The sequence below is a fragment of the Hymenobacter puniceus genome, from assembly GCF_014333525.1.
GTDB lineage: Bacteria > Bacteroidota > Bacteroidia > Cytophagales > Hymenobacteraceae > Hymenobacter.
In genome coordinates this window covers 519,044-576,134 of sequence record NZ_JACSCX010000003.1, presented here as the reverse complement: position 1 = coordinate 576,134, position 57,091 = coordinate 519,044, and the positions used below count along the sequence as shown (strand labels likewise).

50 protein-coding genes (1 of these 50 only partly in view) are annotated in these 57,091 nt (G+C 59.8%); 35 read left to right on the top strand and 15 right to left on the bottom strand.

The window, feature by feature from the left end; genetic code table 11:
- Positions 1 to 228 precede the first annotated feature (228 nt).
- Entirely contained in the window at positions 229 to 2,016 is a 1,788-nt protein-coding gene (locus H8B14_RS11100; protein WP_187315702.1) for a L,D-transpeptidase family protein, read from the bottom strand.
- A 341-nt stretch (positions 2,017 to 2,357) separates the two neighbouring features.
- Between H8B14_RS11100 and H8B14_RS11095 the strand changes: the two genes are divergently transcribed.
- Positions 2,358 to 4,160 (top strand): M1 family metallopeptidase, encoded by a 1,803-nt coding sequence (locus H8B14_RS11095; RefSeq protein WP_187315701.1) that lies wholly within the window; start codon positions 2,358 to 2,360, stop codon positions 4,158 to 4,160.
- Positions 4,161 to 4,282: 122 nt separating this feature from the next.
- The gene (locus H8B14_RS11090) at positions 4,283 to 5,227 is read left to right on the top strand and encodes a cyanophycinase (RefSeq protein ID WP_187315700.1); all 945 of its coding nucleotides are present in this window, start codon (positions 4,283 to 4,285) and stop codon (positions 5,225 to 5,227) included.
- A 118-nt stretch (positions 5,228 to 5,345) separates the two neighbouring features.
- Here H8B14_RS11090 and H8B14_RS11085 read toward each other — a convergent pair whose 3' ends face one another.
- Positions 5,346 to 6,335, bottom strand: coding sequence for an isoaspartyl peptidase/L-asparaginase family protein (locus H8B14_RS11085; RefSeq protein ID WP_187315699.1), 990 nt, complete (start codon positions 6,333 to 6,335; stop codon positions 5,346 to 5,348).
- Positions 6,336 to 6,480: 145 nt separating this feature from the next.
- Here H8B14_RS11085 and H8B14_RS11080 point away from each other — a divergent pair, with 145 nt between their 5' ends.
- From H8B14_RS11080 to H8B14_RS11070, 3 genes are all read left to right on the top strand, one after another.
- On the top strand, positions 6,481 to 6,903 hold the full coding sequence (locus H8B14_RS11080; RefSeq protein WP_187315698.1) for a DUF3127 domain-containing protein: 423 nt from the start codon (positions 6,481 to 6,483) through the stop codon (positions 6,901 to 6,903).
- 221 nt (positions 6,904 to 7,124) lie between these two features.
- Positions 7,125 to 8,000: an SDR family oxidoreductase gene (locus H8B14_RS11075; RefSeq protein WP_187315697.1), complete on the top strand. Its 876-nt coding sequence runs from the start codon at positions 7,125 to 7,127 to the stop codon at positions 7,998 to 8,000.
- A 60-nt stretch (positions 8,001 to 8,060) separates the two neighbouring features.
- Complete coding sequence (locus H8B14_RS11070) at positions 8,061 to 8,693, top strand: AlbA family DNA-binding domain-containing protein (RefSeq protein WP_187315696.1); 633 nt, start codon at positions 8,061 to 8,063, stop codon at positions 8,691 to 8,693.
- Here the strand turns inward: H8B14_RS11070 and H8B14_RS11065 are convergent.
- Together H8B14_RS11065 and H8B14_RS11060 are read right to left on the bottom strand one after the other, a co-directional pair.
- Positions 8,690 to 9,079, bottom strand: coding sequence for a VOC family protein (locus H8B14_RS11065; RefSeq protein WP_187315695.1), 390 nt, complete (start codon positions 9,077 to 9,079; stop codon positions 8,690 to 8,692). The genes H8B14_RS11070 and H8B14_RS11065 overlap by 4 nt on opposite strands.
- Positions 9,080 to 9,337: 258 nt before the next feature.
- Positions 9,338 to 9,871, bottom strand: a complete 534-nt coding sequence (locus H8B14_RS11060) for a DinB family protein (RefSeq protein WP_187315694.1) — start codon at positions 9,869 to 9,871, stop codon at positions 9,338 to 9,340.
- A gap of 96 nt (positions 9,872 to 9,967) precedes the next feature.
- On the opposite strand from H8B14_RS11060, the gene H8B14_RS11055 reads away from it, so the two are divergent.
- From H8B14_RS11055 to H8B14_RS11040, 4 genes are all read left to right on the top strand, one after another.
- A complete protein-coding gene (locus H8B14_RS11055; RefSeq protein ID WP_187315693.1) occupies positions 9,968 to 10,495 on the top strand; it encodes a YkvA family protein in 528 nt (175 codons plus the stop codon).
- A 206-nt stretch (positions 10,496 to 10,701) separates the two neighbouring features.
- Entirely contained in the window at positions 10,702 to 12,954 is a 2,253-nt protein-coding gene (locus tag H8B14_RS11050) for a S46 family peptidase (protein WP_187315692.1), read from the top strand.
- 62 nt (positions 12,955 to 13,016) lie between these two features.
- Positions 13,017 to 13,631: a hypothetical protein gene (locus tag H8B14_RS11045; protein WP_187315691.1), complete on the top strand. Its 615-nt coding sequence runs from the start codon at positions 13,017 to 13,019 to the stop codon at positions 13,629 to 13,631.
- A gap of 368 nt (positions 13,632 to 13,999) precedes the next feature.
- Positions 14,000 to 15,286: a metal-dependent hydrolase family protein gene (locus tag H8B14_RS11040; RefSeq protein WP_315984821.1), complete on the top strand. Its 1,287-nt coding sequence runs from the start codon at positions 14,000 to 14,002 to the stop codon at positions 15,284 to 15,286.
- Positions 15,287 to 15,397: 111 nt separating this feature from the next.
- Here the strand turns inward: H8B14_RS11040 and H8B14_RS11035 are convergent, their stop codons facing one another.
- A complete protein-coding gene (locus H8B14_RS11035) occupies positions 15,398 to 16,153 on the bottom strand; it encodes a glycosyltransferase family 2 protein (protein WP_187315689.1) in 756 nt (251 codons plus the stop codon).
- A gap of 189 nt (positions 16,154 to 16,342) precedes the next feature.
- On the opposite strand from H8B14_RS11035, the gene H8B14_RS11030 reads away from it, so the two are divergent.
- Positions 16,343 to 17,209, top strand: a complete 867-nt coding sequence (locus H8B14_RS11030; RefSeq protein WP_187315688.1) for a LysM peptidoglycan-binding domain-containing protein — start codon at positions 16,343 to 16,345, stop codon at positions 17,207 to 17,209.
- Positions 17,210 to 17,380: 171 nt separating this feature from the next.
- Here the strand turns inward: H8B14_RS11030 and H8B14_RS11025 are convergent, their stop codons facing one another.
- Positions 17,381 to 18,259, bottom strand: a complete 879-nt coding sequence (locus H8B14_RS11025) for an SDR family oxidoreductase (RefSeq protein WP_187315687.1) — start codon at positions 18,257 to 18,259, stop codon at positions 17,381 to 17,383.
- Positions 18,260 to 18,501: 242 nt separating this feature from the next.
- On the opposite strand from H8B14_RS11025, the gene H8B14_RS11020 reads away from it, so the two are divergent.
- The 3 genes from H8B14_RS11020 to H8B14_RS11010 all read left to right on the top strand — a co-directional run bounded on the left by H8B14_RS11020 (position 18,502) and on the right by H8B14_RS11010 (position 21,350).
- The gene (locus H8B14_RS11020) at positions 18,502 to 19,365 is read left to right on the top strand and encodes a Rossmann-fold NAD(P)-binding domain-containing protein (protein ID WP_187315686.1); all 864 of its coding nucleotides are present in this window, start codon (positions 18,502 to 18,504) and stop codon (positions 19,363 to 19,365) included.
- A 20-nt stretch (positions 19,366 to 19,385) separates the two neighbouring features.
- The gene (locus tag H8B14_RS11015; protein WP_315984820.1) at positions 19,386 to 20,648 is read left to right on the top strand and encodes a BaiN/RdsA family NAD(P)/FAD-dependent oxidoreductase; all 1,263 of its coding nucleotides are present in this window, start codon (positions 19,386 to 19,388) and stop codon (positions 20,646 to 20,648) included.
- Positions 20,649 to 20,900: 252 nt separating this feature from the next.
- Positions 20,901 to 21,350 carry a PA2169 family four-helix-bundle protein gene (locus tag H8B14_RS11010; RefSeq protein WP_187315685.1) on the top strand — a complete coding sequence of 150 codons (450 nt, stop codon included), beginning with the start codon at positions 20,901 to 20,903 and terminating at the stop codon, positions 21,348 to 21,350.
- 398 nt (positions 21,351 to 21,748) lie between these two features.
- Here the strand turns inward: H8B14_RS11010 and H8B14_RS11005 are convergent, their stop codons facing one another.
- Both H8B14_RS11005 and H8B14_RS11000 read right to left on the bottom strand, forming a co-directional pair.
- Complete coding sequence (locus tag H8B14_RS11005) at positions 21,749 to 23,671, bottom strand: DEAD/DEAH box helicase (RefSeq protein ID WP_187315684.1); 1,923 nt, start codon at positions 23,669 to 23,671, stop codon at positions 21,749 to 21,751.
- Positions 23,672 to 24,103: 432 nt separating this feature from the next.
- Positions 24,104 to 24,295, bottom strand: coding sequence for a cold-shock protein (locus H8B14_RS11000; protein WP_044017446.1), 192 nt, complete (start codon positions 24,293 to 24,295; stop codon positions 24,104 to 24,106).
- Between the two features lie 237 nt (positions 24,296 to 24,532).
- On the opposite strand from H8B14_RS11000, the gene H8B14_RS10995 reads away from it, so the two are divergent.
- A complete protein-coding gene (locus tag H8B14_RS10995; protein ID WP_187315683.1) occupies positions 24,533 to 24,943 on the top strand; it encodes an acyl-CoA thioesterase in 411 nt (136 codons plus the stop codon).
- A gap of 9 nt (positions 24,944 to 24,952) precedes the next feature.
- Here H8B14_RS10995 and H8B14_RS10990 read toward each other — a convergent pair whose 3' ends face one another.
- The gene (locus H8B14_RS10990; RefSeq protein WP_187315682.1) at positions 24,953 to 25,585 is read right to left on the bottom strand and encodes a hypothetical protein; all 633 of its coding nucleotides are present in this window, start codon (positions 25,583 to 25,585) and stop codon (positions 24,953 to 24,955) included.
- A 70-nt stretch (positions 25,586 to 25,655) separates the two neighbouring features.
- Here H8B14_RS10990 and H8B14_RS10985 point away from each other — a divergent pair, with 70 nt between their 5' ends.
- Positions 25,656 to 29,180: a UvrD-helicase domain-containing protein gene (locus H8B14_RS10985; protein WP_187315681.1), complete on the top strand. Its 3,525-nt coding sequence runs from the start codon at positions 25,656 to 25,658 to the stop codon at positions 29,178 to 29,180.
- 162 nt (positions 29,181 to 29,342) lie between these two features.
- Entirely contained in the window at positions 29,343 to 30,602 is a 1,260-nt protein-coding gene (locus H8B14_RS10980; RefSeq protein ID WP_187315680.1) for a TCR/Tet family MFS transporter, read from the top strand.
- Between the two features lie 157 nt (positions 30,603 to 30,759).
- Here the strand turns inward: H8B14_RS10980 and H8B14_RS10975 are convergent, their stop codons facing one another.
- Positions 30,760 to 31,071 carry a GldL-related protein gene (locus tag H8B14_RS10975; protein WP_187315679.1) on the bottom strand — a complete coding sequence of 104 codons (312 nt, stop codon included), beginning with the start codon at positions 31,069 to 31,071 and terminating at the stop codon, positions 30,760 to 30,762.
- Between the two features lie 68 nt (positions 31,072 to 31,139).
- Here H8B14_RS10975 and H8B14_RS10970 point away from each other — a divergent pair, with 68 nt between their 5' ends.
- The 6 genes from H8B14_RS10970 to H8B14_RS10945 all read left to right on the top strand — a co-directional run bounded on the left by H8B14_RS10970 (position 31,140) and on the right by H8B14_RS10945 (position 38,451).
- Complete coding sequence (locus H8B14_RS10970) at positions 31,140 to 34,226, top strand: PD-(D/E)XK nuclease family protein (protein WP_187315678.1); 3,087 nt, start codon at positions 31,140 to 31,142, stop codon at positions 34,224 to 34,226.
- A gap of 115 nt (positions 34,227 to 34,341) precedes the next feature.
- Positions 34,342 to 34,776 (top strand): nucleoside deaminase, encoded by a 435-nt coding sequence (locus H8B14_RS10965; protein WP_187315677.1) that lies wholly within the window; start codon positions 34,342 to 34,344, stop codon positions 34,774 to 34,776.
- Positions 34,777 to 34,888: 112 nt separating this feature from the next.
- On the top strand, positions 34,889 to 35,194 hold the full coding sequence (locus tag H8B14_RS10960; RefSeq protein WP_187315676.1) for a hypothetical protein: 306 nt from the start codon (positions 34,889 to 34,891) through the stop codon (positions 35,192 to 35,194).
- The gene (locus tag H8B14_RS10955) at positions 35,167 to 35,571 is read left to right on the top strand and encodes a hypothetical protein (RefSeq protein ID WP_187315675.1); all 405 of its coding nucleotides are present in this window, start codon (positions 35,167 to 35,169) and stop codon (positions 35,569 to 35,571) included. Before H8B14_RS10960 ends, H8B14_RS10955 begins: the two co-directional genes overlap by 28 nt.
- 95 nt (positions 35,572 to 35,666) lie before the next feature.
- Positions 35,667 to 36,494, top strand: a complete 828-nt coding sequence (locus tag H8B14_RS10950) for a mechanosensitive ion channel family protein (protein WP_187315674.1) — start codon at positions 35,667 to 35,669, stop codon at positions 36,492 to 36,494.
- Positions 36,495 to 36,672: 178 nt separating this feature from the next.
- On the top strand, positions 36,673 to 38,451 hold the full coding sequence (locus H8B14_RS10945) for a chloride channel protein (protein ID WP_187315673.1): 1,779 nt from the start codon (positions 36,673 to 36,675) through the stop codon (positions 38,449 to 38,451).
- A gap of 7 nt (positions 38,452 to 38,458) precedes the next feature.
- Here the strand turns inward: H8B14_RS10945 and H8B14_RS10940 are convergent, their stop codons facing one another.
- A complete protein-coding gene (locus H8B14_RS10940; RefSeq protein ID WP_187315672.1) occupies positions 38,459 to 39,649 on the bottom strand; it encodes a cation:proton antiporter domain-containing protein in 1,191 nt (396 codons plus the stop codon).
- A 332-nt stretch (positions 39,650 to 39,981) separates the two neighbouring features.
- Here H8B14_RS10940 and H8B14_RS10935 point away from each other — a divergent pair, with 332 nt between their 5' ends.
- A complete protein-coding gene (locus tag H8B14_RS10935; RefSeq protein WP_187315671.1) occupies positions 39,982 to 41,193 on the top strand; it encodes a BaiN/RdsA family NAD(P)/FAD-dependent oxidoreductase in 1,212 nt (403 codons plus the stop codon).
- Positions 41,194 to 41,256: 63 nt separating this feature from the next.
- Here H8B14_RS10935 and H8B14_RS10930 read toward each other — a convergent pair whose 3' ends face one another.
- On the bottom strand, positions 41,257 to 41,517 hold the full coding sequence (locus H8B14_RS10930) for a hypothetical protein (RefSeq protein ID WP_187315670.1): 261 nt from the start codon (positions 41,515 to 41,517) through the stop codon (positions 41,257 to 41,259).
- Positions 41,518 to 41,741: 224 nt separating this feature from the next.
- On the opposite strand from H8B14_RS10930, the gene H8B14_RS10925 reads away from it, so the two are divergent.
- The gene (locus H8B14_RS10925; RefSeq protein WP_187315669.1) at positions 41,742 to 43,193 is read left to right on the top strand and encodes a diadenylate cyclase; all 1,452 of its coding nucleotides are present in this window, start codon (positions 41,742 to 41,744) and stop codon (positions 43,191 to 43,193) included.
- Between the two features lie 131 nt (positions 43,194 to 43,324).
- Here the strand turns inward: H8B14_RS10925 and H8B14_RS10920 are convergent, their stop codons facing one another.
- Positions 43,325 to 44,314 (bottom strand): aldo/keto reductase, encoded by a 990-nt coding sequence (locus H8B14_RS10920; RefSeq protein ID WP_187315668.1) that lies wholly within the window; start codon positions 44,312 to 44,314, stop codon positions 43,325 to 43,327.
- A gap of 128 nt (positions 44,315 to 44,442) precedes the next feature.
- On the opposite strand from H8B14_RS10920, the gene H8B14_RS10915 reads away from it, so the two are divergent.
- The 5 genes from H8B14_RS10915 (at position 44,443) to H8B14_RS10895 (ending at position 47,864) form a co-directional block, all read left to right on the top strand.
- The gene (locus H8B14_RS10915) at positions 44,443 to 44,964 is read left to right on the top strand and encodes a DUF4112 domain-containing protein (RefSeq protein WP_187315667.1); all 522 of its coding nucleotides are present in this window, start codon (positions 44,443 to 44,445) and stop codon (positions 44,962 to 44,964) included.
- A 193-nt stretch (positions 44,965 to 45,157) separates the two neighbouring features.
- Positions 45,158 to 45,559, top strand: coding sequence for a hypothetical protein (locus H8B14_RS10910; protein ID WP_187315666.1), 402 nt, complete (start codon positions 45,158 to 45,160; stop codon positions 45,557 to 45,559).
- A gap of 55 nt (positions 45,560 to 45,614) precedes the next feature.
- The gene (locus H8B14_RS10905) at positions 45,615 to 46,304 is read left to right on the top strand and encodes an SCO family protein (protein WP_261989968.1); all 690 of its coding nucleotides are present in this window, start codon (positions 45,615 to 45,617) and stop codon (positions 46,302 to 46,304) included.
- Positions 46,301 to 46,735 (top strand): c-type cytochrome, encoded by a 435-nt coding sequence (locus H8B14_RS10900; protein WP_187315664.1) that lies wholly within the window; start codon positions 46,301 to 46,303, stop codon positions 46,733 to 46,735. The genes H8B14_RS10905 and H8B14_RS10900 overlap by 4 nt, the downstream gene beginning before the upstream one ends.
- A gap of 142 nt (positions 46,736 to 46,877) precedes the next feature.
- A complete protein-coding gene (locus tag H8B14_RS10895) occupies positions 46,878 to 47,864 on the top strand; it encodes an enhanced serine sensitivity protein SseB C-terminal domain-containing protein (protein ID WP_187315663.1) in 987 nt (328 codons plus the stop codon).
- Between the two features lie 115 nt (positions 47,865 to 47,979).
- Here the strand turns inward: H8B14_RS10895 and H8B14_RS10890 are convergent, their stop codons facing one another.
- Positions 47,980 to 48,522 (bottom strand): DUF2062 domain-containing protein, encoded by a 543-nt coding sequence (locus H8B14_RS10890; RefSeq protein WP_187315662.1) that lies wholly within the window; start codon positions 48,520 to 48,522, stop codon positions 47,980 to 47,982.
- 54 nt (positions 48,523 to 48,576) lie between these two features.
- Here H8B14_RS10890 and H8B14_RS10885 point away from each other — a divergent pair, with 54 nt between their 5' ends.
- The 3 genes from H8B14_RS10885 to H8B14_RS10875 all read left to right on the top strand — a co-directional run bounded on the left by H8B14_RS10885 (position 48,577) and on the right by H8B14_RS10875 (position 52,310).
- Positions 48,577 to 49,554 (top strand): YihY/virulence factor BrkB family protein, encoded by a 978-nt coding sequence (locus H8B14_RS10885; RefSeq protein WP_187315661.1) that lies wholly within the window; start codon positions 48,577 to 48,579, stop codon positions 49,552 to 49,554.
- Positions 49,555 to 49,689: 135 nt separating this feature from the next.
- Positions 49,690 to 50,970 carry a cation:proton antiporter gene (locus tag H8B14_RS10880; protein WP_187315660.1) on the top strand — a complete coding sequence of 427 codons (1,281 nt, stop codon included), beginning with the start codon at positions 49,690 to 49,692 and terminating at the stop codon, positions 50,968 to 50,970.
- A gap of 14 nt (positions 50,971 to 50,984) precedes the next feature.
- Positions 50,985 to 52,310: a DUF2254 domain-containing protein gene (locus tag H8B14_RS10875; RefSeq protein ID WP_187315659.1), complete on the top strand. Its 1,326-nt coding sequence runs from the start codon at positions 50,985 to 50,987 to the stop codon at positions 52,308 to 52,310.
- A gap of 127 nt (positions 52,311 to 52,437) precedes the next feature.
- Here H8B14_RS10875 and H8B14_RS10870 read toward each other — a convergent pair whose 3' ends face one another.
- Positions 52,438 to 52,791, bottom strand: coding sequence for a four-helix bundle copper-binding protein (locus H8B14_RS10870; protein WP_187315658.1), 354 nt, complete (start codon positions 52,789 to 52,791; stop codon positions 52,438 to 52,440).
- 162 nt (positions 52,792 to 52,953) lie between these two features.
- Here H8B14_RS10870 and recQ point away from each other — a divergent pair, with 162 nt between their 5' ends.
- From recQ to H8B14_RS10855, 3 genes are all read left to right on the top strand, one after another.
- A complete protein-coding gene (gene recQ / locus H8B14_RS10865; RefSeq protein ID WP_187315657.1) occupies positions 52,954 to 55,209 on the top strand; it encodes a DNA helicase RecQ in 2,256 nt (751 codons plus the stop codon).
- Positions 55,210 to 55,445: 236 nt separating this feature from the next.
- On the top strand, positions 55,446 to 56,252 hold the full coding sequence (locus H8B14_RS10860) for a LexA family transcriptional regulator (protein ID WP_187315656.1): 807 nt from the start codon (positions 55,446 to 55,448) through the stop codon (positions 56,250 to 56,252).
- Between the two features lie 164 nt (positions 56,253 to 56,416).
- Positions 56,417 to 57,091, top strand: the 5' portion of a protein-coding gene (locus H8B14_RS10855) for a pirin family protein (RefSeq protein ID WP_187315655.1). Its footprint extends 45 nt past the window's final position; the window shows 675 of its 720 coding nt (coding positions 1-675); the start codon lies at positions 56,417 to 56,419; its stop codon lies off the right edge, out of view.

The following is a 57,091-nucleotide window of genomic DNA, read 5'->3' as shown; positions in this document are numbered from 1 at the left end:
ACTGGTTATCCACTGTTTACATATGTATAACATATGTAAACAGAATAATCCTTTATACAAGAGGCTGCAATCCGTCTGCTTCAACATATTACTATCTGGCGGCTGCCTTGGTTATACAGGCATTTGGTCTTACTTGAAACTAATAGGCAACAAAAAAGCCCCACCTGCCGGAAAGGCAAGCGGGGCTTTTTTGTTGCCTGTAGGAGGCATCAACCAATACCTCTGGGGCTAGTTGAAATACTCCTTGGCTAGTGATTTATCATGCCCATAAATATCGTCGCGGAAGTTGACATTGCCGGCTTCATCCACCCACGAAGTGAAGTATACCAAGTATACCGGTACGTGCTTCGGCAGGCTCACGTAAAGTTCTTTGCGGCCGGCAATCGTTTCTTCGATCTTGGTCATGTCCCAGCCGGGCTTGTTGCGGAGCAGGTATTCGGCTAGTTTCAGCGGCTCGGCTACGCGCACGCAACCATGGCTGAAGCCGCGCTTGGCCTGGCTGAACAGCTCGTCGTGGGGCGTGTCGTGGAGGTATACATCATTGGAGTTTGGGAAGATGAACTTTACGTCGCCGAGGTCGTTTTTAGGCCCCGGGCGGCGACGCAACGTGTACTTCCAGGTGGCAGGCGTGAGGCTGGCCCAGTCGATGCTGTTCGGATCAACGGGGGTTGCTTTGGCCCCCGACCCTTTCACCACTTCCATGTCGAGGCGGTCGAGGTAGGACTGTGCATCGGCGGCCAGCTTCGGGCGCATCTCTTTGTCGATGATGCTGTACGGCACGTTCCAATAGGGCGCCAGCACTACATACTCCATTTTGTCGGAGAAGACTGGTGTAGCGTTGAGGGCCTTGCCCACAATCACCCGCATATCAAAAACCTCTTTATTTCCTTCGACTACGTGCAACTTGTAATCGGGAATATTGACGAGCAGATAGTCCGGTTCAAACTTCTTTGGAATCCAGCGCCAGCGCTCCATGTTCAGGATAAGCTGGTCGATGCGCTGGGCAACCGGCACGTTCAGCAGACGCAGGGTTTCCCCGGCTACTATCGCGTCGGGGCTGAGGCCGTTCTGGCTCTGGAAGGCCTTTACGGCCTGCACTAGCTCAGCATCATATTTCTCGACTGGCGCAGCAGTAGCTGGTGCTGGAGTCGTGGAATTGTTGGCCACTGTACGAGTTGGCGTCTCAGAAGCACTGGCGGTAGCCGCTGGGGTTGCATCTGGCGCGGGCTTAGTGCCCAGCAGGCGCTGGCGCAGCGTGGCTACGGCCGGAGCAGCCTGCCCGGGCTTGAGCTTGGTAGTGGCGGGAAGTGTGGGCCAGCCACCGTTGCGTTGCAGTGTGCGGTAGTCAGCTAAGGCTTTTTTCAGCTGCTCATACTCAGGGTGCAGAGGCTCGAATTCGTAGTAGGGGTACGTACTTTCCCGCTCCTGCAGAATGGTCATCAGGGCTTTGTGCAGCTTTATTTTATTGCGCTTCACCTGCCAGTCGATTGACTTTACCGCACGCGGATCAACTGTTCCCCGGTAGAAGTCGGAAGCCCAGTTGAAATACGTGCCGGACAGCGCCACATCAATTTCCTTCTCCAGCGCGTTACGCTTAACAGAATCGCCCTGAACAGCCTCCAAGTCAGCGAATAGCTTGTCGAAGTCTTTGGTTTTGTATTCTTTAGGGTCTAGGCCTTCCGCAGCCGCGTTGTTGATAACGCCAAGCATCGTCTTGGCTTGTGGCACCAGGGTATGATTGCGGAACCACCCCAAACGGAACTGACGCTCACGGTAAAACTTCTTGGCCCACACTACCTGATCCTTAAATTTAGGCTCGGCATTCATGGCACGCACCACATACACGCTGTCAAGAGTGGGCTGCGGACCACCGGCTTTGGCCGGTGTGCCGGGCAGGGCTTCCCTTAGCTGGTCTTTCTGCTCTTGGCTGCACGAAGTGGCAGAAGCCAGCATCGTGAGGCTCATGAGCCAGAACAACAAGGTGGAAAAGAAAGCCGGACGGAACGGTGAATTCATGCAGATAAAACGAGAATAGGAGTACAGACAAGTATTGGCAAAACAGGTAGCGAAACCCCTGTTTTACTCAACTGCGCTTTTAACTGCATTACGGAACGATAAGTTGCCCCGCTGCTGCGGCTCCTACAGGCGGCAAGTTACTTGTTTTGCCAATACATTCGTTTGAGGTCATTACTTCTCCAGGGGCTTTTTCGCGCTGGCCGCAGCAACCCCACATATCACGCAGCCTGATAGCCACTCCCACCTCAGCTATTCCCCCATACTGTTTAGGCTATCTTTGCTTTCTATTTGCTGCTGTTGTTTGCTGCTGACCGGTAGTAGCTCATTCCGTTTTTCGTTTTATGCCTGCACCCGTTTCAACTTCTCACCTCACTACTGATCCGCACAGCTACGCCCGGCCGCTGGAGGTTAGCGTCCGGCACCTGACCCTGAGTCTGGCCGTCGACTTTGATGACCGGTTGCTGCGGGGCACGGCTACCTGGCAGCTGCAAAACGCCGGCGCCACCGAGCTGCTGCTCGACTCCCGCGACCTGCGGATTGAGGCCGTATGGCTGGGCACCCCGGACGGCGGCGAGCCTACTACGTTTGAGCTTGGCGCACCGGATGCTGTGCTGGGCCAGCCTCTGCGTATTCGCATCCAGCCCGACACCACAGCGGTCAGCATCCGATACCAGACGGCCCCCGGCGCAGCTGCTCTGCAGTGGTTGAGCCCTGAGCAGACAGCAGGCCGCCAGTATCCGTTTCTATTCACTCAGTCGCAGGCTATTCTGGCCCGCACCTGGATACCGTGCCAAGACTCGCCGGGTATCCGCTTCACCTACGAGGCGCAGGTGCATGTGCCGGCGCACATGCTGGCTTTAATGAGTGCCACTAATCCGCAGGAGCGCAACGCCACCGGCCAGTACCGCTTCCGCATGGACCAGCCCATTCCGGCCTATCTCATGGCGTTGGCCGTTGGCGACCTGCAGTTCACACCGCTGAGTGCCCGCACGGGCATCTATGCCGAGCCCGTGACGCTGCCCGTAGCAACCAATGAGTTCAAGGACCTGGAAAAAATGGTATCTACTGCCGAGGACCTTTACGGGCTCTACCGCTGGGAACGGTACGATTTGCTGGTGCTCCCCCCCTCCTTTCCGTTTGGAGGCATGGAGAATCCGCGTTTAACATTTGTAACGCCTACCATCCTGGTCGGCGACCGTAGCCTGACCAGCCTGGTGGCTCATGAGTTGGCGCACTCTTGGAGCGGCAACCTCGTAACAAATGCCACCTGGAATGACTTTTGGCTAAACGAAGGCTTTACCGTCTACTTCGAACGGCGGATAATGGAGCAACTCTACGGCCGGCCTTACGCCGACATGCTGCAGGTTCTGGGTCACTCCGCTTTGCTCCACACCGTGGCAGAACTCGGCGCCACCAGCCCCGACACCCACCTACACCTCAACCTGGCCGGGCGCAACCCCGACGAAGGCCTCAACGAAATTGCCTATGAGAAGGGCGACTACCTCCTGCTTACCCTTGAACACCTAGTAGGCCGGCCTGCCCTCGACACCTTTATTAAGGACTACTTCGCGCGGCACAGCTTTCAAAGCATGGACACGCCTTCGTTCTTGACCTACTTGCGGCATGAGCTACTCAACCAGCACCCCGGCCTGGAGGAAAAGCTCCAACTGGATGCCTGGGTACACCAGCCCGGCATTCCGGCCGTGGCCCCACCCGTATTCTCCCACCGGTTCGAAGCCGTGGCCGGTGCACTAGCGGATTGGCAAAAAGGCTGCCCCGCCACCCGCCTTCCTACCACAAACTGGAGCAGCCACGAATGGGTGTATTTTCTGCACAGCCTGCCGGCCTCTCTGTCCACTGACCAAGTAGCCGAGCTTGATGCCGCTTTTCACTTCACTCAGTCTGGCAACGCCGAAATCCTGGCCGCCTGGTTTCCGCGCACCATTGCAGCAGGCTACTCCCCTGCTGATGAAGCCCTGCATCAATTTCTCACCCAGGTAGGACGGCGCAAATTTCTGGTACCGCTCTACAAGGCCCTGCTGGCAACGCCCGCTGGCGCATTACGGGCCCGCCAGATCTACGACAAGGCGCGGCCCAATTATCATTCCGTCGCAACCAGCACTTTCGACGTATTGTTACTGTAGGCTACAACGGGTGGCCGTCAGCCTTGGCCGGTGGGCATCACCCTTTGTACTGGCCCGAAGCTTGCTACCAGCGGGCCGGGGTGCCATATTCCATTTTTTTCCTTTTGTTGATTTCTGTTTTGATGACCTCCAAACCACTCGGTAAGCTCATTGCCATTGGCGGCAACGAGGATAAGGGTACTTACCCAAACCCGCGTACCAAGAAAAAATATTACCTCAACTTCTTTGAGCTAGGCATTCTTAAACGGGTAGTGCTGGAATCAGGCAAGGAAGACCCGCGCATTGAGGTGATTACCACCGCTTCCATGATTCCGGAAGAAGTGGCCCGCATCTATATATCCTCGTTCACGATGCTCAATTGCAACAACGTGAACATTATGGATATTCGGACACCTGAGGATGCCCGCCAACCCGAATACCTGGAGCGTTTGCGCCAGGCCGATGTAGTGATGATGAGCGGTGGCAATCAGTCGCGCCTCACCCAAATGTTTGGCGGCTCGGAGTTTCTGCAGATTCTGCGGCAGCGCTACTATGAGCAGCCTAACTTTATCATTGCCGGAACATCGGCTGGCGCTATGGCCATGTCCAAAACCATGATCAAGGGTGGCAGCGTGCCGGATGCGCTGATGAAAGGTGCCGTGAAGATGGGTATCGGCCTGGGCTTGATCGACAGCGTGGTGATTGACTCGCACTTTGTAAAGCGTGGCCGGTTTGGGCGAATTATTGAGGCGGTGGCTTTACACCCCAAGCTAATTGGCATCGGCCTAGGTGAAGACACAGGCGTGCTTATCACGGAAGGCAACCAGCTGGAAGCCATTGGCTCAAATCTGGTAGTAATTATGGACGGTCATAAGCTGGAGCATAACAACGCCCCGGCTGCAAAGAAGGGCGAAGCCATTTCTATTGAGAGCATGCTGCTGCACGTGCTGGTGAAGGGCAACCTCTACGATGTAAAGCAACGCGAATTCTACCCCGACCTGAAACTACGCCTGCAGGCAGCCGAATCGGTGGAGCTTACCGCCAACCAGGATGCTAATGCCTCGGCAGTAGTTCCGAGTAATACCTAACTTGTTGCTGAATAAGTGAAAAGGCCTCCTAAACTGTACGTTTAGGAGGCCTTTTCGCGGTATATAAGTTCGGCCAGGCTACTCCTTATATATATAGGCACGCAAAATGGCCACGCGGTTAGTCTTTGTATATCCCCAGATAGAGGCCGGCGGAAGCACTGATGCTGCCGCGGTACATGCCCTCGGAGTTGAAAGGCAGTGCCACATTGCCGGCGGCATCCACCGCCACTAGGCCACCTTCGCCTCCCACGGGCGCCAGCTTGTCGTGCACCACCACCCGGCAGGCTTCCGCCAGACTCAGGCCCCGGTATTCCATCAGGCAGCTGATATCGTGGGCCACTACGGCGCGCAGGAAAAACTCACCGTGCCCGGTGCAGCTGATGGCGCAGGTACTGTTGTCGGCGAAGGTACCGCTGCCGATGATGGGTGAGTCGCCGATGCGGGAATAGCGCTTGTTGGTCATGCCGCCGGTGCTGGTGGCCGCGGCTAGGTTGCCCTGCTGGTCGAGGGCCACGGCGCCTACAGTTCCCATTTTCTTTTTCGGATCTTCTGTAAAAGCACCAGGCTCTACAATAGGCGCGTCGGTCTCAGGGAGCACAGGTACTGAATGATCGAGGCGCATGCGGCCTTCCTGCAGGGCCTCCTGTAGCTGGTCGTAGCGGTGTTGCGTGAAAAAGTATTCCGCTGGCTGCAGCGGCAGGCCATGCTCCTTTGCCAGCTCGTCGGCACCGGGATACGCCAGCAGCACGTGGTCGGTCTGCTCCATCACAAGGCGGGCCGCACGGATGGGGTTTTGCACGGCACGCGCCCCGGCCACAGCACCCGCGGCGCGGTTGCGCCCGTCCATGATGGCCGCATCCATTTCATGATGCCCATCGTGGGTGAAGACGGCTCCACGGCCAGCATTAAAGAGTGGGCAGTCCTCAAGGCTGCGCACGGCGGCCTCCACAGCATCGAGGGCTGGGCCGCCCTGGCGCAAAACGGTGTGACCAGCCTCTAGGCTTTGGCGCAAAGCAGCCAGATACGCCTGTTCTTTTGCAGGCGTCATGAGCTGGCGGGAAATAGTACCGGCTCCACCGTGGATGGCCAGGGCAAAAGGAATGTTCATGGGCAGGCAGACGAAAATAAATATGAGGTCGTAAGGCAAAGGTACGTAGGCTGCTGCGCCCCGGGCTTGCTAAGACAGCTAGCCGGAACCCATTTTTTTTCGTACGTTTGATCTACTGTTTTCACCCCTCCAAAATATACCCCTTATGGCTTACGATGCTACCGGCCGCCTGCACGAAATCTTCGATGAACAGCAGGTGAGCGAGAAATTCCGCAAGCGCGAATTCGTGCTGGAAGTTGTAGATGGCCAGTACCCTGAGCATATCAAGTTCCAATTGGTGCAGGATAAAACTGCCCTTATCGACCCGTACAAAGTAGGTGACGAAGTGAAGATTGCCTTCAACCTGCGTGGCCGTGGCTTCAACAAAAATGGCCAGATGCTGTACTTCACCAACCTGGAAGCCTGGCGTATTGAGTCGGCTGCCGGTGGTGCTTCGGCACCGCAGGGTGGTGGTAATTTCCAGCAGTCTGCTCCCCGGGCTGCCGCACCGGCCCAAAACCAGAACCCGAATCTGCGCGCTTCCTCGGCTCCAATTGCTTCGGACGACGACAACGACCTGCCGTTCTAACTCAGAACGCCCAGTGCTTTTGCAAATGCCGCTCCCCGCATAGGAGCGGCATTTTTGTTTTGCCGTCTGGCACAGGCATGACACTGGCGGGCCGGCTGCGGCCGGGTGATTACTGGCAGAGCAATGAATTACCTGATAAAACTTCCGGAGGGTGTTTTTCCGTTACTACCGTCAGCGCCCATTCTATTCTCTTCTGCTATCCACTGCTTGCTCTGCTACGCATGGTTGTTTCTTCTCCTTCTTCTCTTCAGCACAAAACGGTGTTGGTTACGGGAGCTACCTCCGGCATTGGCCTGGTGACGGCCCGTGAACTGGCCCGGCAGGGCGCCCGCGTGCTACTGGTTGGGCGCAACGCCGATAAGGCCGAGCAGGCCCGCGCGAGCATCCTGGCTGCCGTGCCCGATGCGGCCCTCGACGTGCGCCTTTCCGACCTTTCGCTGCTGGCTAACGTACGCAGTCTGGCCGCCGATATTCAGCGTGACTATCAGCAGCTGGACATTCTGGTGAATAATGCAGGCATCATGCCCGGCCCACTTACCATCACCACCGAAGGCCACGAACTGAGTTGGGCTACCAACCACCTGTCGGTATTTGCTCTTACCAATCTGCTGCTGCCGCTGCTGACCCAGGCAGAAGCCGGGCGTATCGTTACGGTATCGTCGGAGGCGCACTGGCTGGGCGAGATTGAGTTTTCACAGGAAGCACGCAATGCCCCCGACAACTACAGCTGGCTCACTGCCTACGCCGACTCGAAGCTGGCCAACATTCTGTTTACCAATGAGCTGGCCCACCGGCTGGAACTAACCGGCGTGACAGCCAACTGCCTGCACCCGGGCATGGTGGATACCGGCCTTGTGCACGCTGGTAGCTCCTGGGGAATGAAGGCATTGTGGTATCCGGCCAAGCCATTCATGATTTCACCAGAGCAGGGTGCGCGCACCAGCCTCTATCTGGCTACTGCGCCAGAAGTGGCCCGTGTAAGCGGCGCCTACTTCAAAAACACCCGGCCGGGCCGTTGCTCGGCCCGCTCGCAAAGCCGTATGGATGCTTCACGCCTCTGGCGCATTTCAGAAGAGGAAACCGGCGTAAGTGCCTAAGCCATTAGCATCTGCCGTCCTGACCGGCACCCGTTAGCGTACGCACCATTTCTACTTTTCATGACTGATTTAGAGCAACTTATTCGGCAGGGCGAGGGCGAGCGACTGGAATTCAAGAAGAAAACCACGCATCCGTCGCGCATTTCGCGCACGCTGGCGTCGCTGGCCAACACCCACGGCGGGCGGGTGCTGGTGGGCATAGAAGACGATGGCCGCATTGTGGGCGTGCGCGATGCAGAAGAGGAAATATACCTGCTCCGCCAGGCCGCTATGCACTACGTAGAGCCAGCGCTGGCGCTAAGAATTCAGGAAGTTGAACAGGATGGTCTGACGGTGCTTATCGTAATGGTAGCCGAAAGCCAGCACAAACCTCATCGGGCGCAGGTAGCTGAAGGCGACTGGCGCAGCTACGTGCGGGTGCGCGACGAAAGCGTGCAAACCAGCCAGCTTACCGAGAAGGTGCTGCAGCGCCACGATTCGCTGGAACTACCGCGGCTGGAAAAGCTCCCCCTCAACCACGAGGAGCAGGCCGTGCTCGACTACCTCCAGAAGAATCCGCGCCTGACCCTCAACCAGTACATGAAGCTGCTGAACCTGGGACGCCGCCGCGCTTACCGCACCCTCATCAAGCTCACGCTCCACGGCTACATCAAGCACCACGACAAAGAAAAGGAAGTGTATTACACGCTCTAAGCCGGCTCCAACAAGTCCCAGAGGTTTCCATATAAATCACTGAATACCAGCACCCAGCCATAGGGTTGCTGTACTGGCGGGCGCACAATGCGCACCTGCGCGGCCAAGAGCTGCTGATAGTCGCGCTGCAGGTTGTCGGTGTAAAGAAACAGCGCCACCCGGCCGCCGGTCTGGCTGCCGATGCAGTACATCTGCTCCGGCGTAGCGGCCTGCGCCAGCAGCAGTTCGGCGCCGCCGGGGCCGGGCGGCGCCACGCGCACCCAGCGTTTCTGGTCGTTCAGGCGCGTGTTTTCCAGTAATTGGAATCCCAGCTTTTGAGTATAGAATTCGATGGCCTCGTCGTATTCAGCCACGACCAGCGTAACGAGGGCAATACGTTGCGGCATCAGGTGAAATAGAAAGGGGATTACGCAGCAGGAGGTTCGTCTGTGGCAGACGAACCTCCTGAAATACTAGTCCTGCTGACGGGCCTTCAGCGCTTTCTTTTCTTCTTTGGCGGCCTTCTTCTCTTTGGTCGTCTTGGTGGGTTCTTTCTTCTTTTCCTTGCGGGGTTCCTGGGCTTTGGCCATGATGGGATGAGAAATTAAGGGTGAGGACTTGAGGAAATAACGCAGCCGCCGGCCGGCGTGTTGCCCGCGGGCTGGCTACGCCGCCAGCTGCGGCAGGTAGCGCTCCTGCAATATATGCAGATGATGGGCTTCGTGCCCCGCTAAAATATAGGCCAAGGCCCGCACGCTCACCGGCTGGCCGCTGGCCGTGCCCTGCCGGCTTACCGTTTCGGCCGTCACGGATTCCAGCAAGCTCAGCGAAGCGGCCCGCACTGTGTCGTACTCGTGCAGAATATCAGCCAGCGGGCGGGCATCGGCGCCGGAGGCCGGCACGTAGTCGTCCTGCTCGAAGCCGGGCAGCGGGGTATTGTCGCCGCGGACGATGCGCAGCGCCCGATACGCAAAGATGCGCTCCGTATCCACCATGTGCACCAGCGACTCCTTGATGCTCCACTTGCCAGGCGCATAGCGCAACAGGGCCTGCTCTTCAGTGAGGCTAGCAAGCAGGCGGCGCAGCTCCTGCGGCTGGGCGCGCAGTGCCGCCAGCGGCTCGCCAGCTATCAGCCGGACATAGGTGTGGTAGAAGGGGGCGTATTCGGTGGCGGCGGGTGGGGTGCTGAACGGGTTCATGGGGCAAACCTAGCTATTTTCCGGTTTAAGAGCTGTGGGGCTATAACTCCCACTTGCATGCCTTCGTACAGGCACTACATTTAATTTCTCTCACCTATGTCTTCTCTTCTCGAAAAAGGACTTTCGATTTCTAAAAACGCCGTTTTCAGCGTGTTCATGAACCGCGCCGGCCGGCTGCTGGGCCGCCCCTTTAAGGTGGTGCTGGTGCTGAACGAAGTAGCCAACAAGCTCGCCAGCAAAGAAAGCGGCGACAACAAGTTCAAGCAGGTATTCGACGTGGGCCGCACGCTGGTGCGCCTGGTGCGCAACTACGTGAGCGGCGACTACCGCCAGGTGGAAACTAGCACCGTGGTATCGGCGCTGGGCGTGCTGCTCTACACCCTTTCTCCCGTGGATCTGGTGCCCGATTTCGTCCCTGTAGTCGGTTTCCTCGACGATCTGGCCCTGATCAGCTGGTTTATCGAGAAGTTCCAGGGCGAAATTTCTCGTTTCCGTGAGTGGGAGAAAACCCACGCCGCCGAAGAAACCAACGACATTCCGGCCGCTTCTTCCAAGCCAGCCTACGCCGCCTCCAACACCAACACCGAAAACGCCCCCGCCGTGGCGGAAATGGGCCACTCCTGAGAATCACGGATTCACACGGATTTTCTGCGGACTTCACAGACTTTGTGGACGACTACCCTTGCAGCGCCCGGCCTTTGGCCGGGCGTTTTTTTGTTGGAGTATAGCGGCCCACCCAACGGAGTGCTACATAAAATAACGTCTGCATCCAAACTGCCGGAGCCGTACTTTTGCCTTCCACCTTCCCCACCCATTTCTATCCCATAGCTATGCGTCCAACCCTCCGCCAGGCCCTACTGGCTCTACTGCTGCTTATGCTTGCGGCCCCGGCCCGCGCCGATGAAGGCATGTGGCTGCCCCTGCTGCTCAAGCAACTCAACGAGGCCGACATGCAGAAAAAGGGCCTCAAGCTCACGGCCGACCAGATTTACAGTATCAACCAGGGCAGCCTCAAGGACGCCGTGGTGCAGTTTGGCGGCGGCTGTACTGGCGAAATCATCAGCAACGAGGGATTGCTGCTCACCAACCACCATTGCGGCTACGGCCAGATTCAGCAGCATTCGTCGGTGGAGCAGGATTACCTGACCAAAGGCTACTGGGCCATGGACCGCAGCCAGGAACTCACCAACCCCGGCCTCACGGCCACCTTCATCATCCGGATGGAAGACGTGACCGGGCAGGTGCTGGCTGGCGTGCCGACTGCCAACATTGCCGAGGCCGACCGCGAAAAGCTGGTGCAAACCAACATCCAGCGCATCAGCCAGGCCGCCGTGCAGGGCACCCACTACCAGGCATTTATCCGGCCGTTCTACAATGGCAACGAATACTACATGTTCGTGACCGAGGTGTTCCAGGACATCCGGCTGGTGGGCGCCCCGCCGAGCAGCATCGGCAAGTTTGGCGGCGACACCGACAACTGGGCCTGGCCCCGCCACACCGGCGACTTCAGCATCTTCCGCATCTACGCCGGCCCCGACAACAAGCCCGCGCCATACTCGGCGCAGAACGTGCCCTTCAAGCCGCGCCACCACCTGCCCATCTCGCTGGCCGGCGTGCAGCCCGGCGACTTCACGCTGGTGTTCGGCTTCCCCGGCCGCACCAACGAGTACCTCACCAGCTGGGGCGTCGATGAGGTGTATTCCGTCTCGAACCCGGCCAAAATCAAGGTGCGCGACGCCCGTTTGCGCGTGCTCGACGCCGACATGAAAGCCTCCGACAAAGTGCGCATTCAGTACGCCGCCAAGTACGCCGGCATTGCCAACTACTGGAAAAAGTGGATCGGCGAAAACCGCGGCCTCAAGAAGCTGGACGCCGTGCGCGTGAAGCAGGAGCAGGAAGTGCAGTTCCAGCAGTGGGCCAATTCCGGCGACGAAGCCCGCCGCGCCGCCTATGCCCCCTTGCTGCCGCAGTTGCAGAAGCAATACGCCACCGTGCGCGACTACACCCTGGCCCGCGACTACGTAACGGAAGCGGCCCTTGGTATTGAGCTGATTGCCTACGCCAACAGCCTGCTCCCGCTAGCCGAAATGGCTGACAAAGCCCCGGCCGCCGAGCTGGCCGCCGCCGTAGACAAAGCCCGCGGCGGCACCACCAACTTCTTCAAAAACAGCACTCCCGCTACCGACCAGAAAGTGGCCGCGGCCCTGCTGCCGCTGTACGCCAACGGCACGCCGCCCACCTTGCTACCTGCCTATGTGAAGACTTTGCAACAGCAATACGCTGCCAAAGGCGGCTGGAACGCCTACGTAACCCAGCTCTACGGCAAGTCGCGCCTGACCTCGGAAGCCGGGGCCCAAGCCGTGCTCAATGAAGTGGCGAAAGGCAATGCCCGCGCCCTGCTCGACGACCCGGCTGCGCAGCTCGCCTCGGCCATCGTCGGCAATTACCGCACGGCCATTCTGCCCACTTACACCGCCGCCACCGACCAGATTGCGCTGCTCCAGCGCACCTACGTGGCCGGTTTGCGCCAGCAGCAAACCACTCGTAAGTTCTACCCTGACGCCAACTCCACCCTGCGCGTGGCCTATGGCCAAGTGCAGCCCTATGCCCCCGCCGACGGCACGAAGTACGACTTCTACACCACCCTCGATGGCATCATGGAGAAGGCCGACCCCACCAATCCTGAGTTTGAGGTGCCGGCTCGCCTCGCCGAGCTGTACAAAAACAAGGATTACGGCCCCTACGCCTACAAAGGCACCGTGCCAGTAGCTTTCATTGCCACCAACCACACGACGGGCGGCAACTCCGGCTCGCCCGTCATCAACGGCCGCGGCGAGCTGATCGGCACCAACTTCGACCGCAACTGGGAAGGCACCATGTCCGACATCATGTTCGACCCCGACCGGGTGCGCAACATCACGCTGGACGTGCGCTACATGCTGTTCGTGGTCGATAAATTCGCCGGAGCCGGCCACCTCGTGAAGGAAATGACGCTGGTAGGCGCCTCCGACGCGGCCGCGCCGACGGATGGCAAGAAGGTGAAAAAAGTGAAAGTCAAGAAAAAGGAAAAGGCAGACGCTTAGCCTTCTTATTGTTCGCTATCTGAATACCCGGCTGTACATTCGGCCGGGTATTTCTTTTATACATGACTATCACCAATCTATTTCCGCAGCTACAAGCCATCGTCCGCGACCTGCGCTACAAGAGCAGCGATATTTCAATCCGCTACTCTGAGTCGGTAGTGATAATGCGGGCGGCCACTGCAGCCCCCGCGCAACAGCAGCATACTTTATTAGCTGGTGTGGCGGCTTTCTGTTTTATCGGCTGGTTCACGCTTTATAGCCATGAATATATGTTTGGTGCGTTCGGAGTGCTTATGCTCGCCTGGCACTTCTATAAATTATACCGGCCTAGTTATGATACAAAGATGCTGCGTCTGCAGAATGAGGTGGTCTTTGACAACGAGCTTCAGCAGGTACTGGTCGAGCACCTGCACCCATACTACCGCGAAAAAGTAGTTGAACAGGAGACATTTGCTTACTCTGAAGTCCTGGAAATTGGGATGTTACGCCAACGCAGAAGGGCTGGTGACCATAGCCATTTATATGGTCAGCTGTTTTTAACCTTGACAGATGAGTCCCGCTGCTTTTTGCTGGAAGTAGAAGATATAAGAATTGCCAACAACCTGGTCTACGCACTGCAACAGCTGGTTGGGTTGCCAGCGCCACCGCCGGAAGAGAAGCCCTGGTATCTTGTTTAATTGCCAATGCAACTCATCAATAGCGTGTACTCGCTCACAATTACCATCTCACTCCCGACACTTGGCTTCTACCAAAACTGCAGCTATTAGTGGGCTACTTATGGGTAGACGCAGTGTCTTTTACAGGCGCGCCGGCCGCCAGCCGGCAGACCACGTTCCGGATTAGGGAGCATCTGACAGGTAGCCTGGGTTTCGGAGCGGCTAGCAGCCGCTTCGAGTTGGAGCCGGTATATCATCCGCTGCTGCCTAGGGTGACAGCTACCGCTTAGATGAGCGTTGGCTCTTAGTAGGGAATGCTCTGCTGGAAGTTTTCCATTAGCTGCGAAACCAGCCGTAGCTTTCGCCTCTCTCACCTACTTCTGCTGCCCGTGTTACGTCCACTGTTATTTGCCGGCCTGCTACTGACGGTTTCACCTGCTTCTCTTTCTCAAAAGCCGCAAACGCCCGCCACATCAGCTACCGTGCTGCTCCTGTTGCGCCCCGCTGCTGTCTTCGACGGCGAAACGCTGCACCCTGGCTGGGCCATACTGATAGAAAACGACCGGATACGAGCCGTTGGCCCGGCCGCGCAACTACCTGCACCGGCGGGAGCACGCACCTTGGAACTGCCGGGCCTCACGCTGCTGCCCGGCCTGATCGAAGGACACAGCCACCTGCTGCTCCACCCCTACAACGAAGCGCCCTGGAACGACCAGGTGCTGCTGGAATCGGAGGCGTTGCGCGTGGCCCGCGCCACCGCCCACGCCCGCGCCACGCTGGCTGCCGGCTTCACCACCATCCGCGACCTGGGCTCGGAAGGCACCGGCTACGCCGATGTGGGAGTCAAGCAGGCCATTGAGTTGGGACTGATTCCGGGGCCGCGTGTGCTGGTAGCTACCCGGGCGCTGGTAGCCACCGGCTCCTACGGCCCCAAGCTCTCGGCCAACGTGGACGTGCCCCAGGGCGCGCAGGAAGCCGACGGCCCCGAAGGCGTGGTGCGGGCCACCCGCGAGCAAATCGGCAAGGGCGCCGACATCATCAAAGTGTACGCCGACTACCGCTGGGGCAAAGACGAACCCAGCCGCCCCACTTTTTCGCAGGAGGAGCTGAACCTGATTGTGCAGACCGCCAACAGCGCCGGCCGCCCCGTAGTAGCCCACGCCAGCACGCCCGAAGGCATGCGCCGCGCCACGCTAGCTGGCGTCCAGACTATTGAGCACGGCGACGGCGGCACGCTGGAAGTGTTCAGGCTGATGAAACAGCGCGGCGTAGCCCTGTGCCCTACCGTGGCGGCCGGCGACGCCACCGCGCAATACAAAGGCTGGCGCAAAGGCCAGGACCCCGAGCCCGAGAAGATCCAGCAGAAGCGACTGAGCATGAAGGCGGCCCGCCAGAGCGGCGTGCAACTGGCCTACGGCGGCGACGTCGGCGTATTTGCCCACGGCGACAACGCGCGCGAAGCCGAGCTGCTAGTGCGCGAATACGGTTTCACGCCACTGGAAGTACTACGCGGCTTCACCAGCGGCAATGCCCGCATCTTCCAGCTCCCCGACCGCGGCCGCCTGCAACCTGGCCTCCTCGCCGACCTCGTAGCCGTGCAAGGCGACCCCACCCAAGATGTGGCCGCGCTGCGGCAGGTACGACTTGTGCTGAAAGGTGGCGTAGAAGTGAAGTAGAACGGAGTGACACTCCGTCCTGGCGCGCCAGCGCCAAGTTGGAGCCGCGCCAAACTGCCCCTACGCGTCGCTTGCCACTATGCGGCAAAACATAGTGTCACTCCGTTCTACTTACGGCCGCTCTATTCCCATTTTCTGCAGCTGCTCCGCATACTGGTCGTAAATCACCCGCAAATCATTCGCGTGCTTGTTGGCGTCCACCCCGATGCTCACGTTGCTGGTGTGGAAACGGTGCAGATGGCTGATGTGGGGCGAGAGTACCGGCAGATGCCCGGCCAGCAAAAATCGCACGTACAAGTCCAGGTCCTCCGCCATGCTGATTTCCTCGCTGTAGCCGCCCACTTCCTCGAACAGCGCCCGGCTGTAGCACACGTTGCCCTGGATAAAGTGCTCGGCCCGGAAGATGGCGCGCAGCATATCGGCAGGCGTTTCAAACTTCCAGGCGTAGTAGTCCTCGCCGGGCATGTAGCGCTTTTCTTCGTCTACGCGCAGGAAATCGGCCACAAACCAGGCCTGGCCGGGGTGGCGCTGCACGAGGCCGGCGTAGTTATACAGGCAGCGTTGCAGCAGCAGGTCGTCGTCGTCGAGGGGTACCAGCCAGCCGTCGGCGGGAGTGTCTTGGATGAGCAGGTTGCGGGCGGGGCCGGGCAGCAGCTTGGTGGCCTGGCTTACCACCCGGATTGCGGAATGGTCGTGGCCGGCGGCGTCGCGCAGCCAGGCGGCGGTATCGTCGGTGGAAGCGTTTTCGCAGATCAGATGCTCGAATTCAAAATCCAGGGGAGCCGAAACGGAAGCTTGAACGCTGGCTACTGCCTCAGGCAGAAACTGGCGACGGTTGTGGGTAGGCGTAATAACTGTGAAGCGCATGGTGTGGTGCTTGAAAGAAAAGGTGCGTTGGTTATTCCGGTTTTAGGGCGAAAAAGTTGCCGAACCGTCCTCTACCCCCCAACTCCAATCTGTTACGCGGCATTACGGTCCTATCCTTATCTTGCTGCTTGTTCCGGCCCGGTTTATGCGTAGCGGCCAACCGACTCTACGATTTTGCCCACCTGCTTCATGACGCGTTTTACCCGGCTTTCGGCCGCTTCTTTACTGCCAGCCGTGGCGCTGGCCGCCGCTTCTTTCTCCCCGGCTCCCGCCGCCGACCGCATTACCACCGAGCAGCTCCTGAGCCGGCTCACCACTTCCATCGAAAACCTGAAAACCCTGCGCTGCAACGTGCGCGCCCAGGAACGCCTGACGGGCGGCAGCTACCAGCAAGCCCGCACCGCCATGAAAATGACGTTCAGCCCGTTTCGAGTGTACCTGAAAAACGCCAAGGGCATTGAGGTGCTCTGGGTGACGGGCCAGAACGACGGCGACGCCTGGGTGTATCCCAACAGCTTCCCCTACGTGACGCTGAGCCTGGACCCCGAAGGCGCAGTGATGCACAAAAACCAGCACCACAGCGTACTGGACGCCGGCTACGGTACCATCACCGACCTGATCCGGGGCTCCAGCCAGCGCCGCGACCATAGCTTCGAGAAAAGCTTCCGCTACGCTGGCGACACCACCGTGGCCGGCCGGCCCTGCTACCTGCTGCGCGCCGATTTCCCGCAGTTCCGCTACGTATCGTACAAAGCCGTGGCCGGCGACACCCCAAAACGCATTGCCGATAAGTTTGGCTGTGGTGAGTACCGCGTGATGGAGCGCAACAACCTGTCGCCCGGCGAAAAAGTAGAAGCCGGCCGCACGCTGCAGGTACCCAACAGCTACGGGCGCCGCACCCTCGTCTGCGTCGACCAGAAGCTTATGCTGCCCCTGGTCGTGCAGGTGCACGACGACAAAGGCTTGTTCGAAAAGTTTGAGTTCAGCGACATAGTCGCTAACCAGCCCATTCCCGCCGCTGAGTTCACGAAAGGATTTCCGGGATACAAGCTTTAATCACGGATTTCCACGGATTTTACGCGGATTACACGGATTTTGTAGTCGATTGCCGTTCACTTAAAATAAAGAGGCTTGCCAAACGGCAAGCCTCTTTTTATGTATTATGGTCAAACAATGCGGAATAGCGCCGACTACAAAATCCGCGTAAAATCCGTGGAAATCCGTGATTTATCGGCGCATGGCTTTTTCAATCTCATCCCACATCGGGGCCGGAATAGCTTCGAGCTTGTTGAACTCGCCGGCGCCGTTGAGCCACTCGCCGCCGTCCAGGGTCACAACTTCGCCGTTCATGTAGGCCGAGAAATCCGACACCATGTAAGCCGCCAAGTTGGCCAGTTCCTGGTGGTCGCCGACGCGCTTGAGGGGCACGGAGGCCGCCGGATCGAGCTTTTTGGCCAGCGGCTCCGGAAACAGGCGGCTCCAGGCACCTTCCGTCGGGAATGGGCCGGGCGCAATGGCGTTGGAGCGGATACCGTACTTGGCCCACTCCACGGCCAGCGAGCGGGTCATGGCCAGCACGCCGGCTTTGGCAGCAGCCGAAGGCACCACGTAGGCCGAGCCTACGGAGGCATAGGTCGTGACGATGTTAAGGATGGTGCCGGGCTTTTTGTCGGCAATCCAGCGCTTACCAAAGGCCAGCGTGCAGTTGTAGGAGCCGCGCAGCACGATGTCCACTATCACGTCAAACGCCTTATGGCTCAGGCGCTCCGTAGGGCTGATGAAGTTGCCGGCCGCGTTGTTGAGCAGCACATCCACGCCGCCAAACGTGTCGATGGTGCGCTGCAGCATGGCTTCCACTTCGTCGTACTTGCGCACGTCGCACTGCACAGCCAGCACATTCTGGTTTTGGGTTTGCTCACGCAGCTCGGCGGCTGTTTTCTCCAGCACGTCCAGCTTGCGGCTGCTGATAACTACGTTGGCCCCCAGTTCAAGAAAATAAGTAGTCATGGCGCGCCCCAGGCCAGTGCCGCCGCCCGTCACGACGATGGTTTTACCTTGGAGTGCATTGTCGCGAAGCATAGGCTGAGCGTACGGATGAGCTGACATAAAGCAGAAGAATGGAAGGTGGGAAAGAAAGAATTTCAGCAGCCGGCTGAAGCAAAACGCAGCCTACGTCGCTGAATATTGCAAAAAACTAATTTTCACAATCTGAGTCGTTTGGTTTTTCAGGCCAACCGGCGGGCAAGTTCAAAAAAACTCCTAACATAGCCTCGGGTACGCTACTTCAGCAGGCCGCCTGCGGAGGCCTTTGCCGCTCCACGCAGGAAAATTCCGCACCTTTACCCTCGATGCCAGACTCCTCACATTCTGCTCGCCCCACCCCTACAACCGTTGCCGTGCTCGGCTGCGGCTGGCTTGGGCTGCCCCTGGCGAAGGCCCTGGTGGCTGAAGGCTATGCCGTAAATGGCTCCACTACCACGCCCACGCACATGCTCACGCTGCGCGACGCAGGTATTCGGCCCTATTTGCTGCGCCTGGGCCCGGAATTTTCTCAGATCGATGCCGACTCGCTGCACGCGCTGCTGGCCGGCGTGGATGTGCTGGTGCTGAACGTGCCGCCTCGTGCCGCCGCTGCCGGGGCCTATCCGGCCTTGCTGCGCCCGGTGGGCTCGGCGGTGGCGGCAGCCGGCGTGCGGCACGTGCTATTCGTAAGCTCCACCGGCGTCTATCCCAACGAGGACCGGCTGATGCACGAATCAGACGCCGTTTCATCGCCGGATGCTCCCGGTGATTTGCTGCGGGCCGAAGGACAGTTTACCCCGCGCTGGGGCCAATGGCTGACAACGGTGGTGCGCCTGGGTGGCCTGTTCGGCCCCGACCGTCCGCCGGGCCGTTTCCTGGCAGGGCGCCACAACCTGCCGCAGGCCAATGCCCCCGTCAACCTTATTCACTTAGACGACTGTATTGGGCTGTTGCAGCACATCATTCGCGAGAAAGCCTGGGGCTACACCTTCAATGCCTGCGCCAGTCACCATCCGTCGCGCCGCGCATTCTATACAGCCGCCGCCGCGCATCTTGGCTTGCAGGCTCCAACCTTTCAGCCGGAAGGCACCCAACAAAGCGGCAAAACCATCGACAGCACGCTTTTGCGCGAAACCACCGGCTACCAGTTCCAGCACGACGATTTGCTGGCTGCCCTGGAACACTGTTGATCTGTGCGTAAATTTGCACCGTGAAGGATATCAATTCGACGGTGGCAGTGTTGGGTGGCGGAGCAGCCGGTTTTTTTGGGGCTATTGCCTGCGCCGAGGCCAACCCGCACCTGACAGTGTATCTGATAGAAAAAACGGGCAAGCTGCTCAGTAAAGTGCGGATTTCGGGTGGCGGCCGCTGCAACGTGACGCACGCCGCCGATACGCCGGCGCAGTTGGTGCAGCACTACCCGCGCGGGGCCAAGCAGCTCAAAGAGCCTTTCCGGCAGTTCGATGCCCAGGCCACCATCCAATGGTTTGCCAAGCGCGGCGTGCTTCTCAAGACCGAGCCCGACGGCCGTATGTTCCCGGTCACTGATTCTTCGGAAACCATTGCGCAGTGCTTGCTGGAAGCCGCGCGGCAGGCCGGGGTGCGCATCCTCACCCAGACTTCACCCGAGCTGATCGAAGGCCTGCCGGCAGGTGGCTTTCGGTTGCAGCTCACAGGTGCTCACGCCGGCGAAATGCACGTAGCACGGCTGCTGATTGCCACGGGTGGCGCCCCCAAATCCGAGCAGTACGACTGGCTACGAGGCTTGGGCCACACCATTGCGGCCCCGGTTCCCAGCTTGTTCACCTTCAATGTGCCGTCCTCGCCGCTACGCGAGCTGCCAGGAGTGAGCGTGCCGCTGGCGCGCGTGCGGGTGGCCGGCGAGAAGCTGGAATACGAAGGCCCGGTGCTCGTAACGCACTGGGGAGTGAGCGGACCGGCGGTGCTCAAGCTCTCGGCCTGGGGTGCCCGCCGCCTCCACGAGCTCAACTACCAAAGTACGGCCCTCATCAACTGGGTACCAGCGCACACCGAAACCACGCTGCGTACCTGGCTGCACGAGTACCGCGAGCAGAACAGCCGTAAAGTAGTAGCTTCCAATCCGCTGTTCGGGCTGCCGCAGCGCCTGTGGCGCACCCTCACCGACCAGGCCGGCGTGGAGCCCGAAGTGCGCTGGAATGAGCTGCCAGCCAAACCCCAAAACCGCCTCATTGAGGCACTGCTGAACACGGCCCTCACTGTGCGCGGCAAAACCACTTACAAAGACGAATTTGTAACCTGTGGCGGCGTAGTGCTCAGCGAAATTGACATGAAAACCATGGAAAGCCGCCGCGTGCCGGGCCTGCATTTCGCGGGCGAGGTACTGGATATTGATGGTATAACGGGCGGCTTCAATTTTCAGGCGGCCTGGACCACCGGCTACCTGGCTGGCCAGGCGGTGGGCAAGCTGATGCTGGCAGCACAAACGGCGTAATGAGCTGTAAAGCTTCAATTTGCCAGTGCAATGCCTGGCTTTAGAGCAGTAAAATTTTGCGCCGCTTGGTTGAATAGTTACTCCCTGCTATCAGGAAGAGCTTTATCCCAAGCTATTCGAGGCATAACATTTTAAGCCATTGGCCACCTAACCGGGGAATGGTGCTCCTTCACTGTGCTGCAACCTTGCAGCACTTTTGGCAGTAAAGGAAGCCATACTTGTTCTTTCTTAAACACCAAAACACCCCTCTCCATGGAAGCTAAAGCACTGCAAGCCGGCCTCAACGAACTACTTGAAACCCTGAAGGACGGCCAAAAAGGCTACGCCGAAGCACTGACCGACGTTGAGGACGCTGACCTGAAGGAAACCTTCAAAAAATACGCCGCTCAGCGCTCTGCCTACATCACCGAGCTGGAAGACCAGATGCACAAGCTCAACCTGCATCCCGAGGAAGAGTCGTCTATCACCGGTACCATTCACCGCGCGTTCATTAACCTAAAAGGCCTGGTAACCAGCAAAGACCGGCACAGCATCCTCGCCGAGTGCGAGCGGGGCGAAGACTACGCCAAAGCGGCCTACGAGAAAGCCCAGAAGATTCAGGACGTGCCGGCTGCCATCAAAACTATCATTGAGAAGCAGGCGGCCGGCATCAAGCAGGGCCACGATGAAATCCGTGACCTGCGCGACGCTGCCAAGAAGTAACAGCACATATTGTACAGATTAAGTTGATTTCGCAGATTTCGACTTTTATCGACACAAAGAAAGCCGCTCCGTAGTGGGGCGGCTTTCTTTATGCGTTTCTCTGAATACAGAATTGGTAGCAGTAAATAGAGCGGTTTTGTAAACAGTGTACGGCTACTGTAGAAACGCGACACTTCGCGTCTTGGCATTGAACGGTTTTGCGGAGGCGGCTCGGCACGAGAAGACGCGAAGGGTCGAGTCTCTGTACCGTTCGGGAAACCGCTATAACTTGAAGAAAGCTGCTCATCAAACCCCAATCAACGCAAAAGAGCCACTTCAAATGAAGTGGCTCTTTTGCGTTTTGCAGTTCAACTTGAAATCTGCGAAATCAACTCAATCTGCACAATTTGTGCTGTGGGTTAGTCGTCGTTGCGCTTGCCTTTGTAGCCGCCGCCGTAGCTGCTGCCTCCCTCGCGGCGGTTGCCGCCACCGTAGCTACCGCCACCGCGGTTGCCACCGTAGCTGCTGCCGCCCTCGCGACGCTCGCCGCCGCCGTAGGAGCCACCGCCGCGGTTGCCACCGTAGCTACCGCCCCCGTAGGAGCTACCGCCCCGACGCTCGCCGCCGAAGCCGCCTTCCCGACGCTCACCACCGCCGAAACCGCCGGTGCGGCGCGGACGCTCACCGCCACCGAAGCCGCCGCGGTTGCCGCCTTCCTGCTGCGCATCACCTTCCTGGCGGGGCGTAGCAATGTTGAAGGCCACTGGCCGGCCCTGGATGGAGCTGCGGCCGAGTTGGCTTACCACTTCTTCCACGAACTCATTCGGTACTTCCACGAAGCTGAACTTGTCGTAGAGCGCAATATCGCCGACTTTGCTGGCCGTGAGGCTGGTGTTTTCGGCAATCAGGTCCACGATGTCGCGGGGGTGCAGACGGTCCTTCTTGCCCATCGTCACGAACAAGCGCGTGAAGCCGGCGCGGGCGGCACCCTGGGTGCGACTGGCGTCGAGGCTTTCCTGGGCGCGCTTGTCTTCCTTCATCGTCATTTTTAGTAGAGCAGCAGCCACGTCGAGCGACGTAATGCCATCCTCCTGGTCCTGGTCGATGAGGCGCTGCACGCGGGCCACGTACTTGTCGAGGTTGCCTTTCTCAATTACCTCCTTGATGGAGTTGAGCATCAGCGTGGTTTTCACCTCCGACACATCTTCGAAGGACGGCACACGCTCCTGCTTGATGTTGGCTTTGGTGAAGCGCATGATGTCGCGCAGCTTGTAGATGTCGCGGCCGCTCACGAAGGTGAAGGCCTTGCCCTGCTTGCCGGCGCGGCCGGTGCGGCCGATGCGGTGTACGTAGTATTCCTCGTCGGCGGGCAGGTCGTAGTTTACCACCACTTCCACGTTGTCCACGTCGATACCGCGGGCGGCTACGTCGGTAGCTACCAGGATTTCGAGGGTGCCTTTGCGGAATTTATCGAGCGTGTTCTGGCGCTGCTGCTGGCCCATGTCGCCGTGCAGACCTTCGGCAAAGTAGCCTTTGGCTTGCAAATCGCCCACAATCTCGTCGACCATGCGCTTCGTGTTGGCGAAGACGATGCCCGACTTGATGTTGTACATGTCGATGAGACGGGTCAGCACGTCTTTTTTCTGCGGACCGCGCACCTCAAAGTAGCTCTGCTCGATGTTGGTAACCGTCATTTCCTGATGGTTTACCTTCACGATCTGCGGATCCTTCTGGTAGCGCTTGGTCATCTCCATGATCGGCTTGCTCATGGTAGCCGAGAAGAACACCGTCTGGCGGTCTTCGGGCATTTTCTTGAGCACCGTCTCGATGTCGTCGCGGAAGCCCATGTCGAGCATTTCGTCGGCCTCATCGAGGATGATCATTTTGCAATGCTCCAGCTTGAGCGTACCACGCTCAATGTGGTCCATTACGCGGCCGGGCGTACCAATTACAATCTGCACGCCACGCTCTAGGGCGCGGAACTGCCGGTCGTAGCTAGAGCCACCGTAAATCGGCACTACGGCCAGACCACGCTTGTATTTGCCTAGCTTCTGGATTTCGCCGGATACCTGCACTGCCAGCTCACGGGTGGGGCAAAGTACCAAGCACTGCACCTCACGCGAATCGGTGTCGATGCGCTCAATGGCGGGAATGGAGAAGGCGGCGGTTTTGCCGGTGCCGGTCTGGGCCTGGCCGATTACGTCGCGGCCCTGGAGCAGGACCGGAATGCCGGCGGCTTGGATGGGGGATGCTTCTTCGTAGCCAACTTCGGTGATGGCACGCTGCATTTCTTCAGAGAGGGTCAGCTCGCTGAACTTGGTCTTAACGGTTTCGTTTTCCATGTCGGTTGAATGGAGTGGAGTGAATAGCTCTGAAAACAGCGGATTCAGCGACGCTCTTCTCTCCCACTCAACACAACGACAAGTGACGGAAGCAACGGACGGAAGACAAAGCCGGCCCAACAAGTTTCTTTAAGGCAGCTCACAAGCTGCGCGGAACGTGGCCGTTCTCAAATGCGGCTGCAAAGGTACGGATTATTTATTGGGAATCCAGATAACAGATAATCATTTCAATGCAGACACTTCAAGCACGTCATGCTGAGCTTGTCGAAGCATCTCTACCGCTTCGTTGCAGTGCTAATCCGGTGAAGCGGTAGAGATGCTTCGACAAGCTCAGCATGACGTGCTTTCTTCTCTTATAGTCCCTCAACCGCATAAAAAAAGCAGGCTCCCGAGTGGGAACCTGCTTTTCTAGATATCCGAAAAAGGAATGGACTAAGCCAGCTTCACTTTTACAGCATTCAGGCCTTTGCGGCCCTGAGCAATTTCGAATTGAACTTTGTCGTTGTCGCGAATCTCGTCGATGCACTCCGTAACGTGAACGAAGATGTCTTCGCCGGTGCCGTCAACTTTGATGAAGCCGAAACCTTTGGTTTCGTTGAAGAATTTTACAGTTCCTGTCTGCATGGTACTTGTGATGATGGATGGTTCTCTAAGAAAAGCAGTACGAAACGCTGCTTTCCCCTTCTCATCGAAAGTACTCAACAGGCCTGTGGTAGCCACCATTCTTAAACTGTGTCAAAGATAGTGGAAGTTTTGAGTTTAGCTTACCTCAAGCCAAGAACTTGTATATAGTTGCGGGCAGGTGCAGTTTCAGAAGCGCCGGTTTCAGCGTTCCTTTACGGCGGCCAACCCGCTGCTGCCATGACCACGCCCGCTTTTCGCTTTTCGTACCTGCTCACCGTCCAGCCCGAAGACATCGACGAGCTGGACCACGCCAACAACGTGCAGTACGTGCGCTGGGTACAGGACACGGCCGCCGCGCACTGGCACACCGCCTACCCGCCCGCCGACGGCCATACCTTTATCTGGGTGGTGCGGGAGCACCGCATCCGCTACCACCACCCGGCCCTGCTGGGTGAGCAGCTGCGCTGCACTACCTGGATTGGCGAGGTGCGTGGCGCCCAGAGCCAGCGCTTCGTGCGCATCGAGCGGGCTGAGGATGGCAAGCTGCTCTGCGAAGCCGAGACGCAGTGGGTGCTGCTGGACCCGCAAACCAAGCGCCCGGTGCGCGTTACTTCGGAAATGGTGGAGCGGCTGTGGGGAGCAGTGTAGCTTAGGCTTCTAGTCGGCCTGTTTGGTAAAGACTACTTGGTAGGTAAGTTGATAGGTAAGCAAGTAATTGGGAAACCCACTGGAATCAGCTGGAGACAACTCAAACACCTCCTTGAACTGCGGCCCGTCTAAAGTGAGCTTCCACTTGCGGGTTGAAGGAATTTTTGCTTGCAGACAGGGGAACAACCGCTTGGCCACAGAGCGCACTGCGGCTTGTGTCGCTTGTTGAGACGAATCAACATTCAGTAGCCAAGTACCCTGCACCTCGAATACCCTTCCTTTGCGGTCAGCGGAGAAGTTCACGGCGCCATTTACGGCGCCATCTTCAAGCTGCACTGACAATTGGGGGTGCGTAGATATATAATCACTGATTTGAGGATACCAATAGTTGTAGCCGCTGTTCGGATCAAAATTAAACGTCAGAGATGTGTCAAGCGCACTTGACTGGCTGCCGATGGAAAGCAATGGTTTGCCGCGGAACTGTAGGCACAGCGGTTGCGTGTAGTGTCGGGTGGTATCAAAGCCAGTGGACGCAACCAGCGAGTCTGCTCGGTAAGCTTGTCTCACTTCCCTGGCGGCCGAGTCGTCGCTGCAAGCACCTGCTAATAAAGCAATAAGCATCTCCAGGTAAAAACGTCTCATGTCTTGCATGCTTATATCCCTGCCAACCTACGGTATATTGCTGAATTAGCAGTTATAGGTCTACCCTCCAATGCCCGCAACCTTCCGCATCTACTCTTCTTCTGCCGGCTCCGGCAAAACGTATCAGCTTACCAAGGAGTATCTGAAGCTGGCGCTGGGCAGCGAGGACCCGGCGTATTTCAAGCAGGTGCTGGCCATTACGTTCACCAACGACGCGGCGGGCGAGATGAAGCAGCGCATCATTGGGGCGCTGCGCAAGTTTGCTTACCCCAAAGCCGGCGAAACGGATGCGCTGCTGGCCGAAGTGGCCGAGGAGCTGGCCGCCGAAGGGCTGCTGCCGCGCCGCACCGAAACCGCCGAGGAACGCCAGCAGGAAGTGCGCCGCCGGGCTCAGGAAACGTTTCGGCTGGTGCTCTACCACTACGCCGATTTTGCGGTGAGCACCATCGACTCGTTTGTGCAGCGCATCGTGACGGCCTTCACGCGGGAGCTGGAGCTGCCGGCCACGTTTGAGGTGGAGCTGGACACCGACGCCGTGCTGCAAACCGCCGTGGCCGCCCTGCTCGACAAAGTGAACCGCGACCCAAACTCCCAACTGCTGGCCCGCACCCTCACCGAGTACGCCCTGAGCCGCGCCGACGAAGGCAAAAGCTGGAACAACCTGCCCGACGAGCTGGCCGGTTTCGGGCAGTTCCTCTTCAACGAAACTGTGCACGAGGCCGTGGCGCAGCTCCAGACGCTCACGCTCCAGGACTTCCGCCGCCTGCACGACACCATGCGCCAGCGCCGCGAAGTCATTGAGAACCTGTTCCGGGACGTGGGCACGCTGGCCGCGGAGGCGCTAACCGAAGCCGGCGTAACGGACGCCGACCTCTACCAGGGCCGCAGTGGCATCTTTGGGTACGCCACCAAATGGGAGGAGCGCCTGCTGCCCGACAAGGAAGCCAACTCTTACGTACGCATCACCCTCGACCAGGACAAATGGTACAGCGGCAAAGTGAAAACCGAAGCGGACCGCCAGCGCGTAGACGCCGCCAAACCTGTGCTGCAGACCGCCTACGAGCAGTTTGAGAAGCTGCGCGACGTGCTGCTGCCCCAGTATCTGCTGCTCACGGCCATGCAGCCCTACCTGTTCCATGCCTCGCTGCTGAGTGAGCTGAACAAGATAGTGGAGCAGGTGAGCCGCGAGCGGAACGTAGTGCTTATCAGTGAATTCAACCGCCGCATTGCCGCCATCGTGCTGAAGGAGCCGGTGCCGTTTCTGTACGAGCGGCTGGGCGAGCGGTACAATCACCTGCTGATTGACGAGTTTCAGGATACGTCGGTGCTGCAGTGGAACAACCTGCTGCCGCTGGTGGAAAACTCGGTGGGCAAAGACAACCTGAACCTGGCCGTGGGCGACGCCAAGCAGGCCATCTACCGGTGGCGCGGCGGCGAGATGGAGCAGATTCTGCGCCTGCACCAAGACAACACCGATGCCCTGGCCGCCCGCGCCACCGAACCCGAAACCCAGCGGCTGCTACAGGAGCGCTACCAGGGCCTGCAGGGCCGCCTAGAGCCGAAGTCGCTGAACGTGAACTACCGCTCGGCGGCCGCAATCGTGGATTTCAATAACGAGTTCTTCAGCCACCTACGTACCCAACACCCCGATTTTGCGCTGGTGCAGGACTTGTTTGAGCCAGGGTTCCGGCAGACGGTGCCGGGCCGGACCTCACCCCCTAGCCCCCTCTCCCGTGCGCCTCACCCCCTAGCCCCCTCTCCAAAGGGAGAGGGGGGCCGGGGGGGTGAGGCGCCCGGCCTGGGGCTAGGGGGTGAGGCCCCGGCCGGCCACGTGGAAATTCTGTTCACCGGCAACGAGGCGCCGGCTCGGCCCTACCACCCGCAGGATGGCACCTACGACGCGGGGCCGCTGCCGGGCTATTTGCCGGAGGCCACGCTCGACTACGACGAAAGCACGCTGTATCTGACCCTGGCGCTGGTGCAGCAGGCGCTGCGCGACGGATTCCGGCCGCGCGACGTGGCGGTGCTGAGCCGCACGCGGCGGGGCAGCCGGCTGGTCGCCAAGTTTTTGAAGGAGCGCGGCTACGATATTATTTCCGCCGATTCGCTGTCGTTGGAATTTGCGGAGGTGGTGAACCTGCTGGTGGCCATCTACCGGGTGCTCAACCAGCCAGCCGACACGCTGGCCCGGGCCGAGGCGCTGCTGCTGCTGGATAGAGTGGTGCGCCGCGTGGCCCCCACCCCGGCCCGCGTGCGCCATTTGGCAAAGCTGGCCAATGCGGAGTCGGCGGCGGATTTCTTCGAGGAGTTCCGAACGCTGGGCTACGACCTTCAGGAGCAGGAAACCGGCAACCTGGGCCTGTATGAGCTGACCGAGCGGCTGATTGGGCTGTTTGGTCTGCTGGGCCGCAACGGCGAGAGTGAGTACCTGTTCCGGTTTCTGGACCTGACTTTGGAATACAGTCTGCGCTACGGCAACAACCTCAACAACTTTCTGGCCTATTGGGAGCAGCGCAAAAGCAACCTCAGCATCAACGCCCCCGCCGGCCGCGACGCCATTACCATCACCACGGTGCACAAGGCCAAGGGCCTGGCCTACGGAGTGGTGATTGTGCCCTTCGCCGACTGGAGCCTGGAGCCGCACCGGGGCACGCTGCTGTGGGGCCGCCTCAATGAAGACGACAAGCCGGTGGCCGACATGCCAGCCGTGGCAGTGGTGCCGCTCACCAAAAACCTGAGCCGTACGGCCCTGGCCGGGCAGCTGCTGCAGGAGCGCGAAAAAACCTTCCTCGAAGGCCTCAACATGCTGTACGTGGCCCTCACCCGGCCGCGGCACCGGCTCTACATCCTCAGCAAACGGCCCGAGCCCAGCAGGAAAGCCACCGATGACACCGCTCCGGAAGGGCCCGCCAAAAACGTGGCCGAGCTGCTGCACAGCTACCTCAAACAGCAACAGCTGTGGAATGAAGAGCAGGTATCATTTGTGGTTTCGCAGGGCACCGCTGCCAAAGCTGACCTGAAAAACGACCAGCCGACCACCCATAACTTCCACCTCACCAACCTCGAAACCGCGCCTTGGGAAGAGCGGCTGCGGTTGCGCCGCCACGCCACTACCGTGTTCGATTTCGACCGGCAGGGGCAGCTAGGCGAGTGGAACCGCAAGCTGCACTATGGGTTGCGCCGCCTGCTGCTGGCTGAGGATGTGGAGCGTGTAGGCCGGCAGCTGGCCGCCGAGGGCTTCATCAGCGGGCGGGAGCGGGCGGCGCTGGAGCAGCGTCTGCAGCAGGTAGTGGCGCACCCCGAGCTGGCCCGCTACTTCAGCGCCGACGTAAGCGTAGAGACGGAGCGCGAAATATTGGTGGGCGGCGTGAAGCGGCGCGACTACAAGCCCGACCGGGTGGTGTTTGAGACACTGCCCGGCGCCACTGGCCGTGGTGAGGTACGCGTCACGCTCCTCGATTTCAAGGTGCCGCCGCCCAGCCCCACCCACCGCCTGCCGCTGCAGCAGTACGCGCAGCTGTTCCGGCAGCTCGGCTACCGCGAAGTGGTGTGCGTGCTCTACTATTTCGGCTCCGAGGAAGTGGTGCTGTTTTAGCGCGGGCCAGTAGCACCGAATTTTGCAGTTCGCGTCTCCGCGCTGTTATAGCTATCCGAACGGCGTGGGGGCGCGAACTGCAAAGTTCGCGCTACTGCTGCCCAACCCCGGCTTGCGGCCGGGGTGGCATGCCGTACTTTCGTCTGGCCCAACCTGTATTCTATGTCTGCTGCCCGCAAGCCTGCCCTGGCGTTTATTTTTATCACGCTGCTGCTCGATGTCATTGGCTTTGGCATCATCATTCCGGTGCTGCCCAAGCTGATTACACACCTCACCGGCGAGCCGCTGAGTGCAGCGGCGCGCTACGGCGGCTGGCTGGGCTTTGCGTTTGCGAGCATGCAGTTCCTATTTTCGCCCATCCTCGGCAACCTTTCCGACCAGTACGGGCGGCGGCCGGTGCTGCTGTTTGCGCTGTTCGGCTTCGGCCTCGACTACCTGTTTCTGGCCTTTGCGCCGTCGGTGGCGTGGCTGTTTGTAGGACGCATTATTGCGGGCATCACCGGGGCCAGCTTCTCCACCGCCTCGGCCTACATTGCCGATATCAGCACGCCCGAAAACCGGGCGCAAAACTTCGGCATGATTGGGGCGGCGTTCGGGCTGGGCTTTATTATCGGGCCGGTGCTGGGGGGCAAGCTGGCGCAGTTTGGGCACCAAGCGCCGTTTCTGGCGGCCGCCGCCCTCTCGCTGCTCAACTGGCTCTACGGCTTCTTTGTGCTGCCCGAGTCCCTGGCCAAGGAAAACCGCCGCCCCTTCGACTGGAAGCGGGCCAACCCTATCGGCTCGCTCCGGCAGCTGCGCAAGTACCCGGTAATCATGGGGTTGGTGGTGGCCATGGTACCCATCTATGTTGCCGCCCACGCCACCCAGAGCACTTGGTCGTACTTCACCATGTACCAGTTTCATTGGACCGAAGACCAGGTAGGTAACTCACTGGGCGCCGTCGGGCTGCTTACGGGCTTGGTGCAGGGCGTGCTGATCCGATACCTCAACCCCTGGCTCGGCAACAAACGCTCGGTGTTTATCGGACTAGGGCTGTACACGCTGGGCTTTGCGCTGTTTGCGTTTGCCGGGCAGCCCTGGATGATGTTTGCCTTCCTGGTGCCTTACTGCCTGGGCGGCATTGCTATGCCGGCGCTGCAAAGCATCATGGCCGGGCAAGTGCCGCCTTCCGAGCAGGGCGAGCTACAGGGCGCCCTCACCAGCCTGGTAAGCCTCACGTCCATCATCGGGCCGCCACTAATGACCAACCTGTTTTCGTTCTTCACCAGCCCAAATGCGCCGGTGCATTTCCCCGGCGCGGCCTTCCTGACCGGCTCCGTCCTCACGCTCATCAGTTTGCTGCTGGTGACCCGCTCTTTGCGCCATTACGCGGCCCCGGCCGAGCCGCTGGAGCAGGTCGTGGAAACCGCTCCCGGCCACTAGCAACCATCGTTCCGACGCGGGAGGAAGCTGGATGAGGACCACTGAGCAGCTTTTTTCAGATTCCTCGTCACGCTAGGAATGACAGCAGTGTGCTTATCTACTGACTACCCGGCAGCTTCCGTAGGTTCTTCAGCGCCTCAAGCACGGCCAGCACCCGCTACCAGTTCAGAAACTCCCGGAGTTTCGGGTGCGTGAGCAGCTTCAGCAGTAAGCCTACTACGCCCAAGGCTTTCAGCGCCATGCCGCTTATCAGCAGCAAGTCGGCCCCGGCCCAATGCTGAATCTTGAACAGCGCGCCAACAAAATCAACGCAGAAACCAAGAAAGAGTAAAACGAGAAAGTGTTTGACTTTCATACTTGTGTAGTTGATGAGGGTTCCAACTTCTTCGGCATCCGCCCAAAGTGTCTCAGTGGTACTCATGATTAATTGAAAATGAGGGCGCTTAGGGGCAATAGTCGTGGCGGCCACAGGTTATTCGCTCAATTCTATGCTTGACAGCGCCCTTGCTGGCCGCTTACAGGGTATCTTTACTAGCTATGAATTCGCTCCTGCCGCCACTCGTTTCGCCTGCTTCTGTTTCCACCGAGTCGTTTCTGAGCCAGATGGCCCGCGACCTGACTGCGCGCTATGCCCCCGAGGAGCTGTCGGATTTGGTGGTGGTGGTACCCACGCGGCGGGCGGTGGTGTACCTCAAAAACGAGTTGGCCATGGCCACCGATGCCGGTGAGGCGCTGTGGAGCCCGCGCGTGGCAGCTATGGAAGACTACATGGTGGAGCTGGCCGGCGTGCAGGTCGAAGAACCCATAACGCTGCAGTTACTGCTCTACGATATCCTTAAGGACATTGACCCCAAGCTGGATTTCGATCGTTTCGTGAGTTGGGCAGGTTTACTACTCGAAGACTTTTCCAGCCTCGACCAAAACCTGGCCAACGCCGACAAAGTGTTTGAATATCTGTCGCAGGCCAAGGCGCTGGAGCGCTGGGATTTGGGCGAAGCGCCGAAGCCGGAGTCGATGACGGCCGGCTACTTCCGCTTCTGGGACGACCTCAGCAAGGTGTACTACCGCTTGCGCCAACGCATGCTGGCGCAGCGCGTGGCCTATCCCGGCCTGGCATACCGGCGCGCGGCCGAGCGTGTGGCTCAGTTGCTGGAACAGGGCAAACCGCTGGCGCGGCACGTCTTTCTGGGGCTCGGCTTCCTCTCGAAAGCCGAGGAGCGCCTGATCCAGCTGCTGCTGAAAGCCGGCTTGGCCGAGGTGCGCTTCGACGGCGACTCGTTTTATATGGATGCCGACACGCCCAACCGCGCCGGCCAGCACCTGCGCCGCTACCTCACGCGCTGGGAGCTGCCGCTGGAAGCGTTTGGCGGGCCGGCCGATTTGCTGCGCGGGCTACCGCGCCACGTGCGCTTTGTGGGCGTGGCCAACGCCAGCATGCAGGGCAAAGTAGCCGGCCAGCTGCTGGCCGCCGCCCGCCTGGCCCACCCCACCGGCACCGTAGCCGTGGTGCTACCCGACGAGACCCTGCTGCTGCCCGTGCTGCACGGCCTGCCGCCCGATGCCGTGCCCGACTACAACGTGACTATGGGCCTCAGCTTCCAAAGCACGCCGCTGTTCAATCTCGTGGACCTACTGTTTGAGGTGCACCTGACCGGCATTCGGGAAGGATCCAGCGAAACCGGCTACGGCGTGCCGCGCTACCACCACTTGGCCGTAGCCAAGCTGCTAGGGCACCCGTTTCTGCGCCGCTACCAGCAGTGGCTCGACAAGCAGCCCAACCCCGAGTACCACGGCCTGCTCGACCACATTTGCCGCGCCATTGTGAAGCGCAACGCCGTGCTGCTGCCCGCCACCGAACTGCTGGAGCTGGGCAAAGAGCACCCACTCCTACAGGCCCTGTTCAAGACATGGGACACCTGCGACGACATCATTGCAGCCTGCTACACGCTGATTGACCTCTTGAAACAGGTGTACCAGGAGCAGCATTCCGCCATAGAGGCCGAGTACCTGTACCTGTTTTATACGCTCGTCAAGCGCCTGGACTCGGTGTTCGACTGCCGGGAGCAGCGGCTGTCGGTACGCTCGTTTCGGCGGTTTCTCTACGAGCAGATGACGCGCACCCGGCTGCCCTTCAGCGGTGAGCCAATTGCCGATGTGCAGGTAATGGGCCTCTTGGAAACCCGCGCCCTTGACTTCGACCACATCATCCTGCTCAGCTGCAACGAAAACGTGCTGCCGGCCCCCAAGCGCCACACCTCGCTATTTCCGTACGACGTGCTGACCGAGTTCCGCCTGCCTACTTACGCCGACCACGAAGCCGCCACTGCCTACCATTTCTGGCGTCTGCTGCAGCGTGCCCGCCGCGTAGATTTGGTGCACGTGCTGCCCGGCGCCGAAGGCACCCGCACCGGCGAGCGAAGCCGTTTCCTGCTGCAGCTCCAGAACGACCTGCTGCCCCAAAGCCCGCAGATGGTACTGGAGGATATGGTGGCGGTGACTTCACCCCCTAGCCCCCTCGCCAAAAGAGAGGGGGAATTAGAGTTAGAACTAGGCTTTAAAAAGCTAGAGACTAGTCCCCCCTCTCTTTTGGCGAGGGGGCTAGGGGGTGAGGTATCGGCTGGCGGTGAGGCCTCATTAGGTGACCTGGTCCTCGACAAAGACGCCGGCATGCTCCAGGCTTTGCGCTCGTTGCTCGACAGAGGCCTCTCTCCCACGGCCCTCAACGAATACCTGGCCTGCTCGCTGAAGTTCTACTTCAACCGCGTAGCCAAGTTCCGGGAGGCCGACGAAGTGGAGGAAGCCCTGGGAGCCGATGGTTTCGGAACGGTAGTGCACGAGGCGTTGGAAGACCTGCTCACGCCGTTTGCCCACACCATCCGGCGCGAAGTGGTAAACCCCAAAGCACCGGCCCTCACGGCCAACGACATTCCGGCCCTGGTGGCACTGGCTCCCGTGATGGTAGCCAAGGCGCTGCGCAAAGAGGAAAAAGACCGCCACGCCCGCGCCGACGAAGGCCTTAACCATGTGCTGGGCCAGGTGGCCTCGCAGCTGGTACGGCGCTATCTGGAAGGACTGGTGGCTGAGAAAGACGGTCTGCCGCTGCAGATTCAGGGCTTGGAGGAAGAGCTGCACGCCACGGTGTTTGTGCCCCTGCCCAGCGGCGAAAAGCTGCCCGTGCGGCTTATCGGCTTTGCCGACCGGGTAGACCAGCTGCCCGACGGCCGCCTGCGCGTGGTAGACTACAAAACCGGCCTCGTGCAGGCCCACGAGCTGAAGCTGCAGAAGCGCAACGAAACCGCCGCCGACGCTGCCGAGCGTCTCGTGCTCGACGCCACCTACTCCGCCGACAAGGTGCGCCAGCTGTGGCTCTACCGCTTCATGCTGGCCCAGAGTGGCCGCCCTGCTGCCGATGCGGCCATCATATCTTTGCGCAACCTGCCCGCCGGCCCCATGCCCGCCGATATGGGCTTCCTCACCGACGACGGCCAGGAGTTCCTGCCTCGCAGCGAGGAGCTGCTGAGCCGCATTATCAACCGCATCCTCGACCCGCAGGAGCCCATCCGCAAAACCGACGACCTCGACAAGTGCCAGTATTGCCCCTACAAAGGCATCTGTGCCAGGTGATTGTTGATGGCTGGGAGTTGATTGCTGTCTGCTCAGGCATCTGCTCCTGGCATCCTCACCTCCCATTAACGATTACAGATTCAACAATCATCCTCCAACTCTTAACAATCATCCTATGGACGAATTCATGCAGGCTGCCATCGACGAAGCCCGCCAAGGCCGCAAGGAAGGCGGTATTCCGATTGGCTCGGTGCTGCGCCGCGGCAACGACATCGTGAGCCGCGGCCACAACAAGCGCGTGCAGGAGCTGGACCCCATTGCCCACGGCGAAATGGACGCCCTGCGCAACGCCGGCCGCCAGCGCACCTACCGCGACACGGTGCTTTACACCACGCTTATGCCCTGCTACATGTGCGCCGGCACCATCGTGCAGTTCAAAATTCCGAAAGTGGTGGTCGGTGAGGCGCGCACCTTCGGCGAGTCCAGGGCCTTCCTGGAAAGCCACGGCGTGGAAGTGGTGATTCTGGACTCCGAAGAGTGCGTGGAAATGATGCGCGAGTTCATCGAGGCCGAGCCTACGCTCTGGAACGAGGATATTATGGAGCTATAGAATGCCTATTGCTGCGTAACTGAACACGCCGGCAGCGGTTATCTAGCGGCCGGGTCTGCTGTTGGAAACCATCCGACAGCAGGCCCGGCCGTTAGTCATTACCTTTGTTCGCATGGAAAACAAGCCGCTTACCGCCACCAAGAAATGCCCACATTGTGGGTTCTGGAGCCCGTGGCAGCAGCTGGCTACCGACCGGTGCGAGCGGTGCGGCCTCCACCTCGATGCGCCCCGCATGCGCAGCGAGCAGCAGCGGCAGGAACTGGCCGACAAGCCCCTGCCGTCGTTTATGCAAGTGGAGTTCAAGCCCGAGGATGGGCCATTGATGCGGTTTGCCAAACACATTATTCGGGGTGGGCAGCTGGCTTTCGGCGCCATCGTTTCGTTTCTGCTATGGCTGGTGGCAATGCTCGCGGGCTAAGGTGGTGGCCGCCGGAGCTGCGCCAGCCGCTGTTTCTAGCGCTGTCCGCACTCTATTTATTCTCGCTGCTCAACCGCCACTGGCACTTCTGGGCGCTGCCTGCCGCCCTCAACTCACACCTTGCCGATTTACTGGCACTTCCGCTGCTGCTGTCCATCACGCTTAGCATCATGCGGCGCTACTACTTCCGGCAGCCGGCTTTTGTGTTGCCCGGCAGCTGGGTGGTTTGCACCTGGCTAAGCGTCTCCCTGCTTTTTGAGCTGCTGCTGCCACTGCTGCGCCCGCGCGCCTTCACCGCCGACTGGCTGGATGTGGTGGCCTACGGCCTCGGCGGGCTGGTTTTCTGGCGCTCACTCAACCGCCCAGCGCCGCGCTAACCGAACCTGCCCGCCCCGTTTTTGCGTAGAACCATCTAAACGCCCCGCCGGCCCGTGCCGCGGGGCGCTTGATTTTAGTTGCTGACCGACTGTGTATGCTGAATGATTTGAACCGGGTGCTGTCCACGTATTGGCAGCAGTTTTTATACGTGTTGCCCAAGCTGGCCTTGGCATTGGTGCTGCTGATTGTGGCCATTTTCGTGGCCAACCGCCTGAGTGTCCTGCTGGGCAGCCGCCTGCGCCGCCGCTCCCACGACCCGCTGCTGGCTGATTTCCTGACCCGCATCAGCAAGTGGGTGCTGGTGCTGCTGGGCCTGCTGCTGGCGATGGAAGTGGTAGGGCTTTCCGGGATTGTGAGTGGGTTGCTGGCCGGGGCCGGGCTGTCGGCGTTCATCGTGGGCTTTGCCTTCAAGGACATTGCTGAGAACTTCTTGGCCGGCGTGATTCTGGCCTTCAACCGCCCGTTTCATATCAACGACACTGTGCAGATCAAAGACCAGGTGGGCCACGTGGAGGCCCTCAACCTGCGCACCACGCTCATCCGCTCCTTCGACGGCAAGCACGTATTCCTGCCCAACTCCTTGGTGCTCAAAGAGCCGCTCATCAACTTCACCCGCGACGGCAACCTGCGCCAAGACTTCCTGGTGAGCGTAGACTACGGCACCGACAGCAACCCCAGCACCGTGCAGGAGCAGCTGCTGGCTTTTCTGCGGCAGCAGCCCGAAGTGCAGCACGATTCGCCACGTCTGCCTTACATCATCCTGGAAAAAACCACCGGCACCACCGCCGATTTGCGCGTGTACTTCTGGACGTCGGCCGAGGAGTACCGCAGCGGTACGCTGTTGATAAAAAGCGGGCTGATGCAGAAAGTGAAAGACCTGCTGCAAAGCACCGGCTACCCGGCGCCTGGCCTGACGCAATAGGTTTCCGGAAGACCGCAAAACGCCCGCTCCACAGCTTGCCCAACGGTTGGCCGCAGAGTTTCGGTGCTTCTTTTTTCTATTTTTATGGGGCACTGACGCCGCTTTTTCACTATCCTGCGTTGTGCTATTAGCCCTGCGTGCCGTGTGGTAGGCAGGCTTCTCCTTTTGCTGCGCGGCAATGCCCAAGAATATTGTTCATCGGATTCTTAGCCCTCTGTTGCTGTGGCGGTTGCGCCATATCAACGACCGGGTATATCTGATTCTGGTGAGTGTGCTGGTGGGTTTGATGGCCGGCCTGACAGCGGTACTGCTCAAAAATTCGGTGCACCGCTCGCAGGAAATGCTGTATGCCTGGGTACCGGAAGAGAAGCGCGTGTTTGCTTTGTTCCTCTACCCCATCATTGGTATTGCGCTGTCGGTGCTGTTCACGCGCTACTTCCTCGACGGCAACCTAAGCCGAGGGCTGGGGCCCATCATCTACAACATTGCCCGGCAGGGTAGCATTGTACCGCGTAGCAAGCTGTATTCGCAGTTTGTCACGTCGTTTATCACAGTTTCGTTTGGCGGCTCGGCCGGTCTGGAGGCCCCGATTTCGGTGACGGGTGCGGCGCAGGGCTCCAACCTGGGGCGGCTGTTGCGCGTGGGCCGGCGCGAGCGGCGCCTGCTGGTGGGCTGCGGCGCGGCGGCGGGCGTGGCGGCCATCTTCAACTCGCCGATTGCGGGCGTGCTGTTTGCCGTAGAAGTGGTGCTCAGCGAGTTAGCCGCACCCTACTTTATTCCGCTTTTAATTTCCACGGCCACCGCTACGGTGGTGTCCAAGGCGCTGTTTGAAGGCCAGCCATTCGTGCTCATCACCACCAGCTGGCCCGTGGATGCAGTGCCGTTTTACCTGATGCTGGGCTTGTGCACGGCGCTGCTGTCGGTGTACATGATCCGGGTGTACTTCGCGGCCGACAAGTTTTTTGAACGCTGGCCAGGCACGTTCCGCAAGGTGGCGGTAGGTGGTTTAGTGCTGGGCGTGCTGGTGTTCCTGTTTCCGCCGCTGTATGGCGAGGGCTACAACATTGTGCAGCTGCTGCTGGCCGGCAAGGGCGAGGATTTGGTGAGCGGCTCCATTTTCGCTGTTTACCGCGACGAAAACGTGTGGATTCTGCTGGGTGTGGCGGCGGCCAGTATGCTGCTCAAAGTATTTGCCACCACCATTACAGTGGGCGCCGGCGGCAACGGCGGCATGTTCGGCTCGTCGCTGTTTGCGGGGGCGCTGCTGGGCTTCGTGTTTGCCCGCCTCATCAACCTCAGCGGCCTGACCAGCGTCACGGAGGTGCATTTTATTGTACTGGGCATGGCGGGCGTGCTGGCCGGCGTGGTGCATGCTCCGCTCACGGCCATCTTCCTGATTGCCGAAATAACGGGCGGCTACGCGCTGTTCGTGCCGCTAATGGTCGTTACCAGCTCATCGTACCTGATTACCCGCTATTTCGAACCCTACTCTGTGTATACCCGGAAACTGGTGCAGAAAGGCGTGTATATGCACCAGGACCGCGACCGGAGCCTACTTTCGCAGCTAGATTTGCAAAAGCTGGTGCAGACCGACTTCGAACCCGTACACCCCGACGACACGCTCGGCACACTTGTAGATACCTTTCGGCACGCCACCCGCAACCTGTTTCCGGTAGTGGATGAAGACGGATTGCTGGTAGGCGTAGTCACGCTCGATACCGTGCGCGACGCCCTCTTCGACGACGTACACTACACCACCACCCGCGTGCGCGACCTAATGACCGACCCCGCCGCCGTCGTCAACTCCGACGACTCGCTGCTTGATTCGCTGCGCTGCATGGAACAACTCGGTGTGCCTGCACTGCCGGTAGTGGACCAGGGCCACTATATAGGTTTCCTACTTAAATCCAGCATTCTGGCCGGCTACCGCCGCCAGTTGCTCAAGGAAACCGAGTAGGCGGCGTCTAATATTCGCCTATCTGCGGGTCTTTTTTGGTGAGCTGCAGCCCGATCATCATCAGCACGCCAGTCAGCAGAATTACCACAAACAGCAGGCTTTCCCCCACTTCGCCGAGGTGATGGCGCGCCGGAATGCTGTAAAAAAGCAGCACTGTAATGAGGCCTTTGGGTGCAATAAACAGCTCCGGAATCAAATCGGATTTGGCGACGAAGCGCAGGTAGAGGTAGCGGATAACGGTGAGCACGGCCACAATCAGCAGCCCCTGCAGCAGCAGCGTGCCGCTAATAAGTGTGCTGAGCGTGATGCTAAAGCCGAACAGCAGGAAAAAGAACGTGCGGATCAGGAAGGCCGATTCGGCGGTGATGCTCTTGAGCGGGTGCAGCTCGGCGGCCAGCTGCTCGGGGTGCAGCCACCGTTGTAGGCGTGGGCCGCGCAAAATCAGGGAGGCGTTGTTCACGGCCAGCCCAAATACCAGCACCAGCACCAACGACGACAGGTGCAGCTTCTTGGCCAGGCTATACAGCAGCACCAGGAACGCCAGAATCAGGAAAAACTTAACGTGCAGCCGGATGCGGCCCAGCAGAAACGCCAGCGCCGCCGTGCTCAGCACCGCCACCACCAGCACCGCCACCACGTCGCGCGAGAACGTAACGACGGAGATGCCCTGCGCGAAATTGTCCTGCAGCGCGAAGTTGAACAGCATAATGCCCAGGATGTCCGAAAACGTGCTTTCGTACACAATAAACTCCTGCTTTTCTCCCATCAGGTTGGCCACGCTGGGAATAGCAATGGCCGAGCTGATGACAGCCAGCGGCACGGCATTCACGAGGCAGGTTTGAAACGACGCCCCCAGATACCACTGCAGCAGCAGCGCAATAGCCACCGACTGCACCACCAGCATCAGCACCGCCGCCAGAAACGAGCGACGAATCAGCGGGGCTTTTTCGCGGGTCAGCTCCAGGTCTAGGGCGCCTTCCAGCACAATCATAATCAGGCCGATGATACCGAATATTTCCAGCACCACCTTCGGGATACCCAGTGTGAAGTCGAAGTAGTCGGCGGCTTGGCGCAGGGCAATGCCCGTAAGCAGTAGCATCAGCACCGATGGCACTTTGGTGGCCCGCGCTATCAGGTCGAAGAGGTAGGACAGAATGACGGCCGCACTGAGGCCGATGAGGATAGAATAGGAGCCCATACGTGCAAGCTAAGGCCGCGCAGAACACCCGTCCTCGGCCCGGCAATGCCACGCTATACGACAAAAGCGCCCCCAGCGCCGAATCGGCCGTACCTTTGGGTTTTACAGTGGTGAGGTGACAAGTGATAATATAAGGCCGTCATTCCGAGCGTGCGAGGAATCTGGCGTGCTGACGTTGTTGGAAAAAGCACGTCATGCTAAGCTTGTCGAAGCATCTCTACCGGTTCCATTAGGTTAGTTTGGCAATGTCAGCACGTCAGATTCCTCGCACGCTCGGAATGACGCTCTAACCTCATCACCCCATCACCTCACCACTCCATCACCTCAACCAAGTGAAACACGTTGCCATCATCGGGGGCGGTCCGGCGGGGCTACTGGCAGCCCAGCGGCTGGCGGAGGCTGGCTGCCAGGTAGCTGTGTATGAGGCGCAGGCAACCGTAGGGCGCAAGTTTCTAGTGGCCGGCCACGGCGGATTCAACCTCACCAACTCCGAGGAGCCGGCCGGTTTCGCCGCGCGTTACGGGGCCCGCCACCCGGCTTTTCAGGAGTTGCTGGCCCATTTCTCCCCCACCGACCTGCGCCGTTGGGCCGACGATCTGGGCATTGCCACATTTGTAGGCACCAGCGGACGGGTGTTTCCGCAGGAGCAGCACAAGCCGGCCGATTTGCTGCGGGCCTGGGTGGCGCGGCTACGCGCGTTGGGCGTGGTGTTGCATTTGCGGCACCGGTGGCTGGGCTTCGTGGGAGAAACCAGCCTGCAGCTGCGCAACGAAGCCACCAACGAAACCCTCTGCATCAGCTCCGACGCTACCGTACTGGCACTAGGCGGGGCCAGCTGGCAGAAAACCGGCTCCGACGGCCAATGGGTAGCCGCGCTGCAAACCATCGGGGTGCAGTGCGTGCCATTTGCGCCGGCCAATTGCGGGGCCGAGGTAGCGTGGTCGGAATTTTTCCGGGCGAAAGTGGGCCGCACACCGCTTAAAAACATTGCGCTGCGCTGCGGCAGCCACATGGAGCGGGGCGAGATAATGTTTACTGAGTACGGCGTTGAAGGCACGCCCGTGTACGCCCTCACGCCGGCTTTGCGGGCGGCGCTGGCGCAGGGTGGCTTGGCCCCGCTCCTGCTCGACCTCAAGCCCGACCTTTCCGATGCCCAGCTGCTGCAGAAGCTGCAAAAACCCCGCGCCGGCCGCTCCCTCGCCGATTTCCTGCGTCAGACCCTGCGCCTCAGCAACCCCATCCCGACGCTGCTGCGCGAAACCGCCTCAACGGAAGATACTGCCACGCCGGAAGCGCTAACCCAACTGCTACGCGCCGTACCGCTGCCCGTACATGCCCTGCGCCCCCTCGATGAGGCCATCAGTACGGCGGGCGGCGTGGCGTGGGAGGAAGTGGATGAGCACCTGATGCTGCGCCGCCGCCCCGGCACCTACGTGGCCGGCGAAATGCTGGACTGGGAAGCGCCCACCGGCGGCTATCTGCTGCAGGGCTGCTTCAGCACGGGCGCCTGGGTGGCCCGCAGCGTTGCCATGCATAGCGGATAACGGACGTTCAGGTTGGCGTGTATGAAGTAGGAGTAGCGCGAACTACAATGTTCGCGCTACTACCTACTCGTTGACAATTGCTTTAGCTTCGGCTTCGGCCAGAATAGCTTTAGCCTCAGCCAGCAGCCGCTCGCCAGGGTTGAGCTGGCGGCGGGCAATCAGGGCCACCAAAATAAAAAACGACACAATCGGCAGCGCCCAGCCCAGCGCAAACCACCGCCAGAACGAGTAGCCATAGCTGACGGCGCAGTAGCCCGTAACCAGCGGCAGCACCGAGAAGGCGCACAGAAACCCTATTCCGGACAAGACAAAGTAGGCGAGCATGGCAGTAGCAACTACTTTCTAAGATACAGGTTCCGGCCATGCCTTGCAAGGCAAAATGCGGGCTTCTTGCTTACACAACCCCGCATGGGGCCGGAAGTTGCCACGTCGGCGGCAAGTTGCGGGGTAGTAGGCTTATCTTCGGAAGCTCTTTTCCCGTATCTAGCCAATCTGCTTCTTCTGCCCCATCCTCTTTGCCACCCTCGCCCAGCCCTCAGCTCCCATCTATGTGGGACCACCAAAGCCTTTTTCGCGTTTCAGCTCAGCTTTTTGCGGAGGGAATCTTCAATCTGCTCGACCGTACGCTTAAACCGGAAGTGTTCCTGCTGGGGCTTGCCTCAGCCAAAGAAACTGATGCGCCTCAGGCCGTGGTGGTGGAACCAGCCACGCTGCGCTACACCCCCGCTGATTTTGCCGGGGTAAAAACTCGCGCCTTTGCTCTGGAACCCGATGGCCCACGGGATGTAGTGTACCACCTGCACCCTGCTGACCACGACCGATACGAAAAGCTGCGCTGGTATGAGCTGCTGCGCCGCGCCACCGAGCAAACCCTGCACGACCTGACTGCCAGCCGCGGCGAAGAACGCCTAAGCTTTTGCTCGCCGCCTGTCAGCCTCTACGGTTATCAGGTGGTCGTAATTCTGCAGCTTTCTGCTGAATCTTATCAAGCCTATTATTCGCTGCCGGTTCCGGGGCCTGGCAACCGTCCTACTTCTTTGGTGCATGCTGCTGTGCAGGAATTTCTGCTTGACTGCAGCCGGGCCCTCCGCGAATCCGATACCGATGATGACCGGCCCGTGCTGGACCGAGACTACAATGAAGTATTGCGGGCCGCGGGCCGTAGTTTTATGTTGCGCGCCGCCGCCGGGACTCACGGCCTCTACGATGCCTGCAACGGTGTGGCAGCCCTGCGCCACGAAGGCGACGAAGGTGTGGGGCTGATGCTGCTGGCACGCCGTCATCATCCGGCCATTGTGCCGGTCCTCACGCTGGAAAGCCCTATTCCACTGCGCGACCACCGCCGCATCCGGAAGCTGCTGGAGCTTAGTGAAGACCATACGGCCCTGGTTTCCGATGCCACCGATGTTTTCGGTTTGGGTTACCTTGTATCACCTGAAGACCCCGCGTATGAGCCGCTGTTTACTGTGCATTTCACGCGCCACTACAGCTGGGAGCTCAGCCACAACGAGCAGGTGATGATGAAGGTAGTGTCGAACACGCCGCGCCTGCCGCAAGGCCGCGTCGATGCCGAAAACTTCGCTCGCGCCATTGTCCGCATCTTCCCGTACCTCGACACTGACGCTGTTTCTTACCTCTGGGAGCTGACTCAGCGGGCTACCGAGCAAACCAACGGTACTATTCTGGTAATCTCGGAGGGCGCCGCGCAAGAGGCCGTGCGCCTCACACGGCAGTGCTTCCGGGTGGCTCCGCGCCTGATGACGCCGTCGGTGCTGCGTTTGGTCACCAACATCGACGGAGCCGTGTTTGTGGCCCCCGACGGCACCTGCCACGCCATCGGCGCCATCCTCGACGGCCTCGCCACTGAAAAAGGCGACTCCTCCCGCGGCTCCCGCTACAACTCGGCCCTACGCTACGTGGAAAGCAGCCGCTACGCCTGCCTGGCTGTGGTGGTCAGCGAGGATGGCCTGATTGACCTGCTCCCGCCCATGCGGCGCTAATACGCATACCAAGAACGTCATGCAGAGGCGCAACCGAACCATCTAGCCAGTGTAGTAATAAATGAATTTACCACACTAGCGAGATGCTTTGGCTACGCCTCGGCATGACGGTCTTTCTATCTGACCGCTCGTTAGCCGTTTACCGACTTCATCATCTGCTCGGGGTAGCGGGGGCCGGCGGCGGCTCCACGAGGTGCAATGGCATCGAGCTGGGTTAGCTCATCAGCGCTCAGCTGCACGTCGAGGGCGCCCAGGTTTTCTTCGAGATACGCCACGCGCTTGGTACCGGGAATGGGCACTACATCGTCGCCTTGGGCCAGCACCCAAGCGAGGGCCAGCTGGCCGGGCGTGCAGTTTTTCTGGGTGGCCAGCTCGTTGATGCGCGCCACGAGGTCCAGGTTTTTCTGAAAATTTTCGCCCTGGAAGCGGGGCGTGAAACGGCGGTAGTCGTCGGGCGCCAAATCTTCGAACTGCTGAATCTGGCCGGTGAGGAAGCCGCGGCCCAGCGGCGAATAAGGCACAAACCCGATGCCCAGTTCGCGGCAGGTTTGCAGCACGCCGTCCTCGGGGTCGCGGCTCCAGAGTGAGTATTCGGTTTGCAGGGCTGCAATCGGGTGTACAGCGCTGGCGCGGCGCAGCGTGTCGGGGGCAGCTTCGCTCATGCCCAGGTGGCGCACCTTGCCGGCTTTCACCAGCTCGGCCATGGCCCCAATGGTTTCCTCAATCGGCGTGGCCGGATCAACGCGGTGCTGGTAGTATAGGTCGATGTAGTCGGTACCGAGGCGGCGCAGGGAGTCGTCGCAGGCCTGGCGCACGTACTCGGGCCGGCCGCTGATGCCGCGCTTGCTGGGGTCACTTGGGTCGCGCAGAATCCCGAATTTGGTGGCAATGACCACCTGCTGGCGACGGTCTTTCAGGGCTTTGCCTACCAGCTCCTCGTTCTTGTAAGGGCCGTACATATCGGCTGTGTCGAAAAACGTGACGCCCAGCTCGGTGGCGCGGTGCAGCGTCCGGATGCTTTCGGCATCGTTGGGCTGGCCGTAGAAATCCGACATGCCCATGCAGCCGAGGCCCAGGGCAGAAACGGTAAGGCCGGAGCGGCCCAGTGTGCGGTGTTGCATAACGGAGGTAGTGTAGGGGTTAAGACGTAACTGGAGCTTACCACAACGGCCGGCCGGCAGCAGGGTTGGGTTCGGCTGCACAACCTGCGCGGGCCTATGTTGCGTTTAACCGCCAAACCCTCTTCCCCATGACTGCCTCCCGCTACTCTCCGGCCCGCACCACCGCTGCCACTCCCTTCGAAAACGATGAGCGCCTGCGCTGGGTGGAACGTATTTCGCACCTGCTCGACAGCCAGTTTAGCGTTCCCGGCACCAAGTGGCGCTTCGGCCTCGACCCGCTCATGAGCTTCATCCCAATTGTGGGCGGCATTCCGTCGTTGGCCGTGTCGGGCGTGCTCATTCTCACCATGATGCGCCACGGCGCCAGCGGCCAGGTGGTGGTTCGCATGGTGCTCAACGTGCTGCTGGATACGCTGATAGGCGCCATTCCCATCCTGGGCACCATCTTCGACTTCGCCTATAAAGCCAATGACCGGAACGTGCGGCTGCTGCGCGCCCACTACCAGGAAGGCAAGCATCAGGGCAGCGGCAAAGGCCTGCTGCTGGTGGCGCTGCTGGGCCTAATAGCGCTGTTTGGCCTGCTGATCTGGGGTTTGTGGGTCGCGGGCGTCTGGCTCTGGCACCTTGGCGAAAGCCAACAATGGGTGTAGGCCATTTGTCATTGCGAGCAGCGCGAAGCAATCCTTTCGCTGAGACAAACGCCCCTTACAGACAAGCCCTCTGACAGTAGGTTGCTAACCTGGTGCCGGAGGGCTTTCTGCATAGGAAGATTTAGAGCAAGCAGAGGAAGGATTGCTTCGCGCTGCTCGCAATGACAGCAGCTTACACGCTACCTTTGCGGGCGTGAAAAACCTCCGTTTATTCTTGGTGCTGCCCGTGGTAGCCTGCCTTTCTTCCTGCCTCTCGCTGAACAGCGACGAGCAACAGGCCGAAGCCGCCGAAAAAGCCGTGCTGGCCAAGCACGACGAGCTGATGGCCCAGATGGACCAGCTCACCACCCTGCGCCAGCAGCTGCAGAAAACGCCCGGCCCCGACACTGTGGCTGCCGGCCGCCACCGCCGCGCTCTGCTCGCCGCCGATGCCGCCATGATAGACTGGATGCACCGCTACCAGAAGCCTGCCGACACCGTGGCCGTCAGCCGGCGCCTGGCCTATTTCGCCGCCCAGCAGCACCGCATGGATTCGGTGGCCGGTTTGTTTCGAACCAGCCTCGACTCGGCCCGGTTAGTATTAAGGACCAAGTAACCGCAAGCTTCCGCTACTTGGTTTGGCTTTTTCTTCTTGACTTAACCCGATGCCTTTGAACCTGCGTTTTTCCTTGGGCCGCGCCGTAGCCGCCAGCCTGCTGGCCGCCAGCGCCCTGCTGCCCCTCGCCTGCTCCTCACCCGATACGGCAGCCACCCAGCCGGAGCGCCTGCCCATCCAGGGGCTTAAATACTCTGAGCCGACTTCGCCCTCCGACACGCTGCCTGACCCCGTGCCGGCATTCCGGCTCACCAACCAAGAAGGCCAGGTTATCACCAACCAGACGTTTGCCGGCAAAGTCTACGTCACGGATTTCTTTTTTGCCACCTGCCCCAGTATCTGCCCCAAAATGCAGAGCGAGCTGCTGCGCGTGTACGAGCAGTTCAAAGGCAACCCCGACGTACTGTTTTTGAGCCACACCATCGACCCGGCCCACGACTCCATTCCGGTTCTGCGCGACTACGCCGAGCGCCTGGGCATCAAGGATGCCTCGCGCTGGCACTTTGCCACGGCCCCACACGACACGGTGTTTGCATTGGCCAAAGCCTATATGACCGGCGCTCTGAAGGATTCCACCGTGCAGGGCGGCTACGCGCACAGCGGCACCTTCGCCCTCGTCGATTCCAAGCGCCGCATCCGGGGCGTGTATGATGGCATGGAAAAAAGCCAGGTGGATCAGCTGATCAAGGACCTGCCCATTTTGCTGAAAGAGGAAGCAGAAACCCGCCAGACGGCCGCTAAATGAAGCCGCTGCTGCCTTTGCTGCGCCTGAGTGCGGTGCTGGCTACCGGCACCGTACTGGCTACGGCCACGGCCGGCTGCTTTTCCAACCGCCAGAACGAAGGCGCCACGCTCTACCAAAACCACTGCTCCAGCTGCCACGGTGAGCAGGGCGAGGGGTTGCGCCGCCTGATTCCGCCCGTGGCCGCCTCCGACTACGTGGCCCGCAACCGCGCCGCCCTGCCCTGCCTGATCCGCCGCGGCATGAAGGGCGACGTGGTGGTGAACGGCATCCACTACAACCAGGTGATGCCCGGCCACGAGGACCTCACCGACTCGCAGATCACCAACCTGCTCAACTTCGTGCAGCGCAACTGGGGCAACCAGAACGAGCCTTACACGGTGCGGGAGGTATCGGAGCTGCTGCAGCCCTGCCATGGTTCCGACGGCCAGTAGACGGCCGGCGCTGAGGTGGTGATATAGTGCGCCTTACGCTCTGACAGCGGTATTTCCGTCGATGAAAGTCAAAACTCCGGGCTTCACTATTTCCCCACCTCACCACTTCTGAGTAGATTGCACTTTCATCTTTCGTATTGATATGGGTCTGTTTGACTTTCTGAAAAAGAAGCCGGAAACACCGGAAACCTTCTCCGCTCCATCGGCCTCGCCGGCTGCCCCCGCCGCCGATTCTGCTGCCGCCCCAGCCCCGGCCGGCCCGCGCTACAAAGGCTCCAACTACACCTTGCCTGTAGAGGAAGCCCCCGCGGCCCCCATGATGCCGATGATGCCCATGATGCCCGCCGACGAAGCCAGCGACGAGCAGATGATGGAATTCCCGTATCAGCCCACCAACGTGCTGGAAGAGCTGCTGATGCGCGCCGTGCACGAGCCCAACCTACGCCCCGCCTTCTACCAGGCGCTGCTGCACGAGCAGCTGTACGCCGTAACGCTGCCCCAGGAAGGCCAGCCCGGCGGCGAAATACAGATTGAGCCCGGTATGGAAATCCAGCTGCAGGTGCTGCACGATGGCAATATTCCGCTGTTTTCGTCGGCCGAGCGCATTTTTGAGGGCGGCGTAACGCCCGGCTCGGTTTCCTACCTCCACGTGCGCGGCCTCGATCTGCTGCAGATGGTGCAGGCCACCAACTGCGTGCTCAACCCCTTCTCGCCCGCTGGCAAGCTGCTCACCAGCCAGGAAATTCAGGATCTGCTGGTGTCCGACCTGGTGAACCTACCTGCTAATGCTGAAGGTGACCAGGTGCCCGTACAGCTGGGCCCGCCTTCCATCGAGCCCACCGTGCTGCTCGAAGCCCTGCGTGAGTTCTGCGCCAGCAAAGAGTTTGTAGCGCAAGCCTATCTGGCGGAGATGCGCCTTGAAAACAGCGACGTACCGCCGCGACTGCTGCTAGCCTTCCAGGCCGACAGCCCCGACCAGAACCCGGAGTTTCTGCAGGAGCTGGGCCCCGTGATTGAAGGCCGCCTCGAAGGCTTCCAGTTCGTGGATATGATGCTGCTCAACCCCGCCAGCGACGAGCCGCTCAACCAGTATTTCGCTCAGCAGGAGCCGTTCTATAAGCGCAGCTAACCTGGGTCCGTAAGGCCGTCATGCAGAGGCGGAGCCGAAGCATCTCGCTGGTGTAGTAGCATCATTTACTACTCTGGCGAGATGCTTCGGCTCCGCCTCTGCATGACGCCTTTATTTACTCGTTTTTTTCTCCATCACCCTGCTGCCTGGCCAGCACGCGGCGGAACACCGGGCGTAGCGCAAAATTCAGGGCCAGCCCCACCGGCACCGAGGCCAGCGCCCAGAGCAGCAGCGCCCCCAGCATGGCATGCCAGAGCAAGTGTAACGCTGCCAGCCAGTCGTGTCCGAACAGGTACTGCAGCTGCTCCAGTGTCAGCTCGGGGCCGGTGCTGCCGCCCAGCAGCTTGGCGCCAGCGTGCATGGCCGGGATAATGAGCAGCAACTGCAGCGGGCTCAGCAAGTGACTCACCAGCAGCAGCGCAGCCACATTCAGGCGCAGGCGCACGGCGGCAATGCTGCACATCAGGGTGGTGACGCCCAGCGTGGGCACCAACCCGAAGATTACGCCCAGCGCTACCGTCAGCGACAGTTGCGCGGGAGTGAGGCCCTGGCGGAGCACGTTCAGCACTGGCCCCACGAGGCGGCGGCGCCACCAACTGACGGGGGCAGCCGACACCTCTACAGGCTCACACGAATCAGGCAGCTTGGAAACAGGCACAGGCAAACAAAAAACAGACGTACACGAATCAGGACAGGGCGCTACCTTCGTACGTTGCCCACTGGCCTACGGCCACACAACCAGCACGCCGGCCAGATGACAAAAGTACACGCGCCGGGGCCAGCCCGCCGCCGCCTCTTCCTCGATATCCTGATTTTGCTGCGCCGCGCGGCCCGCGAGCTGGGCGCCAACGACCCGTTGCGCCTGGGAGCAGCCACGGCGTTTTTCACCACGTTTGCCCTGCCACCCATCTTCATTATTCTGATTCAGGGCCTCAGCTCCCTGTATCCGGCCTCCACAGTACGGGTGATGTTGCTCGGCAAGCTTTCCAATCTGCTGGGCGCGGCAGCAGCCGGACTGGTGGAGCAGATTCTGCAGAACGTAACCAATGTAGAACGTAGCCGCCTCGTAACGTGGCTGGGATTTGGCTTCCTGCTGTTTATCTCTACCACCCTATTCGTCGTTATTCAGAACTCGCTGAACCAACTCTGGCAAATCCGGCCACGGCGCAGCGGTGGGCGCCTCGGCAAAGTGCTGAAGGAGCGCAGCCGCTCCTTGGGCGTGCTATTCGCCACCGGCGTATTGTCGTTGCTGGCGTTCCTGACGGATGCGGTGCTGGCCTTTCTTGGCGACTACGTGCGCGACTTTGATGCCAGCTTCGGCTATTATCTGTTTCAGTTTTTCAACCAGCTCACTTCGCTACTGATTCTGGCGGCATGGTTTGCCGTTACGTTCCGTAACCTAAGCAGCGCGCGGGTGCCGTGGCGGGCGGTGTTGCGCGGCGCCGCTCTCACGGCCGTGCTTATCGATTTGGGCGAATTTGTGCTGGGCTATCTGCTGGTGCCGCGCAACCTGGGCCCCATCTACGGGCCGGCTTCCAGCATTGTGCTGGTGCTGCTGTTTGTGTTCTATTCAGCCATGATTTTCTACTTCGGCGCCTGCTTTACGAAAGCCTACGCTCACTACGCCAATATCGACATCAAGCCCAAGAAGTCAGCGGTGCGCTACCAGCTGGTAGACGTGGTAGAATAGGGCGGTATTTGGTTCGCCGTTGCTCGGTCTGATACCTTTTTGGTTGGGCAACAATTTGGCCACGGCGTCACTACGGTCCGAACCCTGGCCGCTCGATTCGCGTCTAGCAGAACTCTTCTGCACCAAGCTTCTTCCATGGAATTATACAATACCCTGGCCCTGCTTATCGTGGTGGCCGCCATTTTCGGCTACCTCAACCATCGATTTCTGAAGCTACCGGGCGTCATCGGGCTAATGATTCTGGCGCTGGTATCGTCCTTGGGAGCCATTGGGCTAGGTAAGCTGGGGGTGGGGTGGGTGGTGCAAGCCAGCGAGCTAGTGCGCGGTATCGATTTCCACACTGTGCTCATGGAGGTGATGCTAAGCTTTCTGCTGTTTGCCGGGGCACTGCACGTAGATGTGCAGGCCCTGGGCCGGCAGGGCGTGGCCATCGGTACGATGGCCACGGTCGGGATTCTGCTATCCACATTGCTGATTGGCACCGCCTTCTACTACCTACTACCGCTGTTCGGACAACCTATCGACTACATCTACTGCCTGCTGTTTGGGGTGCTCATCTCCCCCACCGACCCAATTGCCGTGCTGGGCATTCTCAAGGAAGCCCGTATTGATAAGTCTTTGGAAATCCGGATTGTGGGCGAGTCGCTGTTCAATGACGGCATTGCCGTGGTGGTGTTCATCAGCCTGTTTCAGATTGCCAAATTCGGGGCTGAGCAGGCCACGCCAGCCGTTATTGGCGAGCTTTTTCTGGTGGAAGCGGTGGGCGGAATCGTGCTGGGCGCGGCACTGGGCTACGCAGCTTACTGGGCTTTGCGCACCATCGACAACTACCAGGTGGAGGTGATGATTACGTTGGCCCTCGTAATGGGCGGCACGGCGCTGGCCACCAGCCTGCACACCTCGGGGCCGCTGGCCATTGTGGTAGCGGGCCTGATTGTGGGCAGCAAGGGCCGCAGCCTGGGCATGTCGGACATCACGCGCGAGTACCTCGACAAGTTCTGGGAAATCCTGGATGAGATTCTCAACGCAGTGCTGTTCGTGCTCATCGGCCTGGAAATGCTGGTGCTCGACATCAGCCGCACCACACTGCTGGTGGGTTGCGTGTCGATTGGGCTGGTGCTGGTGGCTCGTTGGGTGTCGGTGGGCGTGCCGCTGGTGCTGCTCAAGCGCTTCTACCCCTTCGACCGTCAGATGTTGCGGGTGCTGACCTGGGGTGGACTTCGGGGCGGTATCTCGGTGGCTTTGGCCCTATCGTTGCCCGAGTCCATGCCCCGCGACCTGCTGGTGGGCGTGACTTACGTGGTGGTGATTTTCAGCATCATCGTGCAAGGCCTCAGCATCGGGCCACTGGTGAAAAAGTTGGGCTTAAGCACTGCTCCTCCTGCCGATGGTCACCCCGAGAGCTCCGCTCACTAGATTTTCCTGCACCTATGAACCGCCTCCGAACCTTGTGGCAAAGCCTGAATGCCAGCCTCTGGTTTGTGCCCGCGCTGATGGTAGCGGGCGCTAGTGTGCTGGCTTTCGGGCTGGTAATTGCCGAGTCGAGGATGCACTACGACGGCCTGCACAACTACCCGCTGCTGTTCGGGGCTGGGGCCGACGGAGCGCGGGGCATGCTCACGGCCATTGCGGGCTCCATGGTGACGGTAGCAGGCCTTATTTTCTCATTGACGCTGAACACGCTGGCCCAGGTGTCGAGCCAGTACACCTCGCGGGTGTTGCGCAACTTCATGCGCGACCGGGCCAACCAAGTGGTGCTGGGGTTTTTCGTAAGCATTTTTGCTTACTGCCTCATCGTGCTACGCACCATTCGGGGCGGCGATGAAGGCCGATTTATTCCATCCCTGGCCGTGGGTATGGGGCTAATTCTGGCGCTAGTAAGCATCGGGGTACTGATTTTCTTTATCCATCACATGGCCTCCGCTATGCAGGCGGCCAACATCATCCGCAACGCCGCCGACGAAACCGCCACGGCCATCACGCGCCTATTTCCTGATGAACTGGGAGAGCCGGCTAGCGCCGCCGAAGCCGAAGACCTTCTCCGGCAGGCGGGCCAGCTCAATTGGCAGCCAGTCCCTTCCACGGCCATGGGCTACGTGCAGAGCATTGATGAGGAAAGCCTGCTGACCCTGGCCCGCACGCTGGGTGGCGTGGTGCGCCTAGAGCATGGCATTGGTGGCTTTATAGCCCGCGGGGCAACACTAGTATCCCTGGCTAGCTACGACGGCCCGGCTGACGCCCCAGGCTCGGAGCTGACCACGCAGCTCAATGGCTTATTCAGCCTCGGCCGTTACCGAACCATTGAGCAGGATGCGGGCTTTGGCATACGCCAGATTGTGGACATTGCCCTCAAGGCCCTCTCACCGGGCATCAACGACACCACCACGGCCATCATCTGCGTCGACCACCTAGGGGCGCTACTGGCCCAGCTAGCCGACCGCCACCTACCTGGTCCGCTTCGCGTGGCCAAAAATCGGGTGCGCGTTATTGCCGTTCGTCCATCGTTTGCGCAGTTACTGGCCAGCGCCTTCGACCAGATTCGCAGCAGCGCCGACGGCAACGTAGGCGTGTACCAACGCCTGCTCACGGTGCTGACCACGGTGGGCCAGCGCACGCGGGACCCGGAGCGGCTGGCCGCCCTACGCCAGCAAGCCGAGCTAGCAGGCGAAGCAGCGCATCGCACACTACCTACTGTTTACGAGCGGGAGCAAGTACGCACGCAACTAGCGCAACTCCTGCCAAGCCTGCGGGCGTGATTGCCTGCCGGCGTGATTGAAAGAGCTTACGATACACATTAGCTATGAACGGCAATCCGTAATGCGAAGCGACGTTGGCACCACAGAGCATTGTGATGACGCCTTGCTTGCTTGCTTGCTTGGCTTCTTATCCCAGATAGGCCCGGCAGGCGTCGGCGCAAGCCATGCAGGCCGCAGCACATTGTTGGCAATGCTCGTGTTCATGCTTGGCGCATTCATTCTGGCATAGCTGGCACACTTCAATGCACTCTTTCATAATGTGCTTGGCATGCTCAGAACCGCGGGCTACCAGCCGAGCCGTCAGGGCGCAAATGTCGGCACAGTCCCGGTCTAGGCGGATGCAGCCGGCCATATGCTGCACGTGCTCTTCGGCCAAGCACAAAGTAGCGCAATGCTCACAGGCTGCTATGCACCGGTTGAGCGCATCGAGTAGAATCTGCTTGTCGATGGAGGACGGTAATTGATTCGTTGACTGATTCATAACAAGTGTGTATTGGTGAGAGATGAGCCGTTGGCACGGGTAGTCTTACGCATATCTATCTCGCATGGCCGTGCAGGATTCGGCCGGTGCCATGCACCATTTCCGCCCTGATGTGGTTACCTTCAAGCTTCAAGTCCCTCTGCTGCGTCGTATTTTTGCCTGATGTTATTCGCTACCGAACCCCTCGCCCCTACGCTCGCCTCTGCCCGCAAGGTCCTCAAGCAATACTATGGCTACGATACCTTCCGGCCCATGCAGGAAGACATTATCAAGAGCATTCTGGGCGGGCGCGACACGGTGGTGCTCATGCCCACCGGCGGTGGCAAGTCGGTGTGCTTTCAGATTCCGGCCGTCGTTAGCGAAGGTGTATGCGTGGTAGTATCGCCGCTGATTGCGCTGATGAAAGACCAGGTGGAAGCCCTGAAAGCCAACGGCATTTCGGCGGCCTACATCAACAGCAGCGTGGGCCAGAGTGAACAGAACGCCATCTGCGGCGACTGCCTCAACGGCTACATGAAGCTGCTCTACGTTTCGCCCGAGAAACTGCTTTCCGACGGGTTTCTGCAGTTTCTCAAGCGCATGCGCATCAGCATGTTCGCCATCGACGAAGCCCACTGTATCAGTTCCTGGGGCCACGATTTTCGGCCCGAGTACACCCAGCTGCGGGTGCTGCGTGAGCAGTTTCCGCAGGTACCCATCATTGCCCTCACCGCTACCGCCGACCGCCTCACCCAGCGCGACATCCAGCTGCAGCTGCGCATGCGCGAGCCGCAGGTGTTCCTCTCCAGCTTCGATAGGCCCAACCTCAACCTGATTGTGCGCCCCGGCCAGGACCGCGTAGGCGGCATCCTCGACTTTCTGGGCCGCCACCCCGGCGAGGCCGGCATCATCTACTGCCTCTCGCGCAAGCAGTGCGAAACCCTCACTCAGAAGATTCAGGCCAAGGGCATCAAGGCCGGTTTCTACCACGCCGGCCTCACGCCCAACCAGCGCAGCGTGGTGCAGGAAGGCTTCCTGAAAGATGATCTGCAGGTGATTGTGGCCACTATTGCCTTCGGCATGGGCATCGACAAGAGCAATGTGCGCTGGGTGATTCACTACAACCTGCCCAAGAACATCGAGGGCTACTACCAGGAAATCGGGCGCGGCGGCCGCGACGGCACTCCGGCCACGGCCGTGCTGTTCTATAGCTTCGCTGATGTAATGCAGCTGCGCGAGATGCTTTCCAAGGACAATCCGCAGCTCACCCAGCTCAACCTCACCAAGCTGGAGCGTATGCAGCAGTTTGCCGAGGCCGCCAGTTGCCGCCGCAAAATCCTGCTCAACTACTTCGGCGAAACCCTGGCCACCGACTGCGGCAACTGCGACATCTGCCGCAACCCACCCACTACCTTCGACGGCAGCCTCATTGCCCAGAAGGCGCTGTCGGCGGTGGTGCGTATGCGCGAGCGGGCCGGCATTGGCCTGCTGATTGACGTGCTGCGCGGTATGCGCAACCAAGCCGTGCTGTCGGGTGGCTACGACCAGATCAAAACCTACGGCGCCGGCTCCGACCTGCCCTACCTCGACTGGTACAGCTACATTCATCAAATGCTGAATGATGGCTTGCTATACATTGCTTACGAAGAAGGCTACGCGCTGAAAATCACGGACCTGGGCCGCGAGGTGCTGCAGGGCCAGCGGCCGTTGGCGCTCAAAAAATTCCAGCCTTCCGAGAAAGCCGAAAAACCCACCCGGGGCCGCAAAGCCGCGGCCGCAGCCGCCGCGCCCGCCAGCCGCGAAGCGCAGCTGTTCGAAGCCCTGCGCAGCTTGCGCAAGCGCATCGCCGACGAGCAGGGCGTGCCGCCGTACGTCATCTTCACGGATGCCACGCTGCAGGAAATGGCCCAGGAGCGCCCCATCAATCGGGTGGCTATGCTGAGCATTTCGGGCGTGGGCATGAAGAAGTTCGACACCTACGGCGAAGCGTTTATTCGGGAGGTGCTTGCACACGGTGGCAACCCCGCTGCCCTGGCTGAGCTGGACGAGGACGCGCTGCCGCTGGCCAGCCTCGACCCCGACGACCCGGGTGCGCCCCGCCTGGCCCGCAAGCGCGAAGCCAACACTGAAGCCGGCAGTACCGCCGAAACCTCGTTTCAGCTGCACCGCATGGGGCTGAGCGTGGAAGCCATTGCCGAGCGCCGCGGCCTAGCCGCCTCCACCATACAAACTCACCTAACTACCTGCTACGCCAGTGGCCAGGACTTGCGCATCAGCGACTTTCTCACCCCGGAGGCCTTGGCCGAAATCCAGACGGCGCAGGCGCAGCTTGGCGGCGGCCCCCTGCTACGCGACCTGTTCGACCACCTGCGCGAGAAGTACGACTACTTTCGCCTGCGCCTGGCTTTGATGTATTTCAAGAAGCTGAAGGGCGAGTAGCCGCAGTAGCGCGGAGTGGCACTCCGCGCACGAAGGAAGCGAGTATGCCTTCGCGTGGGCCAGCGGCGTGGTGCCAACTACTCGCTTTGCTTCTGCGCGGAGTGCCACTTTGCGTTACAGAAAAAATTTGCTAAAAATTTCAGCTAATTGAATTAGTATTCGCGTAGATGGGTTCGTATCTTCGTGAGCCGGTTATTCTTTACCGTTGAAGCCTGTTACCTGGCTCCCCCTGCGACATGATTAACACAAACCTCAAATTCTGGCGGCGCGAACTGGCCCTGACGCAGGCCCAGATGGCCGAAAAACTGGGTATCAAGCGTTCCTTGGTAGGCGCCTACGAGGAAGGCCGTGCCGAACCAAAGCTCACAACCCTGGTCAATATGGCCCGGCTATTCGGCATTTCGCTCGACCAGCTGGTCACTACCGACTTTAGCAAGAAAAAGAACGCCAAAGCGGCTGTCCGTCAGCTGGAAGCGTCCGGTACGCCTGGCACTACCCCTACCCGTCCCGGCGGTAGCCTGCGTATTCTGGCGCTTACCGTTGATAAAGAGCAGAACGAAAATATTGAGCTGGTACCACAGAAGGCAGCGGCCGGCTACCTCAATGGCTACGCCGACCCGGAGTATCTGGAGGAGCTGCCTAAGTTTCGTCTGCCCATGCTGGGCACCACCGGTACTTACCGCGCCTTCGAAATTGCCGGCGACTCCATGCTGCCCATTGCCAGCGGCACCGTTATTGTGGGCCGCTACATTGATGACTGGATGAGCCTCAAGGATGGTACGCCCTGCATTGTGGTGAGCAGCAAAGAGGGCATCGTCTTTAAGCGCGTATTCAACCGCCTTAAGGAAGGCGCCATGCTGGCCCTCCACTCCGATAACCCGGTCTACTCTCCTTACGAGATTGACGTAGAAGACGTAGTGGAAATCTGGGAAGCCAAAGCCTATATCAGCAGCACCTTCCCGATTGCTGACCTCTCCTTGAACCGTCTGGCTAGCATTGTTCTGGACTTGCAGCAGCAGGTCTCAACGATGAAAAAAGTGTAAGCTGGCCAGCTGTCATCTGTGACCTCTACAAAATGAACCGGGCTTCCCATAAGGGAAGCCCGGTTCATTTTTTTAAAAGCCTAAGCTCCAGCGCCTGACGGCTACATATCAACTTCCCGGGAGTGGGATGCGTACGTGCATGTACCAACCTGTTTTCTCCCGCCATGCTTCAAATTATTCCAGCCACAGACCGCCACCACGCTGCCCCTGTTCAATGGCTTAGCAGCTACTTCCTCTTCAGCTTCGCCGATTATTATGATCCACAGAACGTGCACTTCGGTCCGTTGCGGGTTTTCAACGACGATACCATTCAGGGAAAATCAGGCTTTCCGCAGCACCCACACTCGGAAATGGAAATCGTGACGCTGGTATTAGAGGGTGAGCTAACTCACCAGGATACGATGGGCAATAAGGCAACCATCAAAAAAGGAGAAGTGCAGCGCATGACAGCTGGCACTGGTCTGGCTCATTCCGAACTCAACGATACCGATAAGGCAGCGCACATCTATCAGCTGTGGTTTTTGCCTAACCAAAAGGGGCTGGCCTCCAGCTATGAGCAGAAGGACGTCGACTTTCTGGATACAAAAAACGAGTTGGTGCCACTGGTGTCCGGCCAAAAAGTGCTGGAAGACGTTGTGTATATGAATTCCAACAGCACTGTATACTGGTGCAATCTGGGAGAAGATAAAACGGTTACGTTCAAGACGTTTCCTATTCGCAACACTTTCCTTTACGTAAAAGAAGGCACACTTTACGTTAATGGCGTGGACATTGGAGCCAATGACCAGATCCGGGCCACCGACCAGCATGTGCTGGAAATCCGAGCCACCAAGGATGCC

Bases quoted from the DNA above. Each gene is read 5' to 3' on its own strand.
- H8B14_RS10950 (WP_187315674.1), top strand. From the start codon at position 35,667: ATGCTGAATGATTTGAACCGGGTGCTGTCCACGTATTGGCAGCAGTTT.
- recQ (WP_187315657.1), top strand. From the start codon at position 52,954: ATGTTATTCGCTACCGAACCCCTCGCCCCTACGCTCGCCTCTGCCCGC.
- H8B14_RS11095 (WP_187315701.1), top strand. From the start codon at position 2,358: ATGCCTGCACCCGTTTCAACTTCTCACCTCACTACTGATCCGCACAGC.
- H8B14_RS11030 (WP_187315688.1), top strand. From the start codon at position 16,343: ATGACGCGTTTTACCCGGCTTTCGGCCGCTTCTTTACTGCCAGCCGTG.
- H8B14_RS10870 (WP_187315658.1), bottom strand. From the start codon at position 52,791: ATGAATCAGTCAACGAATCAATTACCGTCCTCCATCGACAAGCAGATT.
- H8B14_RS10900 (WP_187315664.1), top strand. From the start codon at position 46,301: ATGAAGCCGCTGCTGCCTTTGCTGCGCCTGAGTGCGGTGCTGGCTACC.
- H8B14_RS10965 (WP_187315677.1), top strand. From the start codon at position 34,342: ATGGACGAATTCATGCAGGCTGCCATCGACGAAGCCCGCCAAGGCCGC.
- H8B14_RS10955 (WP_187315675.1), top strand. From the start codon at position 35,167: ATGGCTGGTGGCAATGCTCGCGGGCTAAGGTGGTGGCCGCCGGAGCTG.
- H8B14_RS11100 (WP_187315702.1), bottom strand. From the start codon at position 2,016: ATGAATTCACCGTTCCGTCCGGCTTTCTTTTCCACCTTGTTGTTCTGG.
- H8B14_RS11025 (WP_187315687.1), bottom strand. From the start codon at position 18,259: ATGTCAGCTCATCCGTACGCTCAGCCTATGCTTCGCGACAATGCACTC.
- H8B14_RS11035 (WP_187315689.1), bottom strand. From the start codon at position 16,153: ATGCGCTTCACAGTTATTACGCCTACCCACAACCGTCGCCAGTTTCTG.
- H8B14_RS11090 (WP_187315700.1), top strand. From the start codon at position 4,283: ATGACCTCCAAACCACTCGGTAAGCTCATTGCCATTGGCGGCAACGAG.
- H8B14_RS11060 (WP_187315694.1), bottom strand. From the start codon at position 9,871: ATGAACCCGTTCAGCACCCCACCCGCCGCCACCGAATACGCCCCCTTC.
- H8B14_RS11080 (WP_187315698.1), top strand. From the start codon at position 6,481: ATGGCTTACGATGCTACCGGCCGCCTGCACGAAATCTTCGATGAACAG.
- H8B14_RS11005 (WP_187315684.1), bottom strand. From the start codon at position 23,671: ATGGAAAACGAAACCGTTAAGACCAAGTTCAGCGAGCTGACCCTCTCT.
- H8B14_RS11065 (WP_187315695.1), bottom strand. From the start codon at position 9,079: ATGCCGCAACGTATTGCCCTCGTTACGCTGGTCGTGGCTGAATACGAC.
- H8B14_RS10980 (WP_187315680.1), top strand. From the start codon at position 29,343: ATGTCTGCTGCCCGCAAGCCTGCCCTGGCGTTTATTTTTATCACGCTG.
- H8B14_RS10920 (WP_187315668.1), bottom strand. From the start codon at position 44,314: ATGCAACACCGCACACTGGGCCGCTCCGGCCTTACCGTTTCTGCCCTG.
- H8B14_RS11070 (WP_187315696.1), top strand. From the start codon at position 8,061: ATGACTGATTTAGAGCAACTTATTCGGCAGGGCGAGGGCGAGCGACTG.
- H8B14_RS11020 (WP_187315686.1), top strand. From the start codon at position 18,502: ATGCCAGACTCCTCACATTCTGCTCGCCCCACCCCTACAACCGTTGCC.
- H8B14_RS11055 (WP_187315693.1), top strand. From the start codon at position 9,968: ATGTCTTCTCTTCTCGAAAAAGGACTTTCGATTTCTAAAAACGCCGTT.
- H8B14_RS11045 (WP_187315691.1), top strand. From the start codon at position 13,017: ATGACTATCACCAATCTATTTCCGCAGCTACAAGCCATCGTCCGCGAC.
- H8B14_RS10960 (WP_187315676.1), top strand. From the start codon at position 34,889: ATGGAAAACAAGCCGCTTACCGCCACCAAGAAATGCCCACATTGTGGG.
- H8B14_RS10875 (WP_187315659.1), top strand. From the start codon at position 50,985: ATGAACCGCCTCCGAACCTTGTGGCAAAGCCTGAATGCCAGCCTCTGG.
- H8B14_RS10880 (WP_187315660.1), top strand. From the start codon at position 49,690: ATGGAATTATACAATACCCTGGCCCTGCTTATCGTGGTGGCCGCCATT.
- H8B14_RS11010 (WP_187315685.1), top strand. From the start codon at position 20,901: ATGGAAGCTAAAGCACTGCAAGCCGGCCTCAACGAACTACTTGAAACC.
- H8B14_RS10945 (WP_187315673.1), top strand. From the start codon at position 36,673: ATGCCCAAGAATATTGTTCATCGGATTCTTAGCCCTCTGTTGCTGTGG.
- H8B14_RS10925 (WP_187315669.1), top strand. From the start codon at position 41,742: ATGTGGGACCACCAAAGCCTTTTTCGCGTTTCAGCTCAGCTTTTTGCG.
- H8B14_RS10915 (WP_187315667.1), top strand. From the start codon at position 44,443: ATGACTGCCTCCCGCTACTCTCCGGCCCGCACCACCGCTGCCACTCCC.
- H8B14_RS11050 (WP_187315692.1), top strand. From the start codon at position 10,702: ATGCGTCCAACCCTCCGCCAGGCCCTACTGGCTCTACTGCTGCTTATG.
- H8B14_RS11000 (WP_044017446.1), bottom strand. From the start codon at position 24,295: ATGCAGACAGGAACTGTAAAATTCTTCAACGAAACCAAAGGTTTCGGC.
- H8B14_RS10860 (WP_187315656.1), top strand. From the start codon at position 55,446: ATGATTAACACAAACCTCAAATTCTGGCGGCGCGAACTGGCCCTGACG.
- H8B14_RS10940 (WP_187315672.1), bottom strand. From the start codon at position 39,649: ATGGGCTCCTATTCTATCCTCATCGGCCTCAGTGCGGCCGTCATTCTG.
- H8B14_RS11085 (WP_187315699.1), bottom strand. From the start codon at position 6,335: ATGAACATTCCTTTTGCCCTGGCCATCCACGGTGGAGCCGGTACTATT.
- H8B14_RS10985 (WP_187315681.1), top strand. From the start codon at position 25,656: ATGCCCGCAACCTTCCGCATCTACTCTTCTTCTGCCGGCTCCGGCAAA.
- H8B14_RS10930 (WP_187315670.1), bottom strand. From the start codon at position 41,517: ATGCTCGCCTACTTTGTCTTGTCCGGAATAGGGTTTCTGTGCGCCTTC.
- H8B14_RS10990 (WP_187315682.1), bottom strand. From the start codon at position 25,585: ATGAGACGTTTTTACCTGGAGATGCTTATTGCTTTATTAGCAGGTGCT.
- H8B14_RS10970 (WP_187315678.1), top strand. From the start codon at position 31,140: ATGAATTCGCTCCTGCCGCCACTCGTTTCGCCTGCTTCTGTTTCCACC.
- H8B14_RS10995 (WP_187315683.1), top strand. From the start codon at position 24,533: ATGACCACGCCCGCTTTTCGCTTTTCGTACCTGCTCACCGTCCAGCCC.
- H8B14_RS10895 (WP_187315663.1), top strand. From the start codon at position 46,878: ATGGGTCTGTTTGACTTTCTGAAAAAGAAGCCGGAAACACCGGAAACC.
- H8B14_RS11075 (WP_187315697.1), top strand. From the start codon at position 7,125: ATGGTTGTTTCTTCTCCTTCTTCTCTTCAGCACAAAACGGTGTTGGTT.